54 protein-coding genes (1 of these 54 cut by a window edge) are annotated in these 45139 nt (G+C 42.6%); 8 read left to right on the forward strand and 46 right to left on the reverse strand.

Annotated elements, in window-relative coordinates; genetic code table 11:
* Positions 1 to 941, forward strand: partial view of a phosphoglycerate dehydrogenase gene (serA, locus tag BQ5796_RS09440; RefSeq protein ID WP_071460003.1) — the 3' portion only. The gene continues 634 nt to the left of window position 1, outside the view; the window shows 941 of its 1575 coding nt (coding positions 635-1575); the start codon falls outside the window, past its left edge; it ends in the stop codon at positions 939 to 941.
* A gap of 77 nt (positions 942 to 1018) precedes the next feature.
* Here the strand turns inward: serA and BQ5796_RS09445 are convergent, their stop codons facing one another.
* The 17 genes from BQ5796_RS09445 to BQ5796_RS09525 form a co-directional block, all read right to left on the reverse strand.
* A complete protein-coding gene (locus tag BQ5796_RS09445) occupies positions 1019 to 1831 on the reverse strand; it encodes a histidinol-phosphatase (protein WP_071460004.1) in 813 nt (270 codons plus the stop codon).
* A gap of 75 nt (positions 1832 to 1906) precedes the next feature.
* On the reverse strand, positions 1907 to 2797 hold the full coding sequence (locus BQ5796_RS09450) for a M23 family metallopeptidase (RefSeq protein ID WP_071460005.1): 891 nt from the start codon (positions 2795 to 2797) through the stop codon (positions 1907 to 1909).
* Positions 2798 to 2959: 162 nt separating this feature from the next.
* Complete coding sequence (locus BQ5796_RS09455) at positions 2960 to 4147, reverse strand: hypothetical protein (protein WP_071460006.1); 1188 nt, start codon at positions 4145 to 4147, stop codon at positions 2960 to 2962.
* Positions 4122 to 4673, reverse strand: coding sequence for an RNA polymerase sigma factor SigX (gene sigX, locus BQ5796_RS09460; RefSeq protein ID WP_071460007.1), 552 nt, complete (start codon positions 4671 to 4673; stop codon positions 4122 to 4124). Before sigX ends, BQ5796_RS09455 begins: the two co-directional genes overlap by 26 nt.
* Before the next feature lie 314 nt (positions 4674 to 4987).
* On the reverse strand, positions 4988 to 6766 hold the full coding sequence (locus tag BQ5796_RS09465; RefSeq protein WP_071460008.1) for an ATP-binding protein: 1779 nt from the start codon (positions 6764 to 6766) through the stop codon (positions 4988 to 4990).
* A complete protein-coding gene (locus BQ5796_RS09470) occupies positions 6763 to 7479 on the reverse strand; it encodes a response regulator (RefSeq protein WP_071460009.1) in 717 nt (238 codons plus the stop codon). Before BQ5796_RS09470 ends, BQ5796_RS09465 begins: the two co-directional genes overlap by 4 nt.
* Before the next feature lie 178 nt (positions 7480 to 7657).
* Complete coding sequence (ccsB, locus tag BQ5796_RS09475) at positions 7658 to 8839, reverse strand: c-type cytochrome biogenesis protein CcsB (RefSeq protein WP_071460010.1); 1182 nt, start codon at positions 8837 to 8839, stop codon at positions 7658 to 7660.
* 12 nt (positions 8840 to 8851) lie between these two features.
* Positions 8852 to 10474 (reverse strand): cytochrome c biogenesis protein ResB, encoded by a 1623-nt coding sequence (gene resB, locus BQ5796_RS09480; RefSeq protein ID WP_071460011.1) that lies wholly within the window; start codon positions 10472 to 10474, stop codon positions 8852 to 8854.
* Between the two features lie 25 nt (positions 10475 to 10499).
* The gene (gene resA / locus BQ5796_RS09485) at positions 10500 to 11024 is read right to left on the reverse strand and encodes a thiol-disulfide oxidoreductase ResA (RefSeq protein ID WP_071460012.1); all 525 of its coding nucleotides are present in this window, start codon (positions 11022 to 11024) and stop codon (positions 10500 to 10502) included.
* A 69-nt stretch (positions 11025 to 11093) separates the two neighbouring features.
* A complete protein-coding gene (gene rluB / locus BQ5796_RS09490) occupies positions 11094 to 11819 on the reverse strand; it encodes a 23S rRNA pseudouridine(2605) synthase RluB (RefSeq protein WP_071460013.1) in 726 nt (241 codons plus the stop codon).
* Positions 11820 to 12025: 206 nt separating this feature from the next.
* Complete coding sequence (locus BQ5796_RS09495; protein ID WP_071460014.1) at positions 12026 to 12562, reverse strand: spore maturation protein; 537 nt, start codon at positions 12560 to 12562, stop codon at positions 12026 to 12028.
* 6 nt (positions 12563 to 12568) lie between these two features.
* Positions 12569 to 13156, reverse strand: a complete 588-nt coding sequence (locus tag BQ5796_RS09500; RefSeq protein WP_071460015.1) for a nucleoside recognition domain-containing protein — start codon at positions 13154 to 13156, stop codon at positions 12569 to 12571.
* The gene (locus tag BQ5796_RS09505) at positions 13149 to 14288 is read right to left on the reverse strand and encodes a D-alanyl-D-alanine carboxypeptidase family protein (protein WP_071460016.1); all 1140 of its coding nucleotides are present in this window, start codon (positions 14286 to 14288) and stop codon (positions 13149 to 13151) included. Before BQ5796_RS09505 ends, BQ5796_RS09500 begins: the two co-directional genes overlap by 8 nt.
* 132 nt (positions 14289 to 14420) lie before the next feature.
* On the reverse strand, positions 14421 to 14909 hold the full coding sequence (locus tag BQ5796_RS09510) for a DUF3907 family protein (protein WP_071460017.1): 489 nt from the start codon (positions 14907 to 14909) through the stop codon (positions 14421 to 14423).
* 57 nt (positions 14910 to 14966) lie between these two features.
* Positions 14967 to 15386: a hypothetical protein gene (locus tag BQ5796_RS09515; RefSeq protein WP_071460018.1), complete on the reverse strand. Its 420-nt coding sequence runs from the start codon at positions 15384 to 15386 to the stop codon at positions 14967 to 14969.
* A gap of 134 nt (positions 15387 to 15520) precedes the next feature.
* On the reverse strand, positions 15521 to 16105 hold the full coding sequence (scpB, locus tag BQ5796_RS09520; protein WP_071460019.1) for an SMC-Scp complex subunit ScpB: 585 nt from the start codon (positions 16103 to 16105) through the stop codon (positions 15521 to 15523).
* Positions 16092 to 16853 carry a segregation/condensation protein A gene (locus BQ5796_RS09525; protein ID WP_071460020.1) on the reverse strand — a complete coding sequence of 254 codons (762 nt, stop codon included), beginning with the start codon at positions 16851 to 16853 and terminating at the stop codon, positions 16092 to 16094. Before BQ5796_RS09525 ends, scpB begins: the two co-directional genes overlap by 14 nt.
* 155 nt (positions 16854 to 17008) lie before the next feature.
* On the opposite strand from BQ5796_RS09525, the gene BQ5796_RS09530 reads away from it, so the two are divergent.
* Entirely contained in the window at positions 17009 to 17536 is a 528-nt protein-coding gene (locus tag BQ5796_RS09530) for a DUF309 domain-containing protein (RefSeq protein WP_071460021.1), read from the forward strand.
* 18 nt (positions 17537 to 17554) lie between these two features.
* Here the strand turns inward: BQ5796_RS09530 and BQ5796_RS09535 are convergent, their stop codons facing one another.
* From BQ5796_RS09535 to BQ5796_RS09620, 18 genes are all read right to left on the reverse strand, one after another.
* Positions 17555 to 17911 carry a GNAT family N-acetyltransferase gene (locus BQ5796_RS09535; RefSeq protein ID WP_071460022.1) on the reverse strand — a complete coding sequence of 119 codons (357 nt, stop codon included), beginning with the start codon at positions 17909 to 17911 and terminating at the stop codon, positions 17555 to 17557.
* Between the two features lie 319 nt (positions 17912 to 18230).
* Positions 18231 to 19553 carry a diaminopimelate decarboxylase gene (lysA, locus tag BQ5796_RS09540; RefSeq protein ID WP_071460023.1) on the reverse strand — a complete coding sequence of 441 codons (1323 nt, stop codon included), beginning with the start codon at positions 19551 to 19553 and terminating at the stop codon, positions 18231 to 18233.
* Between the two features lie 124 nt (positions 19554 to 19677).
* Positions 19678 to 21156, reverse strand: a complete 1479-nt coding sequence (locus BQ5796_RS09545) for a spore germination protein (RefSeq protein ID WP_071461240.1) — start codon at positions 21154 to 21156, stop codon at positions 19678 to 19680.
* Between the two features lie 28 nt (positions 21157 to 21184).
* The gene (locus tag BQ5796_RS09550; RefSeq protein WP_071460024.1) at positions 21185 to 21610 is read right to left on the reverse strand and encodes a stage V sporulation protein AB; all 426 of its coding nucleotides are present in this window, start codon (positions 21608 to 21610) and stop codon (positions 21185 to 21187) included.
* Positions 21600 to 22220 carry a stage V sporulation protein AA gene (locus BQ5796_RS09555; protein ID WP_071461241.1) on the reverse strand — a complete coding sequence of 207 codons (621 nt, stop codon included), beginning with the start codon at positions 22218 to 22220 and terminating at the stop codon, positions 21600 to 21602. The genes BQ5796_RS09550 and BQ5796_RS09555 overlap by 11 nt, the downstream gene beginning before the upstream one ends.
* An 88-nt stretch (positions 22221 to 22308) precedes the next feature.
* Positions 22309 to 23067, reverse strand: coding sequence for an RNA polymerase sporulation sigma factor SigF (sigF, locus tag BQ5796_RS09560; protein WP_071460025.1), 759 nt, complete (start codon positions 23065 to 23067; stop codon positions 22309 to 22311).
* Between the two features lie 12 nt (positions 23068 to 23079).
* Positions 23080 to 23520: an anti-sigma F factor gene (gene spoIIAB, locus BQ5796_RS09565; RefSeq protein ID WP_071460026.1), complete on the reverse strand. Its 441-nt coding sequence runs from the start codon at positions 23518 to 23520 to the stop codon at positions 23080 to 23082.
* A gap of 3 nt (positions 23521 to 23523) precedes the next feature.
* On the reverse strand, positions 23524 to 23871 hold the full coding sequence (gene spoIIAA, locus BQ5796_RS09570; protein ID WP_071460027.1) for an anti-sigma F factor antagonist: 348 nt from the start codon (positions 23869 to 23871) through the stop codon (positions 23524 to 23526).
* Positions 23872 to 24001: 130 nt separating this feature from the next.
* The gene (locus BQ5796_RS09575) at positions 24002 to 25186 is read right to left on the reverse strand and encodes a D-alanyl-D-alanine carboxypeptidase family protein (RefSeq protein ID WP_071460028.1); all 1185 of its coding nucleotides are present in this window, start codon (positions 25184 to 25186) and stop codon (positions 24002 to 24004) included.
* A 185-nt stretch (positions 25187 to 25371) separates the two neighbouring features.
* Positions 25372 to 26676: a pyrimidine-nucleoside phosphorylase gene (locus tag BQ5796_RS09580; RefSeq protein WP_071460029.1), complete on the reverse strand. Its 1305-nt coding sequence runs from the start codon at positions 26674 to 26676 to the stop codon at positions 25372 to 25374.
* Positions 26677 to 26713: 37 nt separating this feature from the next.
* Positions 26714 to 27535, reverse strand: coding sequence for a purine-nucleoside phosphorylase (locus BQ5796_RS09585; RefSeq protein ID WP_071460030.1), 822 nt, complete (start codon positions 27533 to 27535; stop codon positions 26714 to 26716).
* A 4-nt stretch (positions 27536 to 27539) separates the two neighbouring features.
* Positions 27540 to 28727, reverse strand: coding sequence for a phosphopentomutase (gene deoB, locus BQ5796_RS09590; protein ID WP_071460031.1), 1188 nt, complete (start codon positions 28725 to 28727; stop codon positions 27540 to 27542).
* Positions 28728 to 28929: 202 nt separating this feature from the next.
* Positions 28930 to 29823, reverse strand: a complete 894-nt coding sequence (gene xerD / locus BQ5796_RS09595; RefSeq protein ID WP_071460032.1) for a site-specific tyrosine recombinase XerD — start codon at positions 29821 to 29823, stop codon at positions 28930 to 28932.
* Positions 29824 to 29828: 5 nt separating this feature from the next.
* Complete coding sequence (locus BQ5796_RS09600) at positions 29829 to 30053, reverse strand: YqzK family protein (RefSeq protein ID WP_071460033.1); 225 nt, start codon at positions 30051 to 30053, stop codon at positions 29829 to 29831.
* Between the two features lie 174 nt (positions 30054 to 30227).
* On the reverse strand, positions 30228 to 30674 hold the full coding sequence (gene fur / locus BQ5796_RS09605) for a ferric iron uptake transcriptional regulator (RefSeq protein WP_071460034.1): 447 nt from the start codon (positions 30672 to 30674) through the stop codon (positions 30228 to 30230).
* A 113-nt stretch (positions 30675 to 30787) separates the two neighbouring features.
* On the reverse strand, positions 30788 to 31429 hold the full coding sequence (gene spoIIM, locus BQ5796_RS09610; protein ID WP_071460035.1) for a stage II sporulation protein M: 642 nt from the start codon (positions 31427 to 31429) through the stop codon (positions 30788 to 30790).
* A gap of 165 nt (positions 31430 to 31594) precedes the next feature.
* A complete protein-coding gene (locus tag BQ5796_RS09615; RefSeq protein ID WP_071460036.1) occupies positions 31595 to 32764 on the reverse strand; it encodes an endonuclease Q family protein in 1170 nt (389 codons plus the stop codon).
* Between the two features lies 1 nt (position 32765).
* Positions 32766 to 33314 carry an NUDIX hydrolase gene (locus BQ5796_RS09620; protein WP_071460037.1) on the reverse strand — a complete coding sequence of 183 codons (549 nt, stop codon included), beginning with the start codon at positions 33312 to 33314 and terminating at the stop codon, positions 32766 to 32768.
* Positions 33315 to 33389: 75 nt separating this feature from the next.
* Here BQ5796_RS09620 and mciZ point away from each other — a divergent pair, with 75 nt between their 5' ends.
* Both mciZ and BQ5796_RS09625 read left to right on the forward strand, forming a co-directional pair.
* Positions 33390 to 33551: a Z-ring formation inhibitor MciZ gene (gene mciZ / locus BQ5796_RS17670; RefSeq protein ID WP_282956857.1), complete on the forward strand. Its 162-nt coding sequence runs from the start codon at positions 33390 to 33392 to the stop codon at positions 33549 to 33551.
* 47 nt (positions 33552 to 33598) lie between these two features.
* Positions 33599 to 34519, forward strand: coding sequence for an aldo/keto reductase (locus tag BQ5796_RS09625; RefSeq protein ID WP_071461242.1), 921 nt, complete (start codon positions 33599 to 33601; stop codon positions 34517 to 34519).
* Between the two features lie 246 nt (positions 34520 to 34765).
* On the opposite strand, the gene BQ5796_RS09630 is transcribed toward BQ5796_RS09625, so the two are convergent.
* The 5 genes from BQ5796_RS09630 to BQ5796_RS09650 all read right to left on the reverse strand — a co-directional run bounded on the left by BQ5796_RS09630 (position 34766) and on the right by BQ5796_RS09650 (position 38347).
* A complete protein-coding gene (locus tag BQ5796_RS09630) occupies positions 34766 to 35074 on the reverse strand; it encodes an alpha/beta fold hydrolase (protein ID WP_234969328.1) in 309 nt (102 codons plus the stop codon).
* A 284-nt stretch (positions 35075 to 35358) separates the two neighbouring features.
* Positions 35359 to 35625 carry a YqkE family protein gene (locus BQ5796_RS09635; protein WP_071461243.1) on the reverse strand — a complete coding sequence of 89 codons (267 nt, stop codon included), beginning with the start codon at positions 35623 to 35625 and terminating at the stop codon, positions 35359 to 35361.
* Positions 35626 to 35734: 109 nt separating this feature from the next.
* Entirely contained in the window at positions 35735 to 36397 is a 663-nt protein-coding gene (locus BQ5796_RS09640) for a CoA transferase subunit B (protein WP_071460038.1), read from the reverse strand.
* Between the two features lie 31 nt (positions 36398 to 36428).
* Positions 36429 to 37121 (reverse strand): CoA transferase subunit A, encoded by a 693-nt coding sequence (locus BQ5796_RS09645; protein WP_071460039.1) that lies wholly within the window; start codon positions 37119 to 37121, stop codon positions 36429 to 36431.
* Between the two features lie 38 nt (positions 37122 to 37159).
* Positions 37160 to 38347 (reverse strand): acetyl-CoA C-acetyltransferase, encoded by a 1188-nt coding sequence (locus BQ5796_RS09650; RefSeq protein WP_071460040.1) that lies wholly within the window; start codon positions 38345 to 38347, stop codon positions 37160 to 37162.
* A gap of 154 nt (positions 38348 to 38501) precedes the next feature.
* Here BQ5796_RS09650 and BQ5796_RS09655 point away from each other — a divergent pair, with 154 nt between their 5' ends.
* Both BQ5796_RS09655 and BQ5796_RS09660 read left to right on the forward strand, forming a co-directional pair.
* Positions 38502 to 39404, forward strand: coding sequence for a hydroxymethylglutaryl-CoA lyase (locus BQ5796_RS09655; protein WP_071460041.1), 903 nt, complete (start codon positions 38502 to 38504; stop codon positions 39402 to 39404).
* A 57-nt stretch (positions 39405 to 39461) separates the two neighbouring features.
* Positions 39462 to 40400, forward strand: coding sequence for an alpha/beta hydrolase (locus tag BQ5796_RS09660; RefSeq protein ID WP_071460042.1), 939 nt, complete (start codon positions 39462 to 39464; stop codon positions 40398 to 40400).
* A gap of 69 nt (positions 40401 to 40469) precedes the next feature.
* On the opposite strand, the gene BQ5796_RS09665 is transcribed toward BQ5796_RS09660, so the two are convergent.
* Together BQ5796_RS09665 and BQ5796_RS09670 are read right to left on the reverse strand one after the other, a co-directional pair.
* On the reverse strand, positions 40470 to 41012 hold the full coding sequence (locus BQ5796_RS09665) for a hypothetical protein (protein WP_083413088.1): 543 nt from the start codon (positions 41010 to 41012) through the stop codon (positions 40470 to 40472).
* A 17-nt stretch (positions 41013 to 41029) separates the two neighbouring features.
* On the reverse strand, positions 41030 to 41365 hold the full coding sequence (locus BQ5796_RS09670) for an iron-sulfur cluster biosynthesis family protein (protein WP_071460043.1): 336 nt from the start codon (positions 41363 to 41365) through the stop codon (positions 41030 to 41032).
* Positions 41366 to 41481: 116 nt separating this feature from the next.
* On the opposite strand from BQ5796_RS09670, the gene BQ5796_RS09675 reads away from it, so the two are divergent.
* On the forward strand, positions 41482 to 41694 hold the full coding sequence (locus BQ5796_RS09675; protein ID WP_071460044.1) for a CDGSH iron-sulfur domain-containing protein: 213 nt from the start codon (positions 41482 to 41484) through the stop codon (positions 41692 to 41694).
* Between the two features lie 45 nt (positions 41695 to 41739).
* On the opposite strand, the gene BQ5796_RS09680 is transcribed toward BQ5796_RS09675, so the two are convergent.
* Together BQ5796_RS09680 and BQ5796_RS09685 are read right to left on the reverse strand one after the other, a co-directional pair.
* On the reverse strand, positions 41740 to 42078 hold the full coding sequence (locus BQ5796_RS09680) for a YolD-like family protein (protein ID WP_071460045.1): 339 nt from the start codon (positions 42076 to 42078) through the stop codon (positions 41740 to 41742).
* 15 nt (positions 42079 to 42093) lie between these two features.
* Entirely contained in the window at positions 42094 to 43353 is a 1260-nt protein-coding gene (locus tag BQ5796_RS09685; RefSeq protein ID WP_071460046.1) for a Y-family DNA polymerase, read from the reverse strand.
* 186 nt (positions 43354 to 43539) lie between these two features.
* Here BQ5796_RS09685 and BQ5796_RS09690 point away from each other — a divergent pair, with 186 nt between their 5' ends.
* Positions 43540 to 43734: a YqzH family protein gene (locus BQ5796_RS09690; protein WP_071460047.1), complete on the forward strand. Its 195-nt coding sequence runs from the start codon at positions 43540 to 43542 to the stop codon at positions 43732 to 43734.
* A 52-nt stretch (positions 43735 to 43786) separates the two neighbouring features.
* On the opposite strand, the gene BQ5796_RS09695 is transcribed toward BQ5796_RS09690, so the two are convergent.
* Complete coding sequence (locus tag BQ5796_RS09695; protein WP_071460048.1) at positions 43787 to 44581, reverse strand: SDR family NAD(P)-dependent oxidoreductase; 795 nt, start codon at positions 44579 to 44581, stop codon at positions 43787 to 43789.
* Positions 44582 to 44583: 2 nt separating this feature from the next.
* A partial coding sequence (locus BQ5796_RS09700; RefSeq protein ID WP_141769953.1) for an MBL fold metallo-hydrolase occupies positions 44584 to 45139 on the reverse strand: 556 nt, incomplete at its 5' end.

Raw genomic sequence — 45139 nt, forward strand, 5'->3', positions numbered from 1 at the left:
GGGATACTTTAAAACTAACGAAAAAAGGGGTCTACCTGCTCAACTGTGCAAGGGGTGGCATTATAGATGAAGAGGCCTTGGAAGAATTTATCCTGAATGGGCATGTCGGAGGTGCTGCACTTGATGTTTTCGTTACAGAGCCGCCAGGTGAGCATCCTCTCTTGAAATTGGACCAAGTGATTACAACACCCCATCTTGGCGCTTCCACTCGTGAGGCCCAACTTAATGTAGCAACACAGGTTGCGGAAGCAGTCCGAACCTATTTCGAAGATAAACCCGTTGCAAATTCCATAAACCTTCCGGCAATGTCACGAGAGATTTATGAGAAGATCCGGCCTTTCCACCAGCTTGCTGCCAAGATGGGTTCCATTGTATCGCAGTGCTTGCAGGAAGGAGTAAACGAAATCTCCGTTACTTATTCTGGCACGGTCGCAGAGTTGGAAGTTTCGTATTTAACGAAATCTCTCTTGTCAGGATTTTTCAAGAATTGTATTGATGCAAGTGTGAATGAAGTAAATGCGGTTCATATCGCAAAGGAACTTGACATTGTTGTCGGAGAAAAAATCTCTTCCAATAGCTACGGTTATGCAAATACAGTTTCCGTAACGGTAAAAGGAGACCACCATTTTTTCACTGCTCGAGGCACTTATATAGAGCATTATGGACCAAGGATTGTGAACTTGGATGGTTTCAATATTGATTTCCGCCCGGAAGGAAATCTCCTGTATATCCAACATATGGACCGTCCAGGCGTTATTGGCCGTGTCGGTAATGTACTTGGTGAGACCGGGATTAATATCGCCACCATGCAGGTAGGTAGAAAAGAAGTGGGCGGCGAAGCTATCATGGTACTAACTTTCGACAGGCCGCTTGAAGGTGGTATTTTAGAAAAAATAAGAGAAGTTGGCGATATTGTTTCCCTGAACCGAATCCGGCTATAAATAAAGAAGGGACTGTTCCAAATAATTACTCGGAACAGCCCCTTTCTTACTGTTAACGTTTCGAATTCACCTATTATTTAGCCGATAGGCACTTCTTTTCTGGAACCTTTTGAGAAGGTCATGATTGACCTATAACCTACTTCTCTTGCAAGCTCTACCGCTTTTTCATAATCGTAACCGACATGCTTAGGAAAATGGGCATCAGAAGATAGGACAATCGGAATTTTCTTATCATAGCACATTTGCAGCAAACGCTTATCAGGGTACAATTCACCCACAGGTTTACGCAGCCCCGCTGTACTGATTTCAACGCATGTCTTCGATCGAGATAATGCTGTTGTGGCCTTATCATACTGTTCGAGTAAGAATTCTTCATCCTTTGGAACATACTTGAATATTTTCACTAAATCGAGGTGACCTACAATATCGAACAAGTTTGACTCAGCAAGCGTTACGACCTGCCCAAAATAATTAGAGTATACTTCAAAAAGGTCTCTCTTTTCCCATTCTTCTATGTATTCGCCAAGATCGATGCCAAAATCCCCGACCCAATGAATGGAACCAATTACATAATCAAAGTCATAGCTTTGAATGAATTTCTCCATTTCTTTATGTTTATCTGGAGTATAATCCATTTCAATGGACATTTTCACATCAATACCACTGCTCCATGCCTTATGAAATAAAGCCGTATAATCAGCCATATCATAAAAGCGCCGTTCGTTCACCCATGGATTTTGCAAAATATCCGCTGTTTGGAAAAAATGATAGGCATGCTCGGAAATTCCGAAATGTTCAATGCCCCGCTTTGCAGCAGCATTTGTAAACTGCATCAAATAATCAAGCGTTAATTCGCCGTTCTCCAAATGATTATGGTAATCTGTAAGCAAAAACAATCCCCCTACGAACTTTTATCCTTTCATTATACGTTTAATTGAGCGGATATCTCAAGGGAATAGTCTGAGTTATTTTATAACGAGAATTTGGTTAGCTCGGATATTATTACCCGATAAGCGATTGCGCTGCTGAAGTTCCTCTATGGTAATACCGAGTTTTTTCGAAATAGAATAAAGCGTTTCCCCCTCGGATACTCTGTATTGCTTTTCCCCTGCAGCTTTTCGAGTGATTTCAAGCGCTTTACCCACCGTTATTCTCTCCCCCTTTAGATTGTTGAGCGACATGAGATCTTCAACGGAAATTCCGTAATTTTGCGAAATAGACCAAAGGGTTTCCCCCTTTTTTACAATATGTGTCGCAGTAGCATACATGTCCTCTTTTTTAGCATCCATTTCTCCTGCTGTTTCGACCGCTTTGTTTCCTCCTACGCTCTTTGCAGCAACAGCTTGTCCCACTTTAATGTCTCCAAGCATCCCTACCGGATCGACTGCGTTCTCTTTAGTCCAAGTCCATTCTCCTTGATGAACTTCGAAATGCAAATGAACACCGGAGCTATCACCAGTATTCCCCATATAACCTAAAATGTCCCCTTGTTCAATATCTTGCCCTTCGGCAACCTGTCTTGTTTTCAAGTGGGCATAAACTGTTTCATAACCATTAGGGTGCTTAACAAATACTACATTTCCGTAGCTTGCGGAATAATATGATTTTGTAACCGTCCCACTTTCGACTGCCACAATAACATCATTTAGCGGGCCAGCGATATCTACTCCCTTATGTTTTCCCCCTCTTGTACCATATACATCTGTCACATTACCTGAAGCAGGCCAAACCCAATGGTCTTGGTCATCTTTCTCTAGGCTTACACTTGCCTCAGGATGCTTGCCCCCCAAAAATAATAGGCTTACGCAAATTCCCATCAGTACAGCAATTAGCAGCCGCTTTATGTAATCTCGCATTGTTATCCTCCCTGAATAAGAAACTCTCTTTCAACCTTATGAGCGTTTCTTTCCAAATAGAACATGAAAATTCATTCCAAAATAGCATTTGTGCCGAGCCGAGAAATTATACAATAAAGAAGAGCTTCCGGCACTTTTATCCGGGAAGCTCTTTTGTTTCAATTATTTTATTGTTTGTTTATTTGGTGCGAGCGGCATTGCAATTTCTTCATCAAGGTTAAATCTTCCTACATATCTTGTTTCCGGATTATCAATTTTTATTTTGGCATATCCGAATTCCTTTGCAGTAAAAAGGATTGCTTCAAGATAATGAATGAAGTGACTGTCATAAACGGCTCCTTCAACGAGCTCGATATGAAGCGTCCGAGGCTGTTCTGTACTCTCTTCTTTAATTCCTTTCACCATCTTTTTCGGTAAAGAAGGGACAAGCGGACTGCTTGAGCTTAAACCTTTTTCACCCATTCTTTTCAAAGCTTTGCCAATTGTCACATAGCTTTCACCAGTTGGAACAAGGTATGGGGTTTTAGTACCTGCTGGATAGTAGAAAAGATACGCTCGCTTCCGATCTACCTGCAGTTTTTCATGACTATTCACTACTTGCTCCCCGCCGATACTGATGCCGGGTGTTCCTCCTGTAGTGAAATTCACTCTTTTGACTTCTTCTTTTGGAATAGTCTCGTCGATGATGTTCATCAAACCAGCTTCAGGAGAAGCGTCAGAGTTGTAAGGATGACTATTCTTGACATCCATCCTTAATGTACCTGTCTTTTTTTCGTATTCAAATTTTGCGTCCATCGGATAGAAATCTTTCAATCCCCATTTTTCCTCTTCCAATCTAGGCATTGTTTCTTTAAAACGGTCAAACCATGATTTTTTATTTTCCTTTTTCACTAATACAGTAATTGGAACAGCAACTTGGCCATTTTTGTCGGGGATGGCAAAAGATACAGTATCATGTTGCCTTAAATCCTCCGGGTATACCGCCGTCTCTTTATCATAACTTTTGTGCTCTCCATCCAGTGACAATTCTTCATCATCATGAAAGGCTAGCATTCCTGTTTTCTCGTCGGGAGCTTTGAAATGACTGGAATCGGCATGTTGCAATGAAGAATGATGCGTGTTATTTTGTTGGTCATGAAATCCATTCTTACTCAAAGAAGGGACTAGGATGAACATTAATAATAAAGCCCCAATGCTTGCACAAGCAGGAATCAGCCAGGACGGTTTCCGCCGTTTCCTGGAAGCTTTAACCTGATGAAAAATTTGACGAGGACTCCTTCTATCCGTAATGACTGGCAGCTGGCGAAGCAATTCCTCCAACTGTTTATCGTTTCGCAGATATTTTCTCACCAGACATCACTTCCTTTTCAATCATCTCTTCCATATATTTCTTCAAACTCTTGAGTGCCCTGTGCTGGACAGTCTTTACTTTACTTTCCGTCCAACCAAGGGCTTGTGCGGTTTCACTAATGGAAAGCTCATGGATATAGCGGAAAAGTATTACCATTCTTTGGTCGATTGTGCACAAGTCGATACACTTATACATCATTCTGATTTCTTCCTTTTGAAGCGCAATTTCCTCCGGGAGCGGCCGGCAATCCTGGACTTGAGCTGATATTATCTCAACCTTTCCAAAAATCCTTTGCTTCCACCCTTGTTGTTTACGGAAATGATCTATCGCGACATTTTTCGCAATGGAAAACAACCATGTTTTTTCACTGCTTTTACCTTCAAATTGTCTGTATGATTTAAAGACCCTAATATAGACTTCCTGCATTAAATCCTCTGCCTGCTCCCTGCTCTTAACCATGTAAAACAGGAATTGAAATACAGCCTGATGATATTTTTCATAGAGTTGCTCAAAAACGGAGTCCATTTCTCTTGTCCCTCCGTATCATTATATTAGTCGGTATCTTTAAAAGAAAAGTTACAATTTAACTATATGCTTTATTGAGCAGGAAATAAAGGATATTTTTACCTGTATCTGAATTTTCGCAGCAATTTGATTTTTCCCATTAAGATAATCATCACTCTTAAGACAGGTTAAACAGCCCCTTATACGGAAAATAAAAAACAGACAAACTCGGGTAGAAAACGAGTTTATCTGCAGACTGAATGATTCTTTATTAAGGATAGCTTTTCATTGTTTCTCATGAATCAAGATTAATCGGCAGTTTTTTAACCATTATCCTATTTTTCGCGTTTTCGCGGAATGAAAAACGAGAATGTCGTCCCTTGTCCAAGTTTGCTCTTAACCGACATGCGGCCTTTATGGGCATCGACAATATTCTTGGCAATCGCAAGTCCAAGTCCAGTCCCTGATTTTCCCCGAGTCCTCGACTTATCCCCTTTATAAAAACGTTCGAAAAGGAAAGGCAAATCTTCCTCCGGTATACCCGGTCCCTGGTCCTCCACTTCTACAACAAGACCATTGTCTTCAGTATACGCCCTCACGTTAATGGAAGCGGAATCTGGCACGTGCCTTATAGAGTTATCGAGCAAATTGGTTAGCACCTGTTCTATCCTGTCAGGATCAAACTCGACAATCTGATCGCCCTCTATCACTTCTGCTTTTAATTCAATACCCTTATCGTTTGCCAAGGCATAAAACTTGCGAACAATCCTGTTTAAATAAGGTTTTAAATCCACTTCTTCAATGTTCAGCAGAATATGACCTGCTTCCATTCTTGCAAGATCCAGCAATTCATTGACAAGTCTGCCCATCCTTAAGGATTCATCATAAATAATTTTTGCTAACTCCAGTTTTTCTTCGTCCGTCTGTGCGATGCCATCAACAATCGCCTCACTATAGCCTTGCAGCATAGAGATTGGTGTGCGGAGCTCATGGGAAACATTTGCAATGAAATCTTCCCTTAATTTATCAAGCTTTCTTTCTTCCGTCATATCTCTTATGACAGCAACAGCACCGCGGATAAATCGCTTATTATAGAGCGGACTTACAATCAAAACATAGCTGCGACCTTGAAGCGACATTTCACCAACCTGCTCTTTTTCGGTATTAACAGCAAGTTGAAATAACTCCATCACTTCGGAAGGAACAGCATCAGTATGCTCATTTGCACCCTGATCGTAATACCAATAACGGAGAAATTGATCGGCAGGCGGGTTTGTAATCAGAATGGTCCCATTCTTGTTGAAAGTAAGTACACCATCAGCCATGCTGCTCAGGATGCTCGTCAATTGTTCTTTTTCCTGATTGAGGGCATTCATGTTAAATTTCAGTTGGCGTCCCATTTGGTTGAAGGCTGTTGCGAGTTCCCCAATTTCATCATGGGTTAGGATTGGCACCTTCGTATCGAATTTCCCTCTTGCAACTTCAAACGCAGCCTCCCTCATCTTCCTGAGAGGCGCTGTGATTCTCGTTGAAAGGAAGAAAGCGAAAATAGTCGTCAACACAATCGCCACTCCAGCAGCAAGAAGAATAAACTTTGTTGTATACCTTGTCGTTCGCTCCATTACATCAAGCGATTGGTAGACAAATACACCCCCGGCCTTGTCCTCGGAAAATTGCACAGGAACTCCAATGATTAAATATTGACTCCCAGCAGAATCTTTCGATGGAAATGGCGAAGTGATATATTGAACTTCATCTTCCTTGAAAACCTTAGAAAGTTCCTTGTTCCCCATGACGAACGAAACAGGGAGCCTTTTGTTGTTATTTGCATTAGGCGAGTAATAGTAAGTATCTTTATCCTCTACCACAATTACCCGCGTAACATCATCAATAAGCGCCCATGAAATCTCCTTGCTTAGCGCTTCATCTTTAGGGTGCTCTTCAAGATTCAACGCAATCTTTTCAGCTGTTTCAGTAAGATCCTTACGCGATTCACTGATATGATAATTTTCAAAGAATTCAAGCAGCATTACGGTCAAGATAAACAAGACAAAGGAAACAAGCAATAGAATGGTGAACCATAATTTACCTACTACACTTCGCCAGAATATCATTCATTGATAACCTCGAATTTGTAGCCAACACCCCAAACTGTCACTATCATTTTGGCAGCATGCTCTGATACTTTGTTCAACTTTTCGCGCAAACGCTTCACATGTGTGTCCACAGTTCGAAGATCACCGAAAAACTCATAATGCCATACTTCCTTCAGTAACTGTTCCCTATCGAACACCTTATCCGGAGATTTTGCCAGGAAATAAAGCAGTTCATATTCCTTCGGAGTAAGACTTACTTCTTTCCCATCTGCTGTTACTCTGTGTGCATCATTGTCAATTGTTAAATGTGGAAATACGATAACATCCTTTGTTGTTGTTTCTGTTTGAAGGTAGCTTGTACTGGAAGAACGTCTCAGCATCGCCTTCACCCTCAAGACAACCTCGCGTGGACTGAATGGCTTTACGATATAATCATCCGTACCAACTTCAAATCCTTGCACCCGGTTTACCTCTTCCCCTTTTGCAGTGAGCATGATAACAGGAGTAGATTTCTTCTCCCGCAATTCTCTGCACACTTCTATTCCATCTTTTCCAGGCATCATGAGGTCAAGTAAAATTACATCATAATCATTGGCAAGGGACTTGGCGAGGGCTTCATTGCCGTCTTCCGCTTCCTCAATGAGGTAGTTTTCTCGTTCAAGGTACATTTTCAGCAATCGACGAATTCTTTCTTCGTCATCTACTACTAAAATTTTGATGTCTTTTTCCATAAGGTAAATCCCCCCTGCGGTTAATTTTACATAAATAATGAGCTTCTTGCCAGATTTTTTAACCTAAGTATATGGTAAAGGGATGCATTTGTCTAAAAACAGACATATTTATCCTAAATTCTCTTTCCTTTTTTTAAAAAAAGCCTTCACTTGTACAACAGTGAAGGCTTTAGGTTTATTACCCTGCATAGGAATGCAGACCGGATATAACAAGATTAACAGCTACCAAGTTAAACATGATGATGACAAAGCCTATTACCGCAAGCCAGGCAGACTTTTCTCCATGCCACCCTTTTGAAAGACGCAAATGAAGAAATGCTGCATAGAATAGCCAGGTAATTAAAGCCCAGACTTCTTTAGGGTCCCAGCCCCAAAATCTAGTCCACGCAACTTGTGCCCATATCATCGCAAAAATCAATGCCCCTAGAGTGAATACAGGAAATCCAACTAGTACAGATCGATAGCTGATTTCATCAACAAAATCCAGGTTGATATTTTTCACATAAGGCTTTAAAGATGCAGAAATTCGTTTCCTCATCATTAGCCTTATTAGCCAGTAAAGTGCAAGGCCTGCTCCAAGCGACCAAAGAACTGTATTCAGCTTTTTCGCATTGATGATAGCAGGAGTGGAAACAACAGGTTCAAGCTTATCTTTCGTTATCAAGTTCCCTTCATTAGGTCCAACCAACGCTGGAAGGTTGTATTCGACTTTTGCTTCCTGTCCATTCTTGTCAATATATTGGAAACCGGCTTTATAATCACTGAGTGAAAAAGCGGTTGAAACAGCGACAAAACCAAGCGTACTTATTAAGCCATACATGACTACTTCAAGCCAGAATGTACTGCGGCTTTTTTTCGTTTGATCCACTACCTTTAAAAGATAGATAAGACCTGCAGCAAAGCTGATGGCAAGTATTGCTTCCCCAATAGCCGCTGTAGTTACATGGATATGGAGCCAGTCACTTTGCAATGCTGGAATAAGCGGAGAAATATCCCTTGGGAACATCGCAGCATAGGCAATGATGAGAATAGCCACTGGCATCGTAAAAAGTCCGAGCAATGGAGCTTTATAAATGAAGTATATCGCGATGAACGCCCCTACAAGAGCCATTCCAAAAAACGTTGTGAACTCAAACAAATTGCTAACAGGGGCATGTCCCGCTGCAATCCACCTAGTGATAAAAAAACCTAACTGGGACATGAATCCTAAAATTGTAATCATAATCGCCAAGTTGGCAAACTTATTGGAACCATTTTTTTCTGCACTTTTTTTCGATTTGATTGCTCCCCCGAAAAACATTGTTGCAACCAAGTAAAGAATAAAAGCAATGTACAACAGATTGGAGCTTAACGCTGCCATCCTTCCCCCTCCTTAACCTTTCTTCCCGCTTTCAAGCTGGTCTACCGGAGCTTGTATTCCTGTTTCCTTGAAAACACTCTCCAATTCCCGCTTCAAACCGTACCAGTTTTTGTTCGTATGCCCTGCAATTATTGCTTTTTCATCCATAAATCTTACCCAGAGCCTTCGGTGATTCCAGTAGGCTCCCTGGATTACACCAACCATGAAAATGAGACCTCCAAGCCCGAGAATCCAAAGCGTCAAGTCTTTACGGACTGTCAACGCTGCAACATTCTTTGTTTCTACCCCTTTAAAAGCCATTTTGTACGTATTGTCTCCATCTGCCTCAATCGTTTGGCGGATTGCGACAAAACTAACTTCCCCTTCCGGCTTGTCAGGTGTCACCATTTTAAAGACAAAAGCTGGATTGTTTGGAACCTTGGACTTTGTTGTCGGTTTCGAATTCTCATCAAATTCGAAATCCGGGAAATAACTCTTAATTTCTACTGAATAACCATTCTTTAATTTATAATGCGTATCTGGGTTATACAGATTCACTTTTATCGTGCCAAGCTCCTCCCCAGTTTTCTTGTTCTGGAGGGCAAGGTGCATTTTACTTAATTCATCAAGCTTGTAATCTACTTGATAAAGTGCATAGTTATCCATTTTAAGAGGCTGATTGACACGTATTTTTTCATGTTTTACTTTTTTCAGATCAAGAGACTCGCCTGCAACACCAGTTCCTTTTCTCTCGTAAAGGGTAACATTAGATTGATAGTTTTTTGCAACGGTTCCAGCACGATCGAGTGCTGCTCCAAAAACTTCATCGTCTTTTTCTTTATCGTAGGTTTGCATGATGAACTTATTATTCTTTAAATAGTACTTTCCGTCTGTCCCTGGAATCGCTTTCGTTTCTCCCTCGCGAATCCAAAGCAGTTCATCCACGTACATCCCGGGTACAAATCGCAGCATACCGCCAATCAAAAAAATAATCAGCCCAATATGATTGACGTATGGACCCCAACGAGAAAAACGGTTTTTCTCGGCAAGAATACTTCCGTTTTCCTTTCGGATATGATACTTTTTCGATTTCAAGTTTTCTTCAAGTTGGCGCATGCTGTTTTCGTCAGGTGAATCCGCCAAACCAAACAACCGCTGACGCTTCAAGAATCCCTCGTGGCGTTCGACTCGCTGGTTCTTCAGGGCCCTATATAAGGGAACTACCCTATCAAGACTGCAAATGACGAGCGAAACACCAATTGATGCAATGAGGAGAAGATACCACCAGGAGCTGTACAGGTTGTTAAATCCAAGATCGTAATACAGCTTGCCAAACCAACCGTACTGATCCTCATAATACTCAGCAGGTGTCATTGTCTGTGGGATATACATTTCCTGAGGAAGGATTGTCCCAACAGAGGAAGCAATTAACGTGACAACGATCAGCGTAACTCCTACTTTAACAGATGAGAAGAAGTTCCAAATCTTATCCACCAATGTTTTGTTATATGTTTGCGACCTGCGCGCACTTCCTTCGTAACGCATATCAAGCAGCTTTCTTTTGGTTGCGCTATCTTCCAGTACTTTGCCGCATGATTCACATATAACGGTGCCATGAGGGTTCACATGGCCGCATTCACACTTAACTTCATTCATGACATAAACTCCTTGTTCCCCTTGCTCAAGGTTTTATTTCTTCCATAAACCTTTTTACTTTGTCTTCTGTCAATTCACCAGTATAGCTTCTTACTACTTTCCCTTCCTCATCAATCAGAAAGGTAATTGGAAGCTGGCCGATACCATATGCTGCCTGAACCTGCCCATCTTCATCAATCATGACAGGAAAAGTAAGATTATGCCGTTCAACAAACTTGTCGACAGCAATCTTTGACTCCCCGACATCTACTGTGAGCACTTCGACCCTCTTGTCCTTAAACTGTTTGTATTGGTTGTCGATATGAGGCATTTCCCGTTCACAAGGTCCACACCATGTTGCCCAAAAATTCAAAAACACTCCTTTTCCCTTATAATCGGAAAGCTGATGCTTGTTCCCTTCCCTGTCAGAAAGGACAAAGTCCGGGGCTTCTTTCCCAATCTCAACTGTGCTGTCATCTTCCTTCGTAAGGTTAGCATATAGCGTGTAGCCAACCGCTAATACCAGGACGAGAAGGATAATGGTCCTGGCTATAAGCCTTTTTTTTTTCATTCATATCCCCCCTGTTACTCTCTCTATTGTATCACCATGTGAATGTTAATATAAAATCCCAAAGCCTGCTTAAGAATTTTTCATTGCTTCCGTGCGGAGCTGCTTCACTTCATGCGGAGTTAATTCTCGTATATCCCCTGTGTTCATTCCATGAAGCGTGAGGAAACCATACCTCTCCCGCTTCAATTTCAATACCTCATGCCCAATCGCCTCGAACATTCTTCTTACTTGGCGATTTCTTCCTTCGTGTATCTTCAGTTCGACAATGGATGTCTGCTTCTTTTTATCGAGTGAAAGTAGTTTCACTCTTGCAGGAGCGGTCTTTCCATCCTCCAACCGAATCCCTCTTTCGAGTTTTTTAAGCCCTTCCCTCTCAGGGATGCCTTTCACCTTTGCAACATATACTTTTTCGATTTCATTGCGGGGATGCATAAGCAGGTTCGCAAATTCTCCGTCATTTGTCAGGAGCAATAGACCAGAAGTATCATAATCGAGTCTCCCAATAGGGTAAATTCTTTGTTCAATTCCTTCAAAAAAGTCCGTTACTACTTTTCGTCCTTTTTCATCTTGGACACTGGAGATGACACCACGCGGTTTATAAAAAAGGAAGTACACTGGGATTTCCCTTTGTATCGGGATACCGTTCACTTCAACTTTATCAGAAGACGACACTTTCGTACCAAGCTCCCTGACCGTTTTTCCATTTACGGTCACTCTTCCGTCAAGGATTAGCTCTTCCGCTTTCCTTCTCGAAGCTACACCGGCATGCGCCATGACTTTTTGCAATCTTTCCATTCAGCAGGTCACTCCTAAAATTGTTGAAAATGCCAACATTATTATTCTAATATCAAGTTCATTCTATCCTAATGAATTATGACACAAACTTGCCTCTTTTCAAAGTAACCTATCCCGAAATGAGCGAACTTCTTTATCTTTTATCGCTCAAAATGGAAAAGTACCAGTTCGGCAAAAAACCGCCCTTTACAGGACGGCTCACCAACTTATTTCGATCCAAACATGAGTGTGACAATGGTAATTGCAGCTGCAAAGCCGGCTAAGTCTGCAAGGAGACCCACCTTCAAAGCATCTCCCATTTTTTTTATGCCAACCGCCCCAAAATACACGGTCAGAACATAGAAAGTCGTATCAGTGCTCCCTTGAATCGTGGATGCAAGAATTCCAATAAAAGAATCCGGCCCATGTTCTGCAATTAAATCACTCGTCATGCCAAGTGCTGCATTTCCTGAAATTGGCCGAATGATTGCTAGTGGTGCTACTTCCACAGGGATACCGACCATCTCTAGGATCGGCTTAAGGAAATTCATAAGATAGTCAAGTGCCCCGGAAGCCCTGAACACTGAAATGGCCACCATCATTCCTACTAAAAACGGAATGATAGATACCGCCATCTTGATTCCTTCCTTTCCTCCCTCGACAAAGGTTTCGTATGCCGGAACTTTTTTTATGACAGAATAAACGAGGATAAATCCAATCAGCACCGGTATAAACCATAGGGAAATGGCAGAAATGATTTGCATATAACCTCATCCTTTTCGGCTTCTTCGGAAATAAAAATATCGGTCTATCATAATAGCCGCAATGGTGGAGAAAAAGGTGGCAACAATCGTCGGCCCAACAATTTCTGTTGGGGATGCACTGTTGTAGGTCACTCTAATGGCAATTACTGTAGTTGGTATTAGCGTAATACTGGAAGTGTTGATAGCAAGGAAAGTAATCATCGATCTCGACGCATAATCCTTTCCACCATTTAGCCGCTTCAATTCCTCCATCGCTTTTATTCCTAGCGGTGTTGCTGCATTGCCAAGTCCAAAGAGATTTGCGATCATATTGGACAGGATATAGCCCATGGCTGGATGACCAGCGGGCACTTCTGGGAATAGGCTTTTTACAAGTGGCCGGAACAAACGAGCTAACACCTCCAGCAAACCTGCCTTTTCCGCTATCCTCATCATTCCAAGCCAGAAAACAAGGATGCTGACAAGACCAATACAAAGGGTCACCGCTTCCTTAGCCCCTTTGAAGACTGCCTCATTTACATCAGCAATCGTTCCGTTGAATGCTGCGAAGATAAGTCCAATCAAGGTCATGAACACCCATATATAATTAACCATCGTAATACATTCCTGTAGTTACGAAGAAAAAGCTTCGAATATAATCCAAGAGTGACTCTTCCTTTTTGGGTTCTTGTTTGGAGTAAACAGGTAGTTGTGTTATTTCCTTATCTCCTAAGAAGACGAAAGCTTTCCCTGCTATCCTTGGAATCTGGTTTTCTTTCGTTGTTTTTGAAGGCTTCAAAAGTCTATACTCCACCCTCACCTTCTTTTCCTCGTCAGCAGTCAGCGGATATTCATAACCTTTCTCTAAATATACTTTTCCTTTATAATAAGGATCTTCTATTCCTTTAATTTCTCCTTTTTTTAAAATTCCTGCAATATCATACTGTGATATTGCTCGTTCATACATGCTTATATGATCATTCCAGTCATCCGGTCCATCAAGGGTTACCGCAATCAAATCGAACCCTCCCCGGGAAGCAGTTGTTACAAGGGTGCGTTTCGCCCTTTTTGTATAGCCTGTCTTTCCTCCGGTACAGTTTTTATACAATTCGGTAAGCAGTCGGTTTTTATTCTTCCATACTCTATCCCACGGTTCATTTGGATTTGGAGCTCGATGAACCTCCGTACCGGATATTTTGCGATAAGTTTCATTCGCCATCGCGTATTTTGTAAGAATAGCCATATCATAAGCAGTAGAATGATGGTTTTCGTGATCGTCCAAACCATGGGGGTTGGCAAAATGGGTATTGTCCATGCCTAGTTCTTCTGCTTTTTGATTCATCATGTACACAAAACCCTCCAGACTGCCGCCGACATGCTCTGCAATTGCCACAGCAGCATCGTTGCCAGATCTAAGCATTAATCCATAGACAAGATCAGAGAGTTTTATCTTTTCTCCCTGTTTCAAATATAGGGAAGAACCTTCCGTACCAGCTGCTCTGTTGCTGACAACAACTCGTTCATTCATTTTCCCTGACTCGACCGCAAGGATAGCCGTCATAATTTTAGTGATGCTCGCAATCCTTCTGACAGTATAAGCATCCTTTTCATATAAAACCCGGCCGGTATGCTGTTCGATTAGGATAGCGCTTCGTGCACTAACGGTTCCGCTTGCACCTGCCGAGGACGGGAAGACCAGGAATAGGGCGATAGCAAGCTTCAAAAACAGGACTTGTTTCTTTTTCATTATTCATACCTCGTCTCCTTGACAATTTGTACAAGTTTATGCACGAACGACGAAGTTATGACTCCCTCTCCTTTTAACAAAAATAAGACCGCCCCTGTCATCACTTTGGGACGGTCTTCAAACATGCAGGTTTTATTTTGACTGCAGCATTTTTGTGCGGTAATCTGTCTCGTAATACTCGAGTTCTTCCCTTATACGCTGAAAGTCTGCTTCCATACCTTGTACTAATTTCTTGATGCTTTCTGGAGCTGCTCCCCTATACTTTATTGCGTTCTTTCCTGTGTAAGCAGATCTGCTATCCTCAAACCAAGCATCGGTTTTAGGAGAGTAGAATTCTTCAATAACCTGGTAATATATTTTGTAAAGTGTTTTTTCAGCTGCAGCCTTCGAAAAAGGGTCGCCTTGTAAAACGATATGGCACGATTCCAGTCCTTCTTCACAATGGACAGTCAATCGTCTCATATTGGCAAGAAGCATGCGGCAATAGTCTACATCCGTTTCCTGTCCTTCGCCGATGCTTGCCAATGTCGTCGTATTTAAAAATGTTTCGAGCTTCTCAGACGTTTTCGTTAAAAAGTCCTTCACTTCGACCAGTTGTGACCTCACAATTGTATTTCCCACTCCTACACCCCACCTTGAATTACAATATTTGGTTTTATCATCGTTAACTATTGAAAATTATCTTTCAGCTAGGATAAAATCAAGCGGTGACCTCACTTCATATTGCCCTTTTTCAACAATGCAATCAAAAACCTCTTTCAGCCTTTCAAAATCAACCCTCTGCATCATGTTTCTAAGCTCTTGTTCTGAATTAATATAAAGCCTTTTCCGGTACTTATTTCCCGGATTTTCAAGGAGGCAGGCAAGTGCGACAATATCTTTGAAAGAAACCTGCCGGCCTCCTGCTGAAAATAAAGGATCCTGTTCAAATGGTGTGAATTCCGCTAGCTTTTCGTCAAAAAATCGGATATATAATACTCGAAACGTTTTTTCCTGGCCACTGTCCAGAAAGTTCACTTCACTTCGATTGAAGAAATCCTCGGAAGTATTGGATTTTTCTTTTTCCAGTTCATAACCCTTACTCTCCAATATAATCATGGTTATCCCCCCGATATCTTGTGATTACATGTCCTGTATCACGATATGTATGCAAAAAATGCTTCATACTTAATATGAAGCATTGCCCGGAATATTTTCATTTTACCACATTCAGAATAGACTTGTCAGAAAATTTATAACTCCATCTTGTCTTCGAACTTTTCAAAGAACAAATCCGCTTCTTCCTGTATATCATTCTCGTCCAATTTTTCTGTCAAATCAGGTAGTTCCTCAAGGCTTTTAAGTCCAAAACAATCGAGGAATTCCTTTGTTGTCCCATATAGATACGCCCTGCCTGTCCCCTCCGCTCGCCCTACTTCTTTTATCAAGGCACGGGAGGAAAGTGTATACAACGGACGCTCTGTTTTTACGCCCCTAATTTCCTCAATCTCCGCTCTTGTAATCGGCTGTCGGTAGGCGATAATGGCTAATGTCTCTAGTGCTGCTTGAGAGAGGTGAGTACCTCCAGGCTGATCAACTAGCTTTTTTAAATAAACTGCATGATCTTTTTTGGTGATAAGCTGGTAAACACCTGCAATCTGTGCAATTTCAATCCCTCTTGTTTGTATCAGATAGTCTTCCATGAGGCTATTGATAATTTCCTCTGCCTTGTCTTCTCCTACCTCTAGCACACTGGCAATTTGCTTTAAACTCAAACCCTCATCTCCCGCTGCAAAAAGCAGACTTTCCAATATTCCCTTCCAGTTAACGATGTCCATAGTATGATGCCCCTTCCTGTGCTGAAATGAATATGTCAGAGAAGTTTGATTCCTGTTCCACCATGATTTCTTTTCTTTTCATGAGTTCAAGGATAGCAAGGAATGTCACAACTAATTGCTCCCGTTCCATGGAAGGAAACAATTCATGGAACTTCTTCCTCCCTCCTGTTTTAATTAGGGATGATACGATTTCCTCCATCCTTTTTTCTATCGGTATATCCTGGCGGGTAATTTTTGCCGTGGCTGGCTTCTGTAATTTCTTCCTCCTAAGAAGCTTTTGGAACGCGCCCAGCATATCGTATAAAGATACATCAAGCTTTCCATTACTGTTCTTTTCTTCCTCAGCAAATTGTGATAAATCGCTTGGAGGCTTCGTATAGACTAAACCACGTTCTTGTTCCAGCATCTTCAGTTCCACTGCTGCTTCCTTATATCTTTTATATTCCATCAATTTTTCAACAAGCTCCTCACGCGGATCTGTTTCCTCCTCAAACTCCTGGTAATCTTCCTCCTCCTCATGTTTTGGAAGGAGCATTTTACTCTTGATCGCTAATAGTGTTGCTGCCATGACAAGATATTCACTTGCCACATCAAGTTCGAGTTCCTTCATTGCATGGATATAAATAAGATATTGATCGGTTATTTGCGACACAGGAATATCATAAATATCAATTTCGAGACGGTTGATCAAATGCAGTAGTAAATCAAGAGGACCCTCGAATGCTTCAATTTTTATATTATAACTCATGATGCTCCACCAATTTTCCGTTAACATTTTTATTTTTAGTATAGAATATTGCCTGCACGAAGCCAATCTAAAATCTCTTTGGGACAATCATTTCTTGATTCGCCCTATATGATCCGAATATGTTATGATTTTTCCATAAACTAAGGAGGCTTGCCATGTATCCAGATGCCTATATACAGTTTCTTGTCCATTTTCACTGTGACAGAGACTATTTTGAATGTCACGAAGTACTCGAAGACTTTTGGAAGCATACTGATCCCGGAAATAAAGATTCCCATTGGGTTGGCCTCATTCTCTTGGCGGTTTCCTGTTATCATCACAGAAGGGGTAATTTTGCCGGTGCTTCCAGGACCCTGCGCAAATCAACGGATATTTTTCACCGCTCCTCCGAGGCTATTTTTCAAAGTATTGGTATAAATAAAGTTCTAATGAAGCAATTAATGGAAAGACGGCTTGCGGAAATTGATGCATCAAAACCGTTTCATGATTTCAGTATTCCGCTTGAGGATAATTCCCTCCTGCCAACATGCAAGATGATGTGCACAGAAATGGGTGGGGAGTGGGAGGGGCTCAGCTGCTTTGCAAAAAATCAATTGATCCATAAACATTTGTTCCGTGATCGCTCAGAAGTAATACAGGAAAGAAACCTTGCTATAGAAAAAAGAAAAGAAAAAAAGCAGTGATAGCAGTCACTGCCTTTTTTATTCCGCTTCCGACGGCGCGGGACACTTTCCAACAAACGCAGCCGTAAATTCATTGGGTTGTATTGTCTTATCCCCATACAATGCCTTCACAGCGCAAACCATCTGCTTGCCGACCCCTTGGTGCCGATGGGATGGATTGACGGAAATATGGTGGATTTCCAAGCTATTCTCCGCTTCTTTTACACCAATCAAGCCGATAATGTCCTCTTCTTTCCAAAGGAATAATTGCCACATTTCTTCCATTTCATATTGTTTGATTGTTTGCTGCAATACCTTTAAGTCTTTCTCGTTTGGCATGAAAGACAAAAGGCCCATGGCAATTTTCTCGAATGTTTTCTTATAACGAATCAGCATATAAATCCCTCTTTAATCCACTGGCCAGTATTTTATTCATTAAGACCAGTTTCTCCTTAAAAGGCAAAATTAAACCCTTTCTGCATGATATGCAAGAACAGTAAAAAGGTACTCTTACAATCGTCATAACTATTATAATACATAAACTGGTATCATCCTTCAAATATTATTACCGTAAAGGCACAATTTCAAGCCAATAATATATTCCCCATCCCAATGCCATTACAAGGAGCAGTACTAAAAGAATCCAATTATTCTTCTTCAAAACTCGCTTCCCCCATCCTGAAACTTTTCCAGTAAATAAGCAGCCTTTGTCAGCCTATTTACTATTCACTTTTTCTTTTAAAGGTAAATCCAGCCTCACCATATCCTTAAATGTCTCCCGCTGGACGACAATTCTGGCGTCCCCATTCTCGACAAAAACAACCGCAGACCTTGGAATGCGATTATAATTGTTCGCCATTGAATACCCGTAAGCCCCTGTACAAAACACAGCTAGAATATCCCCTTTTTCCGCCTTAGGCAGCTGCAAGTCCCAAATCAGCATATCTCCTGATTCGCAGCATTTCCCTGCAATGGCGACTGTCTCTTCAGGATCTTCCAGCACCCTCCCGGCAAGGACTGCTTCATACTTTGCCTGATATAGTGCCGGCCTAATATTATCTGTCATGCCCCCATCTATTGAAAGGTACTGTCGGATCTCGGGAACCTCTTTTCTGGAACCGGTCCTATAGAGGGTGGTACCGGCATCACCGACCAAAGATCGACCTGGCTCAATCCAAATCTCCGGCATCTTCATACCAAGAGACTCAACCTGCTGCTTAACTTCTTCAACTATGGACTCAACGTAGCTGGTAGCTGGAATGGGCTCATCTTCTGCGGTATAACGGATTCCAAAGCCTCCGCCAAGATTAAGTACCTCAGGTTCGAATCCGTGCTTCTGTTTCCACTCATACAGTTTAGCATAAATTTTCCTTGCAGCAAGTACAAAACCTGTTGTTTCAAAGATTTGTGATCCTATATGACAATGCAGACCAAGCAAACGGACGCATTTCGAACTGATTGCTTGGAGGAGAGCGCTCTCTGCCTGTCCATTTTCGAGACCGAAACCGAATTTCGAATCTTCCTGTCCTGTCAGGATATAATCATGGGTATGTGCTTCAATTCCTGGAGTAACACGAAGCAAGATATTTACAGGATTTTGTGAAGATGCATTCAATTCTTCCAGCATTTCAAGCTCAAAGAAGTTATCGACAACAATGCAGCCAACACCTGCTTCTATTGCCATATCAAGCTCTTGAAGACTTTTGTTATTTCCATGAAAATGAATTTTTCCTGCCGGAAATCCCGCTTCAAGCGCCGTAAAAAGCTCACCGCCAGAAACAACATCTAATGAAAGGCCCTCTTCTGCTGCAAGCTGCACCATCGCGACAGAAGAAAATGCTTTGCTTGCATAGGCAACCTGGGCCTTAACCCCAAGTTTCTCAAATGTTCCCCTAAAATCTCTGGCTCTTTCCCGAATCAGGGCAACATCATAAACGTAAAGAGGTGTTCCAAACTCCTCAGCAAGCAGAAGTGTGTCTACCGAGCCGATCTCAAGATGCCCTTCCCGGTTAACCTTTGTAGTTCCATGAAATCGCATGAATGTCCCCCTCTTTTTCCATTTATATAGGCAAAAAAGTCAGATGGCAGGCGCCTTTGTCCTTCTGTCCTTTATTGATTTAAATCACTGTACCATAATTCAAAGGAACGCGCAATTTGCTTTATTACGATTTCGACGGCTGCCTCTGCCTGTTCCGCGAATGGAGAATGGATGGTCTAATTGATGAGCCGGGAACAGAGGTGCGAATCAGGATTTCCTTGAATGCCTTTGGCACAAAAGGCAGGAATGGCCATAAATATGGCGTATTTAGCGATTTAATTCTTGCAAGCAGGAGCAACCAGACTGTTAGTCCAATCACAAAACCAGGCACATCAAAAATAGCCGTTACAACTAACAAGAAAAGCCTTCCTATTTTGTTCGCGATGCTTAGTTCATAACTAGGAGTTGCATATGTTCCAATAGCAGAAACACTCACGTATAAAATAACTTCAGGGACGAACAAACCAACGTCAATCGCTATCTGCCCGATGAGAACAGCCGCAATTAACCCCATTGCTGTTGATAACGGTGTAGGCGTATGGATTGCTGCCATTCTCAAAAATTCAATTCCTATATCCGCAAAGAAAATTTGCAGAAGGACTGGAATGTTAGAGTGTTTATTAGGACCTATAAAAGAAAGGTTGTCTGGCAAAAGGTCTGGATTAGAAAGCAAGAGAAACCATAATGGCAATAGAATTAGGGAAGCTAAAACACCTAAAAAACGAACCCATTTCACCATCGTGCCTACCCCTGCTGACTGACGGTATTCCTCTGCATGCTGAAGATGATGAAAATAAGTCGTAGGTGTAATGATGACACTTGGTGAAGTGTCCACATATAACAAAACATGTCCCTCGAGAAGATGAGATGCTGCTACATCTGCCCTTTCTGTATACCTCACAAGGGGGTAAGGGTTGTATCCTTGTTTGACGATAAATTCCTCAATTGTTTTGTCACCCATTGCGATTCCGTCAATTTCAATTGATTTAACCTCTTGCTTCACGACATCCACAAGATTCGGGCTTGCAATATCCTTAATATAAGCAATTGCAACATCCGTCTTGGATCTCTCCCCTACCTTCATCATTTCAAATCGAAGGCGCTCATCTCGGATTCTTCTCCTCGTCAACGCGGTGTTGACGATGATATTTTCAACAAATCCGTCTCGAGATCCCCGGACAACCTTCTCTGTATCCGGCTCCATTGGCTGCCTGCCAGGATAGCTCCTCACATCCACGATAAGGGCTATTCCCTCTCCTTCGACAAGGATAGCTATCAACCCTGACAAGACTTGATCGACCATCTCATCCATTGTTTTTACAGGACTAACAGATTGATGCGTAATTCTGTTTTCCACAATGTCCTGAAGCTTCGAAGACATCTTTTCATTATCGTTAATCTCTACGAGTTCTTTCACGATCTGGACGATGAAAGAAGTGTCACAAAGCCCGTTCACATAATAGAAGTGCACATTTTTTTTCAATATCGTAAGCTTTCTTACACCTAAATCAAAACTGTCACCAAGGCCAATCCGCTTCTTCATATACGCTTCCACATCATGAAGCTTTTCTAAAATCGGAAGCTTTCTGTCCATCTTATCCATTGCGAGACCGCCCCTTTTCTCTTTCGTTTTATCGGTAATCAACAAAATAAACCCATTGAAACAATGAACCGAAAACCTTACCAAACACGATGGCCATCAAAAGTGCAATAATACGGTCTTCTACATACACTCTCTTTGCTAGAATCGGAAGAACATTAAGCACTTCCGTTAGGGCTGCGGCCAGCATTCCAACAAACATCCCACTCGCAAGACCTATCGGAATGGCGAAAAAGCTTGGAAAATAAAAGACAGGAAAGTTCAGTCCCCCAGCAGTACCAGCGATGGCTCCGAAAATAACTGCCCACTCATACCAATGGATCAACTTTTTTGTCTTTGTTAATTGTGTAAGGCGAGGAATAAGGCCAAGGACTGTCAAAAAAGCAACAAAACCGGCACCAACTGCGAGCCCCCCTCCGAATCCTGATATGATTACAAAGAGTATCTTAATTGTCATCAAGATGCTTCACGCTCTCCTTATTCTGGTGCATTGCAACATACTGATCCAGTGACTGCTGGTAATTGAACATTTCCACCTCCAAAGGGCTTGGTTCTTCGTTCAGGCGCTTCTTGAACACATGATTAAAAAAAAGGACCATCCCGAGTCCTAAACCAATGGAATAAGGGATTTGAAACAAGAGTGGTTTCTCTACTCTCTTTCCTGTGATCATTGTAAAAAGTTTTTCTTGAACGCTTTGCATGCTCACATCCTCATGAAAATTCATAACGGTAAGAGCCGCACCAATAAAGAGTAGAATCCAAGTCATAATAAATAAAGCAAAGGACATTGCTCTTTTCTTAAAAATGACTTCAATGATTGTTTGCGGCGGTCCGATTGCCTGTACATCCGCTCCTGGAAACACATTTGAAATAAGCCTGATTACTTTCATGACATCAATGACAATAATATTTTTGTCTTTTGATGTGACCTTGTGGACATTGAGGCTTTCTAGCTTTGTCCGCATACCCTCATCACAAATAATTTGCGCAATATCCTTCACTGTCACGCTAGTTTTCGGGTCGACTTCCGTCCTGTTTCGCATCCGAATATAAATCGTCTTATCCATTACAATCACATCCAGCATTGGTTTCCTTGTATGAATAATAGGTTCTCCAAGCGCATATGCAAAAATGCAAAAAAGCCGCATGGATCGGTCATTGATCCATGCGACTCTTCATTTGTTGCAGAATTTTCTTTTCAAGGCGGGATACCTGAACTTGAGAAATGCCAAGCCTTAAGGCTACTTCTGATTGGGTCTGGTCTTTATAATACCGAAGATACACGATCAGCTTTTCCCTTTCCTCCAATTCCCTGATTGCTTCTTTCAGGGCAATTTTTTCAAACCATCGACCTTCATCACCATTGTCTATCTGATCCATCAGCGTAATCGGATCACCATCATTTTCATAAACAGTCTCGTGTATCGACGAAGGGGCCCTGCTTGCATCCTGTGCCATGATCACATCTTCAAGGGATAAGTCCAAATGCTCCGCAACTTCATTTATAGTTGGAACCCGCCCTAGCACTTTGGACAATTCATCTTTAGCCCTGCGGATTTTATTTCCGGTCTCTTTCAAGGAACGGCTAACTTTTACAGCACCGTCATCTCTGATAAACCGCTGGATTTCCCCAATGATCATCGGAACAGCATAAGTGGAGAACTTCACTTCATACGTAAGGTCAAACTTGTCAACAGACTTCAACAAACCGATGCTTCCTATTTGGAATAGGTCCTCAGGCTCATAGCCCCTGTTCAAGAATCTTTGAACCACTGACCAAACGAGACGCATGTTTTTTTGAACAATCGTATCCCTTGCCTCTTGATCACCTTGCTGACTTTTTTTAATCAGATCCTTCACCTCATGATCCTTTAAAAAAGCTTGACTGTTATCGTTTTTTACCTCCACATCCATATGCAAATCTCCTTAATTGCACAGTGCTTTGCTTTTTGATAGGTACTTTTTCAGACGAATTTCTGTACCGAAACCTTGTTCTGATCGGACTTCTACCTCATCCATGAAGTTTTCCATAATGGTAAAACCCATGCCAGAACGTTCGAGCTCAGGTTTCGAAGTAAACAGTGGCTGACGGGCTTCTCCCACATCTTTGATTCCCATTCCTTCATCCCTTATGATAATATCTACTTTTCCATCTTCAAGCGCCACAGTGATATAAACCATTCCGTCCGGGCAATTATCGTAACCGTGAATAATAGCATTGGTAACCGCTTCGGATACAACCGTTTTGATCTCTGTCAACTGATCCATTGTCGGATCCAGCTGCGCGATAAAAGCGGCTACGGTAACACGGGCGAATGACTCGTTCTGACTTAAAGCACTGAATTGAAGGTTCATTTCATTCTTCATGTGCTAAGCCCCCAATCTTTCCAAGGCATTTTCTTCTGTTGTTTCCAGCCGGACAATTTTGAACAAACCGGACATATCAAAAAGCCTTTTGACAGGTGCCGAAATAGCGCATACGATCATTTCGCCGTGGTGCTGCTTTATTTGTTTATATCTGCCAAGGATGACACCAAGACCTGAACTATCCATGAACGATAATGCTTCAAGATTTAAGACAATATGGCGGATATTCCCGCTTTCCAAAGCATCGGTTGCTTTCTCTCGCAGTTCTTCTGCAGCATGGTGATCCAGTTCCCCGCTTAAACGAATACAAAGGACATCATTCTTTATTTCCATATCTATGGTAAGACTCACTGATCCCTAGACCTCCTTGTGACTGGTATAGGTAGCAAATTCGTCTCTGAAGCCTTAGATTCCTTCATGAAGACAAAACTAGTCTCCATTCGCTAAAACTTGCCAATTCACTCCCTCTCTTCGACAATCCCTAATTCTGGCTTCCAGTACCCGCCCTTGTGAACATTCCGAAAGCCCTTTTGTACAGTTGCCACCAATTCGCTTTCTCTACTGTTTCTCCCGCAGCAAGAGGCGATTCGACAATCGTCTTTCCGTCTTTAACAAGCTTGATGGATCCTACCGTATCTCCCTTTTGTACAGGAGCAGCCAAGTTTTTATCAAGCGTGATTTTTTGCTTTATTTTCCGAACATCCTCTCCTTTTTTTGTCAGAACAGAAATGCGTTCAGAGGCCACAGCTTTCACCTGTTTTTTGCTTCCTTTGCTTACGGGAACGCTACCGAGTGAATGTCCTTTTTTCATAATCGGATGCGTCTCATATTGGCTGAAGGCATAATCCAGCATCTTTGTCACTTGAGCGTTTCGAGACTTGGAAGTAGGCGCCCCATACACGACTGCAATAACCCGCATGTTATCCTTTTGCGCTGTCGCGGTTAAACAATACTTCGCCTCATTGGTGAAGCCTGTCTTCAATCCATCCACACTTGGATAAAAGCGGACAAGTCTATTCGTGTTCACGAGCCAGAATTTTTTTTCGGTATCTTCGCGAAGATATGCTTCATACTTGCCTGTGAACTTTGTGATTTCTTCATATTTCAGCAGTTCCTTACTCATAACAGCCATATCATGTGCTGAACTGTAATGATCTTCAACCGGTAATCCGGTGGCATTCTTGAAGAAAGTATTTTTCAACCCAAGTTCTTTTACTTTTTTATTCATCAGTTTAACAAAAGCTTCTTCAGATCCTGCGAGTCTCTCGGCCATTGCAACAGAGGCATCATTTCCTGAACCAATCGCAATCCCTTTTAACATTTCTTCGACTGTCATTTCTTCTCCAGGCTCAAGGAAAATCTGTGAGCCACCCATAGAAGCCGCATACTCGCTTGTCCTGATCTTTTCATTAAAAGACAGTCTTCCTTCATCAAGTGCCTCCATGATTAACAGCATTGTCATGATTTTTGTCATGCTTGCCGGCGGAAGTCTAACATCGCTTTTTTTCTCATACAGCACCTTGCCTGTATCACGTTCTATCAAAACTGCAGAGCTTGCATCATCTGCCAGATTTATTCCTTTTTCTGCAGCAAAAGCAGGTACGGCCATCACCTCGGCAGACAAAAACAACAATAGCAGCAAACCTATCAATCCACTCTTTTTCATGCCCATTACCCTCCTAACTTGTATAGTGACCATTTTTTCCACTGCAGTAATTTTTATACAACAAAAAAATTGTCTTTGCGAAATACTTTAAAGTGGGACAAATAAAAAAGGGCTTGGAATAGAGCATTCCGAACCCTTTTGTCTATAAACTAAAGGCAGGGGAGATTCCCTGCCTTTTTACGATTTTATTCCATGATTTCTTCGTGAATGAGAATTGGAGCCTCTACATGTTCACTAGAAAGCTTAATGCTATCGTATAGTTTTTCTTTCACTGCGCTGACATCCTCGAAGTTGCTGTGAATGGTGAGCAGCGACTCTCCTTTTGAGACTTTTTCGCCGATCTTCTTGTTAAGCATAAGGCCTACAGCCAAGTCGATTACGGAGTCCTTTGTTGCACGTCCAGCACCTAGAAGCATAGCAGCTGTTCCAACTTCATCTGCAACTATTTCTGATACATAGCCGTCTTCTTTCGCTTCAAGCTCAAAAGTATATTTTGCCTGTGGTAGTTTTTCCGGGTTATCTACCACTGTAGCGTCTCCGCCTTGCGAGCTTAAGAACACACGGAATGATTCAAGTGCAGATCCATCCTTTATCGCTTTCTCAAGCATTTCTCTCGCTTCTTTGTGCGATTGCGCCTTACCTGCCAGGTAGACCATATGGCTTCCGAGCGTGAGGCACAACTCTGTAAGATCTTCCGGGCCTTCTCCTTTTAGTGTATCGATTGCTTCCTTCACTTCCAAAGCATTTCCGATTGCAAAACCAAGCGGCTGGCTCATATCAGAAATAACAGCCATCGTGTTTCTTCCGACATTATTTCCAATCCTCACCATTGCTTGTGCTAATTCTCTTGAATCGTCGAGCGTCTTCATGAAAGCACCAGCGCCAGTTTTTACATCAAGCACGATTGCATCAGCGCCTGCAGCAATTTTTTTGCTCATGATAGAGCTTGCAATCAATGGGATGCTGTCAACAGTTGCTGTTACATCGCGAAGTGCATACAATTTTTTATCTGCAGGTGTCAAGTTTCCGCTTTGGCCGATCACTGCGACTTTGTTTTTATTGACGAGACGGATAAATTCACCATTGTCGATTTCAACATGGAAGCCTTCCACTGCTTCCAGCTTATCAATTGTTCCGCCTGTATGACCGAGGCCGCGGCCGGACATTTTTGCCACTGGTACCCCAACTGCAGCAACAAGAGGTCCTAGTACTAGAGTAGTTGTATCGCCAACACCTCCTGTTGAATGCTTATCGACTTTGATTCCTTCGATTTTAGAAAGGTCGATTCTGTCACCGGATTTTACCATGGACATTGTCAAGTCAGCGCGTTCTCTTTCAGTCATGCCTTTAAAATAAATCGCCATTGTCAGCGCACTTACTTGATAATCAGGAATGGATCCATCCGTATATCCATTAATGATAAATTCAATTTCCTCTGTTGTCAGTTCCTTGCCATCACGTTTTTTTTCGATTAAATCAACCATTCTCATCTTTACCACCGCTCCATTCTTTGATTTCAAGCTTACCTTAAAGGCCGATTGCCTTCACCAGCTCTTTCACATAGCGAAGAAATGTTGCTTTCACCCGCTCTGTTGTCTCGATGACTTCATCATGCGACAGCGGCTGGTCCAGAATTCCGGCAGCCATATTCGAAATGCAGGAGATTCCTAAAACTTCCATACCTGCATGCCTAGCTACAATTACTTCTGGAACAGTAGACATACCAACTGCGTCTCCTCCAAGAATCCGGAACATTTTTATTTCTGCTGGAGTCTCATATACAGGTCCAGGATTGCCAACATAAACACCTTCCTGAACTTTTATTTCTAATTGAGCAGCAACTTCTTTTGCCTCTTCACGAAGCTTTTTAGAGTAAGATTCACTCATATCAGGGAACCTTGCTCCAAGCTTCTTGTCATTTGGTCCTAACAACGGGTTTGTTCCCATATTATTGATATGGTCTGAAATGAGCATCAAATCCCCAGGTGAATAACTTTCATTGATCCCGCCCGCTGCATTTGTAACGATCAGCTTTTCTATTCCAAGCTCCTTCATTACACGGACAGGAAATGTTACTTTTTTCATTTCATATCCTTCATAGAAATGGAATCTTCCTTGCATTACTGCAACCCTGATACCTTCCAAATCGCCGAAAACGAACTGTCCAGCATGACCTTCTACTGTCGAAACAGGAAAACCCGGAATGTCACTGTAAGGTATCTTTATGGCATTTTCCACTTCCTCCGCTAGAATTCCAAGCCCCGAACCAAGAATAAGGCCAACTTCCGGTTTTTCGCCAATCTTATTTTCCAAAAAAGCGGCAGCCTGTTCGATTTGTTTGTAATCCATCATCCTACCCCCGTCTTAATTCGTTTAAAAAGCTCTTTCCGTGCTCTGGCATTTTCACTCCAAAGTTTTCCGCAACCGTTGCTCCGATATCAGCAAAAGTCATTCTTACCGGTATTTCTTTGCCTTCATCCATTGACTTGGAGTAAGCAAGGAGCGGAACGTATTCCCTTGTATGATCTGTGCCAGCGTGGATTGGATCGTTTCCGTGATCTGCTGTGATTAGCAGCAAGTCATCTTTACGCATTTTTTCAAATACTTCCGATAGTCTTGCATCATAATCTTCCAATGCTTTTCCGTAACCTTCCGGATCGCGCCTATGCCCAAACAGCGCATCAAAATCAACAAGATTGAGGAAGCTCAAGCCTTTAAAGTCCATATCCAATGTCTCATTCAACTTGTCCATCCCGTCCATATTGGAAACAGTACGCAGTGATCTAGTAACACCTTCTCCATCGTAAATATCAGATATTTTTCCAATTGCAATCACATCATAGCCTTCATCTTTCAACTCGTTCATAACTGTTCTGCCAAAAGGTTTAAGCGCATAATCATGGCGATTCGAAGTTCGTTTGAAGTTTCCTGGTTCCCCTATAAAAGGACGAGCGATAATGCGACCTACCATATATTTCTCATCTAAGGTTAATTCCCTTGCAATTTTGCAAATATTGTACAGTTCTTCGATTGGCACAATCTCTTCATGCGCCGCAATTTGGAGAACAGAATCAGCAGATGTATATACAATAAGAGCACCGCTTCTCATATGTTCTTCTCCAAGTTCATCAAGGATAGCCGTACCGCTAGCAGGCTTATTTCCAATAATTTTTCTGCCAGTCCGTTCTTCAAGTTCCTTCAAAAGTTCATCCGGGAAGCCATCAGGGAATACTCTAAGTGGAACTTGAATATTAAGACCCATAATTTCCCAATGACCAGTCATTGTATCTTTTCCATTGGATGCTTCCTGCATTTTTGTATAGTAAGCCAAAGGTTTTTCCGAAGCAGGAACGCCTTTGATTTCTTCAATATTACCTAGTCCAAGCCTTTGCATGTTAGGCATCTTCAGACCTTTCATTCTTTCGGCGATATGCCCAAGCGTATGGGCTCCCTTATCACCAAATTTTTCCGCATCAGGCGCTTCCCCGATACCGACTGAATCCATAACAACAAGGAAAATCCGATTATATGTAGCTGACATTCTGAGCCCTCCTAAAAAAGAATACGTTTTCAAACTAGTCTTTTGTTATATATTACCCAAATCGCCTTATGATAACCTATTTGTCGAACGCTATTTGTCAGAAGTCTGACATCTATATTTTACTAAACATTGAGAAGAAAAAACAAGAAAAAGCTGTGCCTTTCAGCCAGCTTTTTGACAATTGTATGACATAGGGAAAATTTCATGCCCTAGGATGGTATTTGCTATAAACATCTTTCAGTCTTGTTTTTGTCACATGTGTGTAAATTTGAGTTGTTGATATATCTGCATGTCCAAGCATTTCTTGCACTGCACGAAGGTCAGCACCGTTTTCAAGGAGATGCGTGGCAAAAGAATGCCTCAGCGTGTGGGGGGTAAGTTCCATCGCAATGCCAGCTTCTCTTGTCAGTCCCTTGAGTATTTTCCAAAAACCCTGCCTTGTTAGTCTTTGACCGTGGAAATTGAGAAAAAGTGCTTCATCTTTGTGCTTTTTCGAGAGAAATTTCGGCCTTCCTTTTTCCAAGTATTCTTGCAATGCAGCAGCAGCTGTCTTTCCAATTGGAATAATCCTTTCCTTGTTCCCTTTTCCGATGCATCGAATAAACCCCATCGTAAGGTGGACGTCTTCCACATTGAGGCCAATCAATTCGCTAACCCTTATCCCTGTTGCATAAAGCACTTCGAGCATTGCTTTATCTCTATAGCCATAATGATTGGTTAGTTGCGGCGAATCAAGCAGTTTTTCCACTTCTGCTAAACTTAAGACCTTTGGCAGGGTACGCTCAAGTCTTGGAGTCTCAATATGTACCGTAGGATCATGTTTGGTAGTTGTTTCTCTCAGCATAAACTGATGAAATGCTCTTATAGAGGCGATGTGTCTAGCAATCGTTTTGGAAGATTTACCATCGTCCTTCAGGCTCGCGAGAAAGTGCATAATGTTGACTCGTTGAATCTCACTCGGAAGGTTGATTCTCTCTTTTTCTTTCAAAAATAGCAAATAACTTTTCAAATCACGTTCATATGCCATGATCGTGTTTTTCGATAGGCCTTTCTCCACAATGAGAAAGTGAATAAAATCTTGAAGCTGTTCTTCCATTAAATTTACTCCCCATTCAAATAAAAAAGGATAAGCCTGTCCACCAAGCCCTGTTCCTCCGTCTGTCCTGCTGCTGTAACCTTCATTGCCTCCCCTTTCGGCTCATCGTACCGGTTATAATTCTGATACTCTTCATTAATCAACATAATACCATAATAAAAGAGGATGGTGCATCCTGTAAAAAGGATGAATACCTTGAGTCCATGCAACAATACTGATATAAACTTCATCTCCAGATACCTCCGTTCACTGTGGCCAAGCAATTCCTCCACTATTAGTAAAGGATATGCCCTGAAGTACAAAGTTTATACTAGGAATCATGTTCTCTAAACCAAAAAACCCTTTTCCTTCTGGAAAAGAGTTCTGTCGCATAATTATTTGATTATTAAGCCTTATCTTCCGATTTATTCGTTTATTTCCTGGCATCTGTGGCAGATTCCATGAAAAGTTAGACGGTGGTCCTTTATTTTAAACTTCCAGTCCCGCTCTACTATTTCTTCTACATCTTCTAGCAAGTCTTCTTGGATTTCGTCCACGGCACCGCACTCTATGCAAACGAGATGATGGTGGAAATGAGCTGCCCCTTCCTGCCGCAAGTCATATCGTGATACTCCGTCTCCGAAATTAATTTTATCGACTATTTTTAATTCTGTTAGCAGTTCAAGAGTCCGGTACACTGTAGCAAGGCCTATTTCCGGTGCTTTGTCTTTTACAAGAAGATACACATCTTCAGCACTTAGATGGTCTTCCTCGTTTTCCAGGAGTACTCGGACGGTTGCTTCGCGTTGCGGCGTTAGTTTATAGCTGGATGAATGCAGTTGCTTCTTTATTCTCTCGATCCTTGTTTCCATTATAGTTAGTCTCACTCCTCCGCCACTGTCATTTTTCATTATATCAGACGGAAAGCGAGATTCAAAATAAAATTATTACAACGAAGAAAGAATAGTTATTATTAAATAATAACTCATTTAATCGCTGGTATGACTACCTTTAGCAAAGCGGGAGGGAAAGAAGCTTCAATGCCGGCAGCTGCTGCCAAGAATACGACCGCTAAAAGAAATACTCCCATGTAGCGCATAAACATTGGCAATACTGGCTGATTCAATTTTTTCATAAACTGGTTCTTAATCATTTTCAATGAAAAGATTGTACTAAGTGCCGCTGTCACAATGTAAACCGGAATGATAACGAGATTTTGAGGGAGGATGGAAACAAAGGATAGCAAAAAACCGTGCCATCCCATCTGATTGACAAGGAATCCGACAGTAAATCCCACTACCATTCCTTTTAGAAATAACATGACTAGAATGATTGGCAGTCCAATGATGGAAATGCCAAGCAGCCAAATCAAGCCAATAAACTTGCTGTTATGCATGAAGCTTTGCAAGAAAAGATCCTTCGTTTCAGCCACCTTCCCAGCAGAGGCTTGTCCAAAAAACTCGGAAAGATAATAAAACAAATCTTCTTTTTGTTCAAAGCTCAAACTATTTACAATGACAGCACCAAAGATAACTCCCATTAGAAATAGGACAATCACAAATAGGTAAATAGAGGAATATTCGCGTAGATGGGTTGCTGCGACGTTGTGGTATTTGTGTTTTTTCATAGATTTTCCTCCCAAACATATTGATTGATACATCATATGCTTTGAAGGAATTTCCATGACTGCTATTTGTCGACAAACATTATTCTTACCAATCTTTCGGATAGAAGAACTGGAATTTTATTCTTACCCCAGTTCTTTTATTCACGCTTCCCCCAAAAAGCGTCTTTACTTTTTATCCTGCACCTTTCCGTAGCGCCCTCCGCCTCCAGCATGTACTTTTAACTTCCCTTCTCTCGCTTGGACAATCAATTCTGCTGTCCTTTCAGGCACCGCTTTTTTCAATGCTTCAAAAGGAACGGAGTGGAGTACAGACATTTCTGTACCAAAGTGATCCATCAAGCTTTCCATGGCCTTTTTCCCTACACCTGGGATAAACTCAAGCGGAACTTGATGGATGTATGGCGGCCTTTGAACATTGTTCCGTTTCCCTGAACTTAGTTCAACTATCCTGTCGGCAACCCCTTTTACATAGCGGCTGTTTTTACATTGAGAACATGCTTCTCCTCCTTCAGGAATTGGAGTTAAACAATTGGAGCAGACTGTGCGGTGGTATTTTCCAAGTAAAGGATCTAGACCATAGTTGGCAGCTACCTTTCTGCCTGCCTCTTGTCTAAGCACGAGGGAAAACTCGTGGAAACTAGTATCCTCCATGAAGACTGCTTGGTATTCCCGCGCTATTTTAGCAAGGGAATGGGCATCGGAATTCGTAAGAAAAGTATATTCTCCAAGCTCTTTAATGGCATCTGCCATTTCTGTATCCGCGCTTAAGCCTAGTTCCACCGCATCGATTTTCTTTTCATCAAACACTTCAGAAAGGGATTGCTTCACACCCTTTCCATAAAGGCTCTTGAATGGGGTGAATATATGGGCTGGAATAAAAAGCCCGCCCAGTTCCTTCGTTTTATCCTGCAAGGCTTTTCCCGTCAAATATACACGCTGTGAACTTAAATGGATGTTTTTTAAATGGAGAGAAAGGTATTTGGAAAAATCTCTCATCACAGCCAAATTCGGAAAAAAGCATAGTACATGGATAGGGGCACCTGTTGCTTCCGACCTTATTTCCAGCTCGGAACCTGGTATGATGCATAAGCCTCCGTACATTAAACCTCCATCCTGATGCCGTACAAGCTCCCCTTTTGAGGCCAATTCCTCTAATTCATCGAGCACTTCGGGTGAGTGGCAATCAATGATTCCGACCATATGAAGGCCCTTTCGATCTCGTGCATGCGAGATGATATTCGATACTGTCAGCGTTTTGGCTCCAGTTATTTTTACTGCCCTGCCGCTCTTTGTCCTTCCAACATGGATATGCATGTCAGCAAAATATTGATTCATTTTATACCAGTTCCTCATGCAGCTGAAGGTATTGCAGTGCAAGCACAGTCTTCGCGTCATGAATTCTCTGTTGGGCCATCAGTCCTTTTGCCTCTTCTATCGTGACTTCCATTAAACGTACAAACTCGTCCTCATCCGCCGCTGCAGGGTTTTCCTTCAATGTCAGTCCTTTTGCCAAATAAAGATGAATCAATTCATCCGCAAAGCCCGGCGAGGTATAAAAAGACATAAGCCATTCCATGCTGCTGCAAACATAGCCTGTTTCCTCTTCTAGTTCTCTTTGTGCGCATACCTCCGGCTTTTCTCCTCTTTCCAGCTTTCCGGCTGGAATTTCGATAATGTGCTTTTCCAAAGCTTTCCTGAATTGTTCAACCATAATGATTTTTTTATCTTCCGTTAAAGCAATCACCGCAACTGCTCCTGGATGCTTGATGATTTCCCGTTTGGACGTTTTACCGTTCGGAAGCTCTACTTCATCCACCTGCAGGCTCACAACTTTCCCATTAAAAATCGATTCTGTCCTCAACGTTTTTTCTTCAAATGATTCCATTTATTTCAACACTCCGTTCTAGTTGATTAATTAATGCACATACATTTTACCATAATGGAACAGGAGGGCTGGGGATTGAAAACCTATATGCATACTAACCGCGTCGTGATGACGGGAAAAGCGTGGGAAATAATTGCTATGCTCAGACAGTACCAACAGCGTTTCTTTTATGTAACAGATTGGATGGAATCATTTTCTGAACCGCTTCCGAAAGAACGAGAAACGGATTATTTGTAGCTGCCTTTATTGTCCGTTAAAATAAAGGCAAAAATGAGGTGATCTATCTGGAAAAAAGAAGGCTAGGAAATTCGGACATGTACGTAAGTGTCTTGGGACTTGGCTGCATGTCGCTTGGAAAGGATGAAAAGACAGCCCGGAACATTATCGATGCCGCCCTCGCTGAGGGTGTGAACTATTTTGACACTGCCGATTTGTATGACTTTGGTGAAAATGAAAAAATGGTAGGAAACGCGCTAAAGGAAGTCAGAGAGAACGTCATTATTGCCTCTAAGGCTGGTAACCGCTGGAATGAAAAGAAGGATGGTTGGACGTGGGATCCGTCCAAACGATATATAAAGGAAGCAGTAAAAGCTAGCCTTAAACGGCTGCATACAGATTACCTCGACCTTTTCCAACTCCACGGAGGGACGATGGAAGACCAGATTGATGAAACGATTGAAGCGTTTGAAGAATTGAAATCGGAGGGGCTAATTCGCTACTATGGAATTTCCTCTATCCGCCCAAACGTTATTAGAGAATATGCAGCGAAATCTTCGCTTGTTTCCGTCATGATGCAGTATAGCATGCTAGATCGCCGACCAGAAGAAGAGATGCTGCCTCTATTGGCTGAAAGGGGCATTAGCATTGTGACAAGGGGCTCTGTTGCAAAAGGACTGCTTAGCGGAAAAGAAATCAGTAGCATAGCCAATAAATTACAAGAGAGCGGTTATCTTGACTACAGCTATCAAGAACTACAAGAAATTCTTCCTGCTATTTCTGAAAAACTGAAGGGGAGACAGCTTTTAGACGCAGCGCTGCAATATAATCTATCACAGCCTGCTGTTGCCGCTGTAGTAACGGGTGCAAGTTCACCTGAGCAGGTACGAAAAAATGCAAAAGCAGTCAATGCACCTGCGCTCACTGCAGAAGAGCTCGAGATCATTCGAAGCATGACAAGAGCAAATCTATATAAGGAACATCGATGAAAAATACGGCAGCGGCGGGCTGCCGTGTTTTTTCTGGCACAATGGAAGCTTCTCCCCTCGAAAGAGACTTTCTCAACAATTGGAACGTTGACCAGTTTGAGGAGCTTTATTAATTGATGAATTTCTTTAAATTATTAGCTATGTTAATGAATAGTGTTGATTTTATTTAACATTAAAGAGAACCTCTTATTGGCTTGAAGTTCCCCTGTTACATTAATGCTCCATAAGTTTAAAAAAGATACAGAGTTAGTAATAATCCTTTAAAAACTCTACAACATCACTGTTAATTTTTATCAAATGTTCTTCAGATGGGAAATGGCCCATATTATAAGTTTTAAATGTAATTAAATTTGGAATGATTTCTCTAGCAACTTTATTTAATCTACTTGCAGGAAAAAAGATATCTTTTTTCCCTGCTATGATTAGAGTGGGCGAGCTATAATGTGATAATTCTCTCTTCGTAGTTAATTTGGGCATTTCTTGTTCAAGTCTAATATATTTAAATACATCACCAATAATTTTTTTATCAATTTCTCTCATACTATTATCTGACATACTACCAGTGCCCTATATGTAACCGGTTACATTTAGGGGTTTGATGCTTTACTATTATCTGCCTAAGAGTATATCTACGGTAAACGGCCATATATCCACGGTAATCAGTGATATATCTACAGGTAACTCCCAATATATCTACGGTAATCGATCATATATCTACAGCAGCTGTATTTTTATTGTTAAATTTTCAATTATTGTAAACCAAGCAATAACCCTGTAGACCTCATACTGTGTTTTCGCTGCAAAAAGAGGGTGCGCAAAAACACCCTCACACTTTGCCGTTATTTATACTTCTTCCAATCCATATCGCTCTCTTGCAGCAAGTCTTCAAACGACATATTCTTTTCCCTTTGCCGCTGTGCTTCCTTCTTTTTCGCAGCTTCCTCTTCTTTCTCTCTTTTCTTTCTTTCCTCGTCTTCTATACGAAGCTGCTTCTGCTTTTCTTTCAGTTCCGCCATGATATCTTCCTTCACCAGATCTTCTAGAGTGAGCGGTTTCTCTTCTTTCCGCGGCTCGGGGCGAGAACGATTTTGTTTTTTCTTTTTCATCAAGTGATCCCTCTCCTGCAGTTTCTTGCTGTCATTATATCACTGTTGGAAAGGAAGATTAATACCCATTTCATACCTGATGGTAAACAAATTGTATCAACTATAAAGATTAAAATGCGTCCGTCTTTACTTCTTCGCTTACCTGCAGTTCCGCTTCGGTCGATGCAACTACTTCCTCTACTGTATAGCCCTTTGCCACTTCCACAAGCTTAAGTCCTCCTGAAATTACATCGATAACAGCCCTGTCCGTAATGATGCGATCAACAACACCTTTACCTGTAAGAGGCAGGCTGCAGCTTTTTAAGATTTTTGGCACGCCCTTCTTATTGACATGATCCATGATGACGATAATCTTGCCGGCTCCGTGAACCAAATCCATGGCTCCCCCCATCCCCTTGATCATCTTTCCGGGAATCATCCAGTTGGCAAGATCGCCGTTTTCCGATACTTCCATGCCGCCAAGAATCGCAATATCAATATGGCCGCCTCTTATCATTGCGAAAGATTCAGCAGAGTCAAAATAGGACGCTCCCGGAATGCTTGTTACGGTTTCTTTGCCTGCATTGATTAAGTCTGGGTCGACATCCCCTTCTGCCGGATAAGGTCCGATTCCCAACAATCCATTCTCCGATTGCAGAACGACTTGCTTGTTTTCAGAAATATAATTGGCAACAAGCGTCGGCATACCGATGCCAAGATTTACATAGAAGCCGTCCTCTATCTCTTTTTCTGCCCTGCGTGCAATTTTTTCACGCGTATTTTCCTGAGTCATATTCAAAGCCATCTCCTCTCCACGAAAAAAATTACCCGTTGCTAACGGTCAGTCTCTCAATTCTCTTCTCCTGATTGCCCTTGATAAGCGTTTGCACATACACGCTCGGTGTATGGATGCTATCGGGCTCAAGCGTTCCAGTCTCAACGATGCTTTCCGCTTCTGCAATGGTTACCTTGCCAGCAGCCGCCATCATTGGGTTGAAATTCCTCGCTGTTTTCCGGTAAACAAGATTGCCCATCTTATCCGCCTTCCATGCCCTGACAAGACTGAAGTCTGCGGTTAATGATTCTTCCAGCAAATACTCTTTGCCGTCAAACATCCTTGTTTCTTTTCCATCTGCAATTGGTGTGCCGACCCCGGCCGGAGTGTAGAATGCCGGGATGCCTGCACCGCCGGCGCGTATCTTCTCAGCAAGCGTTCCTTGCGGCAGGAGCTCTACTTCAAGTTCTCCTGAAAGCACCTGTCTTTCGAACTCCTTGTTCTCTCCAACATAAGATCCTATCATTTTTTTAATCTGCCGGTTTTGCAGCAATAGTCCTAGTCCCCAGTCATCTATACCGCAGTTGTTGGAAATGACTGTAAGGCCCTTAATGCCTTTATCGGCAAGCGCTACTATCAGGTTCTCGGGAATACCGCATAATCCAAATCCTCCAACCATCAGTGTTGCCCCGTCCTTGATTTCCTCCACTGCTTCGTGGAAAGAAGCGCATATCTTTTTCATTAGGCTAATCTCCCTTTCTATCAAAAAAATTTACTATCTTAAGTTAGTTCCACCACTGTAGCCACCCCTTGTCCTCCTCCAATGCAAAGCGTCGCAAGACCCGTCTTGGCATTGCGGCGTTTCATTTCATGCAGGAGCGTGACCAAAATCCTTGCACCGCTTGCCCCAATTGGATGGCCAAGAGCAATCGCACCGCCGTTAACATTGAGGATATCCTTATTGAAATCCAGCTCTCTATCCACAGCAAGCGATTGAGCGGCGAAGGCTTCGTTTGCTTCTATCAGTTCAACATCCTTCAATTCTATTCTCGCTTTTTTCAATGCTTTCTCCACCGCTTTTACCGGGCCGATTCCCATGATGCTTGGATCCACCCCTGCACTTGCATTTCCCTTAATGACAGCAATTGGTTGAACTCCCAGTTCATTCGCTTTCGCCCTGCTCATGACAAGAACAGCGGCAGCACCATCATTGATTCCCGATGCGTTGCCTGCTGTAACGCTTCCACCTTTTCTGAAAGCAGCACGAAGCCTCGATAGCTTCTCGCTCGTTGTACCTTTCTTCGGGTATTCATCCTCTTGGAAGATGATTGGCTCTCCCTTGCGCTGTGGAATACTTACCGGTACAATCTCATCCTTAAACCTGCCTTCCTCGATTGCTTGAGCTGCTTTTTCCTGGCTCCAGGCAGCGAAGCTATCTTGTTCTTCCCGGCTTATTTCATATTTATCGCAAAGATTCTCCGCGGTCATTCCCATATGATAGTCATTGAAAGCACACCATAAGCCATCGGATATCATGCTGTCTACAAGTTTTTGATCTCCCATTTTGAAGCCATCCCGGGCGTTCTTTAGCACATAAGGCGCCTGGCTCATGTTTTCCATTCCGCCTGCTACTATAACATCTGCTTCCCCAGCCACAATTGCCTGGGCTGCGAGGTGAACTGCTTTTAACCCAGAACCGCATACTTTATTGATTGTCATCGCCGAAGCTGACTCTGGCAATCCTGCTTTCATTGCCGCTTGTCTTGCAGGATTTTGTCCGAGTCCTGCCTGGAGGACATTTCCCATGATTACTTCGTCCACAAGACTAGCTTCTACTCCCGCTCTTTCAAGTACACCCTTTATAACTGTCCCACCAAGTTCCGATGCTTGCACCCCTTTTAGGCTTCCATTGAACGAGCCGATGGCCGTCCTGGCTGCACTTACAATCACTGCCTCATTCTGCGCCATTGTTTCATCTCATCCTCTCTGTTCATCTTCAACCTAATACATTCGGTAAAAAAAAAGAAAAACCTCTTCATTTTGTTTAAATTTTTATAATTGTTGCATTTTTTAAATTATTGATTTTAGAATGGAACTAACAGAAAAACAGGGGGAGATATTTATGGCACTTGCTTTACCGAAAAAAGTGACCATCATTGAAGTAGGGCCGCGTGACGGCTTGCAAAATGAAAAAAGCTTTGTACCGACAGCAGTTAAAAAGGAATTTATTTTTAAACTGAAGGAAGCTGGTTTAACAGAAATGGAACTCACCTCATATGTTTCGCCCAAGTGGGTTCCACAAATGAAAGATGCAGGAGAAATTGCTGCAGCTTGTATTCATTCAAGCACACGCGACATCATATTAGCGCCCAATCAGAAAGGAATAGACAAAGTTTATGAGACAGACTGCAAAGCAGTTGCTGTGTTTGTTGGCGTAAGCGATACATTTAACCTTAAAAACATCAATAAGACAACAGCAGAAAGCTTAGCGGGACTGCGGCCTGCTATCCGGGATCTCAAAAAAAGGGGGTTCTTTGTCCGCGCGTGCATTTCCACTGCGTTCTATTGTCCATATGAAGGAAAGATCCAAGAAGAAGACACCCTTTCGCTATGCAGGGAATTTGTTAGGATGGGGGTAGACGAGCTTAGCGTAGCAGATACAATCGGGATGGCTGTACCTTCTGAAGCCTTTTCCCTTTTTCAAAAACTACAGGAGGCTTTTAATGATACCCTTATTGCTGCCCACTTCCATGACACACGCAAACTTGCTGCTGCCAACGTCTTCGCAGCTCTCCAGGCTGGAATCACAAGATTCGATACGTCTGCCGGAGGACTTGGGGGTTGTCCATTTGCTCCCGGAGCAGCGGGGAATGCAGCTACAGAAGATATTGTCTATATGTTCGAAAGGATGGGGATTAAGACAGGAATTGACCTCGCAATACTTCTGGAAGCAATTGAAATCGTTGCACCTCATATTACTAAAAATATTGACAGCTCATACTATAAACTGTCGCACCAAATCTGAAGTTTTGTCCCCCCTATGGTAAAATGTAAACAAAAACCATTTGGGGGTTTGTTTTTTGTGCGAAAGCGATTGGGTTACATATTTTCGTTTTTTGCCTTCACTTTATCGGTGGGCATCTATTTAACGAATCTTTTTATGTTCATCAAAAAGAAAGATAGCCAAGATATCATCAATCGTGATACAGAGGCGGGCTTTTTCCGGCAGGAGCATTTTTCCTCTCTCCCTAAGCGAGAATCCTACATCGAATCACCGTTCGGCTACAGCTTAAAAGCCATTCTTGTGGAACCTCATGATACAAATAAGTATGTCGTTTTCTGCCATGGCGTCACGGAAAACAAGTTCAGCTCGGTCAAATATATGAACTTGTTCCTTCGGCGAGGCTTTAACGCCCTGATTTATGACCAGCGCCGCCACGGAGAATCCGGGGGCAAGACAACTAGCTACGGTTATTATGAAAAATTCGATTTGAAAGCAGTCATTGATTGGTTAAAATCGGAAAGAGGGAAAGGAATCTTTTTGGGGGTGCATGGAGAATCGATGGGAGCTGCAACCCTGCTTCAATACGCTGGGCTTGTAGAGGACGGGGCTGATTTTTATGTTGCAGACTGCCCGTACTCCGATTTCACCAAGCAGCTGGCCTACCGGGTTAAACGGGAAATCAAGCTTCCGCCTGTGACGGTTCTTCCGCTTGCAAAAGCAGTCCTTCGCATCAGAGACCGATATTCACTTGGAGAGGTTTCTCCTCTCCAGGCTGTGGAAAACATTCGAAAGCCTGTCCTTTTCATTCACAGCCTGAAGGATGATTATATCCTTCCTGAAATGACAGAAGAATTGTTTAAACGAAAAGCGGATCCCAAGATGCTTTATCTTGCCGAAAACGGGGTTCACGCCCGCTCCTATAGCGAAAATCCCGAAGCCTATGAGAAGGCGCTTGACCAGTTCCTCGAAAAATATGCAGCTCCATTTCGCAGAGAAACGGAAAGTCCTAAACAGTAAAAAGGGAGAATGCCAGTAAAAAAATCTGGCATCCTCCTTTTTTCATTTCTTTACACTAGACAACAGTCGCTATCTTTTCCCCTGACGGCTGATTTCTTTACCATTTTTGTCGAGCCCTCTAGCAATCTTATAATCTCCAAAAATGTAATAATATCTGTTTTTCCCCTTTTTCACAATCACAGCTTTCCTGAACTTTTCTCCCGACTCAGAAACTTCTACGCTTATGACTTTTGAGCTGTTAATTCTACCAAAAACAACGGGAACCTTTTCTGTTAGCTTCCCTTCCGGACTGTATATATTAAAAGTCTCGCTGTATTGCATCATGTATTTATTTTCGTAATAAATCCAATGGTTATGACCTGTGTTCTCCCAGCCTTCTTTCTCGTTCCCGCTTAGATAGGCCGCTGCAAGTGCTTCGACTTTTTCATCGTTATATTTTTGTTCTGTTGTGTATAGAACAACAGCGCCATTTTTCTTTTTTTCTGTATGTATGATTGCTTTTTTATTGAAGGGGATGTCTTTTGATACGGCTTCCTTAAGCGTATCGTACTGGCAGCCTGCAAGCAGCAGTACCGCCATTGCCAGCATGGCAGTTCGCTTTAAAATGCTCATTCTTTCCTCCTATTCTTTTAATGGTGCTTTGTCATATCGATTAAACTCATGCACGGATTGAAATACTGGCTGTTGCTTTTCAACTGCAGACAACCTGTTTTTTCAACATAATCAAGCACCATTACTTCATCAAAAAATATTTCTTTCGCTTTTTCATAATAAATAGCTGGACCGTTTGTCTCCATCGGGATATCCTCTCCCGCTTTCCCGCAATGGACAAATAAGAGCACTGCAACACCATTGACCGCACAGCCACAGTCATCCGTGTCATACTTCAGCTTGAACACGCCGTCCTTTCCTTTCGTTCTCTCGGCGAGCAAGCTTTTGGCTGATTCTGTTACGATTATTTCCAATTAAACCGCCCCTTTCTTCTTTAGTTTAGCATGGGAAGCGCTTCCTTGCATTTTTTCCCGTTTCCTTTTAGTATCAGGAGAGAAAGAGTTTTATAACGATATATGGGGGAATGCAAATGTCCAAAGTTACAATCAAGGTAAATGATAACGGATCCTTCAGAGTAACAGGCGATGTAGAACTCTTGGATGGTGAAGGGAAACCGTTTGAAACGAAGGAAACCTTCTCGCTTTGCCGCTGTGGATTGAGCCAGAAAATGCCTTTCTGCGATGCCTCGCACAAAGGAAAGTTCCAATCTGCCGTGAGGGCTGAACCAAGAGAAGAAAAGTAAGCGTCGAGAGAGCTGAGAGATTCCCGCTTGGCTCTTTTTTCTGCTTTACTCCCCAGCCTTCAATCTGACATCTGCTATTTCAGAGAGGACAATCCTGTGAAGATCCCCTATTGTATCGATGATGTGAAGCCTTCCCGCTAATTCATCCCAATACTGTATATGTCCCGAAATTTTTTCATACCTTCCAGCCCGATAATAGTTAACTTCCACTATGCCGTTGAATTCCATTGCTTCTAGAAGCACTTCATTTAACCTCTCTAACTCCTGCTCATCGAGTTCCTTTTTTTCCATCTTTTTATCTTCTTCCGCCCATTCCCGCAAAAGTCCGACATGCTCGGGAAGCATCATGGAAGTCCATTTGATTCTGCCTCTATCCCTAATCATGCTGCACCTCCTTTCCTAACCTTTATGCCCCCCAACAAGCCCCGCCCTTTGAAGCGCAGTTCCTGCCGGAGTGTAAGAAACAGCGCGAAGAAGCGACGCCGGACCAAAACGGGAACGAACTTTGTCCATTGTATAGCCAAGCTCTCTTCTCCGCCAGCCATCCTTATCAAAAAGGTCCATTTGAAACTGTTTGTCATCCACAAGATTGCCAAGTGAGACAGAGAGGCTTCTCACTGTTTTTCCGGTATAATTTTCTGCAAAAAGCTCGAGACATACGTTATAAAGCTCCGTTGTAATGTTTGTCGGCTTAGCGATCGTTCTTGACCGGCTGAATCCCCCGCTCCACTCATCCTTGCTGTAACCGACCCCACAGCTAATGGTCCGGCCTGCTTTTCGCTGGCTTCTCGCCCTTCGTGCAACCTCCTCGCATATTTCAAGGAGAACATGCTTGATTTCCTCTTCCTCTTTGTAGTCACGGAGCAGAATTTGGCTTTTGCCGAAGCTGACCTGTCCCTCCATAATGGGTGCTCCCAAGTCGGAAAGATCGATACCCCAAGCGTGATGGTAAAGTTGATTCCCCATAATGCCAAACTTTTTTTCCAGTGTGGAAAGATCGTGGCGGGCAAGCTGGCCGACAGTGAAAATTCCCATTCGATTCAGCGTTTTTTCCACCCGCCGGCCAATCCCCCACATCTCTCGAAGCGGAGAAACCGGCCAGAGCTTCGTCTCGACATCCTCATAGGTCCATTCGGCTATTCCTTTTTTCTTTGCTTCAAGATCCAAGCAAAGCTTCGCCATCAGCATATTAGGACCAATGCCGATTGCACATGGAAGCTGGAATTCCCGCTCGATATCCTTCTGTATCTTTGCCGCTATTTCTTTCACATCTCCCCAAAGGTGGAGAACACCATCAACTTTCACAAAGCTCTCATCAACACTGTATATATGGATATCTTCCTTTGGTACGTATCTGTTGAATACTCGAGTAATCTCAGTAGAAATCCTTAAATACAGCGACATCTTCGGATTAACAATCGTAATGCGAGGATCTTTTGGTATTTCAAACAATCTTGCCCCTGTCTTGATGCCGAAGTCCTTTTTCATCCGGGGAGACGCAGCAAGGACAACACTTCCAGGGCGATCCGTATTGCCGACAACAGCAAGATGGCAAACGTGCGGATCAAGGCCAAGCATTACTGCAGAGCAGCTGGCATAAAAGCTTTTCATGTCAATACACATGATTTTATGTTGCGGCATACTGCGGTAGTCGAACATACCTCTTCTTCCTTTCCAGATAGAGATTCCCCACAAAAAGAACATTTGTTCTGTTACATTCTACCCACTATATTAGGCGAATATGCGTTCGTTTTCAATGGAAATTCTACGACAAGATGAGAAAACAAGGTTATGATGGAAAGAGATATAACTTTGTATGAAAGCTGCCAGTAAGGGGGGAAACGGGTGGAGAGAAACTATATGGAAAAACTAGTGAGGAAGTGCTTCTTACAATACAGTCATGAGCGCGAAGCTCTGCCGCTCACAGAAAAACAGCTAGAAACAATGTTAGCAAAGATAGAAAAAGCGCGGGAAGAAACTCCCGATGTCAGCTTAAATGATATTGTGAATGATGTGGTATACGACTTCTTGACAGATTGAGAAAGAAGAAGGCCGGGAATTGCGCGTCAGTCATCGCACAATCCCGGCTCTTTTATTTTCGGTCAAATGCCTTTTTCCCAAGCCGTTCGAATAAGCGGGGGAAAAGAGCGTAAAAAATACTGCCTGCAGCCATCCAGCGTGGTAGGTTGATTTCCCTTACCGGAGTAAGCATCCGGTCCACCACCTCGGCAGCCACATATTCAGGCTTCAGCATATATCGTTCAACACTTTTTACGTATGTCCCTTTTTCATCGGCTATGTGAAAAAAATTAGTCGCAATCGGACCTGGATTGACGGCAGTCACATAAATACCGCTACCCTGGTTTTCCATCCTCAAGCTGTTCGTATAGCCTAGAACAGCATGCTTTGTCGCAGAATAAACACTTGATTTAGGGGTAGCAATTTTTCCCGCTTGCGATGCAATATTAATGATATGCCCGCTTTTTCGATCTCTCATTCCCGGCAAAACCATCGAAGTACATGCCATCAGTCCGATTACGTTCACAGCAAACATGGACTGAACCTCAGCAATCGGCGCCTCGTGTGCCTGTCGGAAAACGCCAAAACCGGCATTATTAACAAGCACATCTGGATATCCGAAATCTCGGATTGCTTCACGGAATACTGATTCCACAGCATTGGTGTCGGATACATCAAGGGATTGCACTTCTACTCTCGTTCCCTCTTTTGCAAGTTCTTCCTGCAAAAGTTGAAGTTTATCGCTGCTTCTGGCTAGGAGCATGAGATTGGCACCGGAACGCGCGCATAGCCGCGCCATTTCAGCTCCTATCCCCCCCGATGCTCCTGTTATAAAAACGTTCTTCCCTCGTAAACGTTGATTAGACATTTTCAAACAACTCCCGAACTAGAATACAAAACGGCTGATTCTTCTATGGCAGAAATTTCGCCTAGCTCCAACAAATAATCGATTTGACCAACCGTTTCAGAAATGGTCAGCGACAATTCTTTTTGATAGGCAGATGGGAACAGCCGCTTGCAAATATCAAAAACGGTCAGTCTTCCTTCTTCCTCCAGCATCTGTTTCACTCCCATGGCACGCTCATGCTGACGGGCAAGTCGTTTTTCGATGAGTTGGGAAGCACCACTGAAATCAGGTCCGTGTCCTGAATGGACAAGAGAGATGGGATAGGCTTCAAGCTTCCGCAGTGAAGCGTTGTACTGAAGCTGCGGCTTTGGACGCTCTGTCATTCCAGGGAGCGGAGGCTCCAACAAAGGATTTGGCGAAATTTTTGCAAGCAAAGTATCCCCGCCAATAAGTACACCATCACTTTGGCGGTATAAGGTGATATGTCCTTGGGCGTGGCCCGGGGTTTCAATGATACTCCATCCGTCAAGACCAGGAATACTTGTTTTTTCATCAATTGCCATACTAATGCGGCGGGGG

It is taken from the genome of Bacillus massilinigeriensis (assembly GCF_900111815.1).
In the GTDB taxonomy this organism is placed as follows: Bacteria; Bacillota; Bacilli; order Bacillales; family Cytobacillaceae; genus Mesobacillus_C; species Mesobacillus_C mediterraneensis.

Bases quoted from the DNA above. Each gene is read 5' to 3' on its own strand.
- BQ5796_RS09580 (WP_071460029.1), bottom strand. From the start codon at position 26,676: ATGAGAATGGTTGATTTAATCGAAAAAAAACGTGATGGCAAGGAACTG.
- BQ5796_RS09525 (WP_071460020.1), bottom strand. From the start codon at position 16,853: ATGAGTTATAATATAAAAATTGAAGCATTCGAGGGTCCTCTTGATTTA.
- lysA (WP_071460023.1), bottom strand. From the start codon at position 19,553: ATGCGATTTCATGGAACTACAAAGGTTAACCGGGAAGGGCATCTTGAG.
- sigX (WP_071460007.1), bottom strand. From the start codon at position 4,673: ATGGACTCCGTTTTTGAGCAACTCTATGAAAAATATCATCAGGCTGTA.
- BQ5796_RS09620 (WP_071460037.1), bottom strand. From the start codon at position 33,314: ATGGAATCATTTGAAGAAAAAACGTTGAGGACAGAATCGATTTTTAAT.
- BQ5796_RS09500 (WP_071460015.1), bottom strand. From the start codon at position 13,156: ATGGTTAATTATATATGGGTGTTCATGACCTTGATTGGACTTATCTTC.
- scpB (WP_071460019.1), bottom strand. From the start codon at position 16,105: ATGGACATCGTTAACTGGAAGGGAATATTGGAAAGTCTGCTTTTTGCA.
- BQ5796_RS09575 (WP_071460028.1), bottom strand. From the start codon at position 25,186: ATGAAAAAGAGTGGATTGATAGGTTTGCTGCTATTGTTGTTTTTGTCT.
- BQ5796_RS09665 (WP_083413088.1), bottom strand. From the start codon at position 41,012: ATGAGCATTTTAAAGCGAACTGCCATGCTGGCAATGGCGGTACTGCTG.
- BQ5796_RS09685 (WP_071460046.1), bottom strand. From the start codon at position 43,353: ATGTTCGACTACCGCAGTATGCCGCAACATAAAATCATGTGTATTGAC.
- fur (WP_071460034.1), bottom strand. From the start codon at position 30,674: ATGGAAACAAGGATCGAGAGAATAAAGAAGCAACTGCATTCATCCAGC.
- resB (WP_071460011.1), bottom strand. From the start codon at position 10,474: ATGAATGAAGTTAAGTGTGAATGCGGCCATGTGAACCCTCATGGCACC.
- sigF (WP_071460025.1), bottom strand. From the start codon at position 23,067: ATGGATGTGGAGGTAAAAAACGATAACAGTCAAGCTTTTTTAAAGGAT.
- BQ5796_RS09465 (WP_071460008.1), bottom strand. From the start codon at position 6,766: ATGATATTCTGGCGAAGTGTAGTAGGTAAATTATGGTTCACCATTCTA.
- BQ5796_RS09450 (WP_071460005.1), bottom strand. From the start codon at position 2,797: ATGCGAGATTACATAAAGCGGCTGCTAATTGCTGTACTGATGGGAATT.
- BQ5796_RS09695 (WP_071460048.1), bottom strand. From the start codon at position 44,581: ATGTCTAATCAACGTTTACGAGGGAAGAACGTTTTTATAACAGGAGCA.
- BQ5796_RS09530 (WP_071460021.1), top strand. From the start codon at position 17,009: ATGTATCCAGATGCCTATATACAGTTTCTTGTCCATTTTCACTGTGAC.
- BQ5796_RS09645 (WP_071460039.1), bottom strand. From the start codon at position 37,121: ATGAAAAAGATATGCGCTTCTTTCCACGAAGCAGTGGAGGAAATCAAG.
- BQ5796_RS09655 (WP_071460041.1), top strand. From the start codon at position 38,502: ATGGCACTTGCTTTACCGAAAAAAGTGACCATCATTGAAGTAGGGCCG.
- BQ5796_RS09630 (WP_234969328.1), bottom strand. From the start codon at position 35,074: ATGTCAGATAATAGTATGAGAGAAATTGATAAAAAAATTATTGGTGAT.
- ccsB (WP_071460010.1), bottom strand. From the start codon at position 8,839: ATGGCAGCGTTAAGCTCCAATCTGTTGTACATTGCTTTTATTCTTTAC.
- BQ5796_RS09470 (WP_071460009.1), bottom strand. From the start codon at position 7,479: ATGGAAAAAGACATCAAAATTTTAGTAGTAGATGACGAAGAAAGAATT.
- BQ5796_RS09680 (WP_071460045.1), bottom strand. From the start codon at position 42,078: ATGATTAGGGATAGAGGCAGAATCAAATGGACTTCCATGATGCTTCCC.
- spoIIAB (WP_071460026.1), bottom strand. From the start codon at position 23,520: ATGAAGAATGAAATGAACCTTCAATTCAGTGCTTTAAGTCAGAACGAG.
- BQ5796_RS09600 (WP_071460033.1), bottom strand. From the start codon at position 30,053: ATGAAGTTTATATCAGTATTGTTGCATGGACTCAAGGTATTCATCCTT.
- BQ5796_RS09495 (WP_071460014.1), bottom strand. From the start codon at position 12,562: ATGCAAATCATTTCTGCCATTTCCCTATGGTTTATACCGGTGCTGATT.
- rluB (WP_071460013.1), bottom strand. From the start codon at position 11,819: ATGGAAAGATTGCAAAAAGTCATGGCGCATGCCGGTGTAGCTTCGAGA.
- deoB (WP_071460031.1), bottom strand. From the start codon at position 28,727: ATGTCAGCTACATATAATCGGATTTTCCTTGTTGTTATGGATTCAGTC.
- resA (WP_071460012.1), bottom strand. From the start codon at position 11,024: ATGAAAAAAAAAAGGCTTATAGCCAGGACCATTATCCTTCTCGTCCTG.
- spoIIM (WP_071460035.1), bottom strand. From the start codon at position 31,429: ATGAAAAAACACAAATACCACAACGTCGCAGCAACCCATCTACGCGAA.
- BQ5796_RS09675 (WP_071460044.1), top strand. From the start codon at position 41,482: ATGTCCAAAGTTACAATCAAGGTAAATGATAACGGATCCTTCAGAGTA.
- BQ5796_RS09515 (WP_071460018.1), bottom strand. From the start codon at position 15,386: ATGATTATATTGGAGAGTAAGGGTTATGAACTGGAAAAAGAAAAATCC.
- BQ5796_RS09535 (WP_071460022.1), bottom strand. From the start codon at position 17,911: ATGCTGATTCGTTATAAGAAAACATTCGAGAAAATTGCCATGGGCCTT.
- BQ5796_RS09650 (WP_071460040.1), bottom strand. From the start codon at position 38,347: ATGGCGCAGAATGAGGCAGTGATTGTAAGTGCAGCCAGGACGGCCATC.
- BQ5796_RS09505 (WP_071460016.1), bottom strand. From the start codon at position 14,288: ATGAAAAAGAAACAAGTCCTGTTTTTGAAGCTTGCTATCGCCCTATTC.
- BQ5796_RS09550 (WP_071460024.1), bottom strand. From the start codon at position 21,610: ATGACAATTAAGATACTCTTTGTAATCATATCAGGATTCGGAGGGGGG.
- BQ5796_RS09585 (WP_071460030.1), bottom strand. From the start codon at position 27,535: ATGGATTACAAACAAATCGAACAGGCTGCCGCTTTTTTGGAAAATAAG.
- BQ5796_RS09615 (WP_071460036.1), bottom strand. From the start codon at position 32,764: ATGAATCAATATTTTGCTGACATGCATATCCATGTTGGAAGGACAAAG.
- BQ5796_RS09640 (WP_071460038.1), bottom strand. From the start codon at position 36,397: ATGACTCAGGAAAATACGCGTGAAAAAATTGCACGCAGGGCAGAAAAA.
- BQ5796_RS09555 (WP_071461241.1), bottom strand. From the start codon at position 22,220: ATGGATAAGACGATTTATATTCGGATGCGAAACAGGACGGAAGTCGAC.
- BQ5796_RS09635 (WP_071461243.1), bottom strand. From the start codon at position 35,625: ATGAAAAAGAAAAAACAAAATCGTTCTCGCCCCGAGCCGCGGAAAGAA.
- xerD (WP_071460032.1), bottom strand. From the start codon at position 29,823: ATGGAAGAACAGCTTCAAGATTTTATTCACTTTCTCATTGTGGAGAAA.
- BQ5796_RS09545 (WP_071461240.1), bottom strand. From the start codon at position 21,156: ATGGATAAGATGGACAGAAAGCTTCCGATTTTAGAAAAGCTTCATGAT.